At 71.8% G+C, this 54,812-nt stretch carries 59 protein-coding genes and 1 tRNA gene (2 of these 60 running past the window's edge); 20 read left to right on the top strand and 40 right to left on the bottom strand.

The features are described from left to right. Window positions 1-580, top strand: the 3' end of a protein-coding gene (locus tag ABT095_RS05480; RefSeq protein ID WP_350527959.1) for an AfsR/SARP family transcriptional regulator. The gene continues 2,213 nt to the left of window position 1, outside the view; only the last 580 of its 2,793 coding nucleotides appear in the window; its start codon lies off the left edge, out of view; the stop codon is at window positions 578-580. Between the two features lie 232 nt (window positions 581-812). On the opposite strand, the gene ABT095_RS05475 is transcribed toward ABT095_RS05480, so the two are convergent. Then, window positions 813-1,115 carry a GroES family chaperonin gene (locus tag ABT095_RS05475; protein WP_104820848.1) on the bottom strand — a complete coding sequence of 101 codons (303 nt, stop codon included), beginning with the start codon at window positions 1,113-1,115 and terminating at the stop codon, window positions 813-815. 172 nt (window positions 1,116-1,287) lie between these two features. After that, window positions 1,288-1,632 (bottom strand): DUF3618 domain-containing protein, encoded by a 345-nt coding sequence (locus tag ABT095_RS05470; RefSeq protein WP_350527958.1) that lies wholly within the window; start codon window positions 1,630-1,632, stop codon window positions 1,288-1,290. Between the two features lie 134 nt (window positions 1,633-1,766). Here ABT095_RS05470 and bcp point away from each other — a divergent pair, with 134 nt between their 5' ends. Then, window positions 1,767-2,240: a thioredoxin-dependent thiol peroxidase gene (gene bcp, locus ABT095_RS05465; RefSeq protein ID WP_350527957.1), complete on the top strand. Its 474-nt coding sequence runs from the start codon at window positions 1,767-1,769 to the stop codon at window positions 2,238-2,240. Between the two features lie 128 nt (window positions 2,241-2,368). Here bcp and ABT095_RS05460 read toward each other — a convergent pair whose 3' ends face one another. The 4 genes from ABT095_RS05460 to ABT095_RS05445 form a co-directional block, all read right to left on the bottom strand. Continuing rightward, the gene (locus ABT095_RS05460; protein WP_350527956.1) at window positions 2,369-3,379 is read right to left on the bottom strand and encodes an ABC transporter permease; all 1,011 of its coding nucleotides are present in this window, start codon (window positions 3,377-3,379) and stop codon (window positions 2,369-2,371) included. Further along, complete coding sequence (locus ABT095_RS05455; protein WP_350527955.1) at window positions 3,376-4,914, bottom strand: sugar ABC transporter ATP-binding protein; 1,539 nt, start codon at window positions 4,912-4,914, stop codon at window positions 3,376-3,378. The genes ABT095_RS05460 and ABT095_RS05455 overlap by 4 nt, the downstream gene beginning before the upstream one ends. A 31-nt stretch (window positions 4,915-4,945) precedes the next feature. Continuing rightward, window positions 4,946-5,992: a substrate-binding domain-containing protein gene (locus tag ABT095_RS05450; RefSeq protein WP_350527954.1), complete on the bottom strand. Its 1,047-nt coding sequence runs from the start codon at window positions 5,990-5,992 to the stop codon at window positions 4,946-4,948. Window positions 5,993-6,262: 270 nt separating this feature from the next. Next, on the bottom strand, window positions 6,263-8,698 hold the full coding sequence (locus ABT095_RS05445; protein WP_350527953.1) for a chitinase C-terminal domain-containing protein: 2,436 nt from the start codon (window positions 8,696-8,698) through the stop codon (window positions 6,263-6,265). 231 nt (window positions 8,699-8,929) lie between these two features. Here ABT095_RS05445 and ABT095_RS05440 point away from each other — a divergent pair, with 231 nt between their 5' ends. Both ABT095_RS05440 and ABT095_RS05435 read left to right on the top strand, forming a co-directional pair. After that, window positions 8,930-9,775: an HNH endonuclease signature motif containing protein gene (locus tag ABT095_RS05440; protein WP_350527952.1), complete on the top strand. Its 846-nt coding sequence runs from the start codon at window positions 8,930-8,932 to the stop codon at window positions 9,773-9,775. A 59-nt stretch (window positions 9,776-9,834) separates the two neighbouring features. Then, window positions 9,835-9,909: transfer RNA gene (locus ABT095_RS05435), tRNA-Leu, on the top strand. A 68-nt stretch (window positions 9,910-9,977) separates the two neighbouring features. Here ABT095_RS05435 and rdgB read toward each other — a convergent pair. The 4 genes from rdgB to ABT095_RS05415 form a co-directional block, all read right to left on the bottom strand. Then, on the bottom strand, window positions 9,978-10,577 hold the full coding sequence (rdgB, locus tag ABT095_RS05430; RefSeq protein ID WP_350527951.1) for an RdgB/HAM1 family non-canonical purine NTP pyrophosphatase: 600 nt from the start codon (window positions 10,575-10,577) through the stop codon (window positions 9,978-9,980). A gap of 17 nt (window positions 10,578-10,594) precedes the next feature. Beyond that, on the bottom strand, window positions 10,595-10,984 hold the full coding sequence (locus ABT095_RS05425; RefSeq protein WP_350527950.1) for a hypothetical protein: 390 nt from the start codon (window positions 10,982-10,984) through the stop codon (window positions 10,595-10,597). A gap of 161 nt (window positions 10,985-11,145) precedes the next feature. Beyond that, on the bottom strand, window positions 11,146-11,871 hold the full coding sequence (gene rph / locus ABT095_RS05420) for a ribonuclease PH (RefSeq protein WP_350527949.1): 726 nt from the start codon (window positions 11,869-11,871) through the stop codon (window positions 11,146-11,148). 86 nt (window positions 11,872-11,957) lie between these two features. Beyond that, window positions 11,958-12,191, bottom strand: coding sequence for a PTS sugar transporter subunit IIB (locus ABT095_RS05415; RefSeq protein ID WP_018517946.1), 234 nt, complete (start codon window positions 12,189-12,191; stop codon window positions 11,958-11,960). Window positions 12,192-12,452: 261 nt separating this feature from the next. Here ABT095_RS05415 and ABT095_RS05410 point away from each other — a divergent pair, with 261 nt between their 5' ends. The 5 genes from ABT095_RS05410 (at window position 12,453) to ABT095_RS05390 (ending at window position 19,679) form a co-directional block, all read left to right on the top strand. Continuing rightward, complete coding sequence (locus ABT095_RS05410) at window positions 12,453-13,739, top strand: PTS transporter subunit EIIC (protein WP_350527948.1); 1,287 nt, start codon at window positions 12,453-12,455, stop codon at window positions 13,737-13,739. A 260-nt stretch (window positions 13,740-13,999) separates the two neighbouring features. Further along, on the top strand, window positions 14,000-15,247 hold the full coding sequence (locus ABT095_RS05405; RefSeq protein WP_350527947.1) for a PTS transporter subunit EIIC: 1,248 nt from the start codon (window positions 14,000-14,002) through the stop codon (window positions 15,245-15,247). A 287-nt stretch (window positions 15,248-15,534) separates the two neighbouring features. Then, a complete protein-coding gene (locus ABT095_RS05400; protein ID WP_350527946.1) occupies window positions 15,535-16,806 on the top strand; it encodes a PTS transporter subunit EIIC in 1,272 nt (423 codons plus the stop codon). A gap of 114 nt (window positions 16,807-16,920) precedes the next feature. Then, window positions 16,921-19,029, top strand: a complete 2,109-nt coding sequence (locus tag ABT095_RS05395; protein WP_350527945.1) for an RICIN domain-containing protein — start codon at window positions 16,921-16,923, stop codon at window positions 19,027-19,029. 71 nt (window positions 19,030-19,100) lie between these two features. After that, window positions 19,101-19,679, top strand: coding sequence for a hypothetical protein (locus tag ABT095_RS05390; protein ID WP_350527944.1), 579 nt, complete (start codon window positions 19,101-19,103; stop codon window positions 19,677-19,679). Window positions 19,680-19,686: 7 nt separating this feature from the next. Here ABT095_RS05390 and ABT095_RS05385 read toward each other — a convergent pair whose 3' ends face one another. After that, window positions 19,687-20,433 (bottom strand): MBL fold metallo-hydrolase, encoded by a 747-nt coding sequence (locus ABT095_RS05385; protein WP_350527943.1) that lies wholly within the window; start codon window positions 20,431-20,433, stop codon window positions 19,687-19,689. Between the two features lie 160 nt (window positions 20,434-20,593). Then, window positions 20,594-20,788, bottom strand: a complete 195-nt coding sequence (locus ABT095_RS05380) for a MerR family transcriptional regulator (RefSeq protein WP_350527942.1) — start codon at window positions 20,786-20,788, stop codon at window positions 20,594-20,596. A 198-nt stretch (window positions 20,789-20,986) separates the two neighbouring features. Here ABT095_RS05380 and ABT095_RS05375 point away from each other — a divergent pair, with 198 nt between their 5' ends. Then, entirely contained in the window at window positions 20,987-21,379 is a 393-nt protein-coding gene (locus ABT095_RS05375; RefSeq protein WP_350527941.1) for a type II toxin-antitoxin system PemK/MazF family toxin, read from the top strand. Between the two features lie 147 nt (window positions 21,380-21,526). On the opposite strand, the gene ABT095_RS05370 is transcribed toward ABT095_RS05375, so the two are convergent. From ABT095_RS05370 to clpS, 7 genes are all read right to left on the bottom strand, one after another. Continuing rightward, window positions 21,527-22,495: a PLP-dependent cysteine synthase family protein gene (locus ABT095_RS05370; protein ID WP_350527940.1), complete on the bottom strand. Its 969-nt coding sequence runs from the start codon at window positions 22,493-22,495 to the stop codon at window positions 21,527-21,529. Between the two features lie 102 nt (window positions 22,496-22,597). Continuing rightward, window positions 22,598-22,876 (bottom strand): MoaD/ThiS family protein, encoded by a 279-nt coding sequence (locus ABT095_RS05365; RefSeq protein WP_350527939.1) that lies wholly within the window; start codon window positions 22,874-22,876, stop codon window positions 22,598-22,600. Between the two features lie 107 nt (window positions 22,877-22,983). After that, window positions 22,984-23,100: a putative leader peptide gene (locus ABT095_RS05360; protein WP_350527938.1), complete on the bottom strand. Its 117-nt coding sequence runs from the start codon at window positions 23,098-23,100 to the stop codon at window positions 22,984-22,986. Between the two features lie 173 nt (window positions 23,101-23,273). Further along, window positions 23,274-23,705, bottom strand: coding sequence for a M67 family metallopeptidase (locus tag ABT095_RS05355; protein ID WP_350527937.1), 432 nt, complete (start codon window positions 23,703-23,705; stop codon window positions 23,274-23,276). An 84-nt stretch (window positions 23,706-23,789) separates the two neighbouring features. Beyond that, window positions 23,790-25,235, bottom strand: coding sequence for an amino acid permease (locus ABT095_RS05350; protein ID WP_350527936.1), 1,446 nt, complete (start codon window positions 25,233-25,235; stop codon window positions 23,790-23,792). Between the two features lie 79 nt (window positions 25,236-25,314). Further along, window positions 25,315-25,890, bottom strand: coding sequence for a DUF2017 domain-containing protein (locus ABT095_RS05345; protein WP_350527935.1), 576 nt, complete (start codon window positions 25,888-25,890; stop codon window positions 25,315-25,317). Window positions 25,891-25,942: 52 nt separating this feature from the next. After that, window positions 25,943-26,236: an ATP-dependent Clp protease adapter ClpS gene (gene clpS, locus ABT095_RS05340; RefSeq protein WP_350527934.1), complete on the bottom strand. Its 294-nt coding sequence runs from the start codon at window positions 26,234-26,236 to the stop codon at window positions 25,943-25,945. Between the two features lie 151 nt (window positions 26,237-26,387). Between clpS and ABT095_RS05335 the strand changes: the two genes are divergently transcribed. Both ABT095_RS05335 and ABT095_RS05330 read left to right on the top strand, forming a co-directional pair. Continuing rightward, a complete protein-coding gene (locus tag ABT095_RS05335) occupies window positions 26,388-27,701 on the top strand; it encodes a nicotinate phosphoribosyltransferase (RefSeq protein ID WP_350527933.1) in 1,314 nt (437 codons plus the stop codon). Window positions 27,702-27,808: 107 nt separating this feature from the next. Further along, entirely contained in the window at window positions 27,809-28,405 is a 597-nt protein-coding gene (locus ABT095_RS05330) for an isochorismatase family protein (RefSeq protein ID WP_350527932.1), read from the top strand. A 5-nt stretch (window positions 28,406-28,410) separates the two neighbouring features. On the opposite strand, the gene ABT095_RS05325 is transcribed toward ABT095_RS05330, so the two are convergent. Beyond that, window positions 28,411-29,451, bottom strand: coding sequence for a type IV toxin-antitoxin system AbiEi family antitoxin domain-containing protein (locus tag ABT095_RS05325; RefSeq protein ID WP_350527931.1), 1,041 nt, complete (start codon window positions 29,449-29,451; stop codon window positions 28,411-28,413). A 315-nt stretch (window positions 29,452-29,766) separates the two neighbouring features. On the opposite strand from ABT095_RS05325, the gene ABT095_RS05320 reads away from it, so the two are divergent. From ABT095_RS05320 to ABT095_RS05310, 3 genes are all read left to right on the top strand, one after another. Continuing rightward, the gene (locus tag ABT095_RS05320) at window positions 29,767-30,246 is read left to right on the top strand and encodes a hypothetical protein (RefSeq protein ID WP_350527930.1); all 480 of its coding nucleotides are present in this window, start codon (window positions 29,767-29,769) and stop codon (window positions 30,244-30,246) included. 366 nt (window positions 30,247-30,612) lie between these two features. Then, window positions 30,613-31,059, top strand: a complete 447-nt coding sequence (locus tag ABT095_RS05315) for a hypothetical protein (protein WP_350527929.1) — start codon at window positions 30,613-30,615, stop codon at window positions 31,057-31,059. Window positions 31,060-31,142: 83 nt separating this feature from the next. Next, window positions 31,143-32,219: a DUF2332 domain-containing protein gene (locus ABT095_RS05310; RefSeq protein ID WP_350527928.1), complete on the top strand. Its 1,077-nt coding sequence runs from the start codon at window positions 31,143-31,145 to the stop codon at window positions 32,217-32,219. Here ABT095_RS05310 and ABT095_RS05305 read toward each other — a convergent pair. From ABT095_RS05305 to ABT095_RS05265, 8 genes are all read right to left on the bottom strand, one after another. Further along, window positions 32,209-32,742 carry a DinB family protein gene (locus ABT095_RS05305; RefSeq protein WP_350527927.1) on the bottom strand — a complete coding sequence of 178 codons (534 nt, stop codon included), beginning with the start codon at window positions 32,740-32,742 and terminating at the stop codon, window positions 32,209-32,211. The two genes, ABT095_RS05310 and ABT095_RS05305, sit on opposite strands and share 11 nt — an antisense overlap. Before the next feature lie 121 nt (window positions 32,743-32,863). After that, window positions 32,864-33,061 (bottom strand): hypothetical protein, encoded by a 198-nt coding sequence (locus tag ABT095_RS05300; RefSeq protein ID WP_350527926.1) that lies wholly within the window; start codon window positions 33,059-33,061, stop codon window positions 32,864-32,866. A gap of 124 nt (window positions 33,062-33,185) precedes the next feature. Next, entirely contained in the window at window positions 33,186-33,776 is a 591-nt protein-coding gene (locus ABT095_RS05295) for a hypothetical protein (RefSeq protein ID WP_350527925.1), read from the bottom strand. Further along, window positions 33,773-35,494 (bottom strand): alpha/beta hydrolase, encoded by a 1,722-nt coding sequence (locus ABT095_RS05290; protein WP_350527924.1) that lies wholly within the window; start codon window positions 35,492-35,494, stop codon window positions 33,773-33,775. Before ABT095_RS05290 ends, ABT095_RS05295 begins: the two co-directional genes overlap by 4 nt. A 456-nt stretch (window positions 35,495-35,950) precedes the next feature. Beyond that, window positions 35,951-37,360 (bottom strand): type VII secretion-associated serine protease mycosin, encoded by a 1,410-nt coding sequence (mycP, locus tag ABT095_RS05280; RefSeq protein WP_350527922.1) that lies wholly within the window; start codon window positions 37,358-37,360, stop codon window positions 35,951-35,953. A gap of 90 nt (window positions 37,361-37,450) precedes the next feature. Further along, entirely contained in the window at window positions 37,451-38,737 is a 1,287-nt protein-coding gene (locus tag ABT095_RS05275) for a WXG100 family type VII secretion target (RefSeq protein WP_502884823.1), read from the bottom strand. 70 nt (window positions 38,738-38,807) lie between these two features. Beyond that, window positions 38,808-39,305: a DUF2563 family protein gene (locus tag ABT095_RS05270; RefSeq protein ID WP_350527920.1), complete on the bottom strand. Its 498-nt coding sequence runs from the start codon at window positions 39,303-39,305 to the stop codon at window positions 38,808-38,810. 135 nt (window positions 39,306-39,440) lie between these two features. Next, complete coding sequence (locus ABT095_RS05265) at window positions 39,441-40,136, bottom strand: endonuclease V (RefSeq protein WP_350527919.1); 696 nt, start codon at window positions 40,134-40,136, stop codon at window positions 39,441-39,443. A gap of 251 nt (window positions 40,137-40,387) precedes the next feature. On the opposite strand from ABT095_RS05265, the gene ABT095_RS05260 reads away from it, so the two are divergent. Continuing rightward, on the top strand, window positions 40,388-40,633 hold the full coding sequence (locus tag ABT095_RS05260) for a hypothetical protein (protein ID WP_350527918.1): 246 nt from the start codon (window positions 40,388-40,390) through the stop codon (window positions 40,631-40,633). A 16-nt stretch (window positions 40,634-40,649) separates the two neighbouring features. On the opposite strand, the gene ABT095_RS05255 is transcribed toward ABT095_RS05260, so the two are convergent. Together ABT095_RS05255 and ABT095_RS05250 are read right to left on the bottom strand one after the other, a co-directional pair. Then, window positions 40,650-41,309, bottom strand: a complete 660-nt coding sequence (locus tag ABT095_RS05255) for an RDD family protein (protein ID WP_350527917.1) — start codon at window positions 41,307-41,309, stop codon at window positions 40,650-40,652. 74 nt (window positions 41,310-41,383) lie between these two features. Then, window positions 41,384-42,634, bottom strand: coding sequence for an RDD family protein (locus tag ABT095_RS05250; RefSeq protein WP_350527916.1), 1,251 nt, complete (start codon window positions 42,632-42,634; stop codon window positions 41,384-41,386). 303 nt (window positions 42,635-42,937) lie between these two features. On the opposite strand from ABT095_RS05250, the gene ABT095_RS05245 reads away from it, so the two are divergent. Beyond that, complete coding sequence (locus tag ABT095_RS05245) at window positions 42,938-43,354, top strand: SsgA family sporulation/cell division regulator (protein ID WP_104816322.1); 417 nt, start codon at window positions 42,938-42,940, stop codon at window positions 43,352-43,354. A gap of 23 nt (window positions 43,355-43,377) precedes the next feature. Here ABT095_RS05245 and ABT095_RS05240 read toward each other — a convergent pair whose 3' ends face one another. From ABT095_RS05240 to ABT095_RS05225, 4 genes are all read right to left on the bottom strand, one after another. Beyond that, complete coding sequence (locus tag ABT095_RS05240) at window positions 43,378-44,754, bottom strand: glycosyltransferase 87 family protein (RefSeq protein ID WP_350527915.1); 1,377 nt, start codon at window positions 44,752-44,754, stop codon at window positions 43,378-43,380. Between the two features lie 76 nt (window positions 44,755-44,830). Further along, on the bottom strand, window positions 44,831-46,348 hold the full coding sequence (locus ABT095_RS05235; RefSeq protein ID WP_350527914.1) for a cellulose binding domain-containing protein: 1,518 nt from the start codon (window positions 46,346-46,348) through the stop codon (window positions 44,831-44,833). A gap of 222 nt (window positions 46,349-46,570) precedes the next feature. Then, window positions 46,571-47,953, bottom strand: a complete 1,383-nt coding sequence (locus ABT095_RS05230; protein WP_350528062.1) for a sensor histidine kinase — start codon at window positions 47,951-47,953, stop codon at window positions 46,571-46,573. Between the two features lie 95 nt (window positions 47,954-48,048). Beyond that, entirely contained in the window at window positions 48,049-48,753 is a 705-nt protein-coding gene (locus tag ABT095_RS05225) for a response regulator transcription factor (RefSeq protein WP_350527913.1), read from the bottom strand. 86 nt (window positions 48,754-48,839) lie between these two features. On the opposite strand from ABT095_RS05225, the gene ABT095_RS05220 reads away from it, so the two are divergent. Next, complete coding sequence (locus ABT095_RS05220; RefSeq protein ID WP_350527912.1) at window positions 48,840-49,385, top strand: hypothetical protein; 546 nt, start codon at window positions 48,840-48,842, stop codon at window positions 49,383-49,385. Window positions 49,386-49,389: 4 nt separating this feature from the next. Here the strand turns inward: ABT095_RS05220 and ABT095_RS05215 are convergent, their stop codons facing one another. Then, entirely contained in the window at window positions 49,390-49,932 is a 543-nt protein-coding gene (locus ABT095_RS05215; protein WP_350527911.1) for a VOC family protein, read from the bottom strand. Between the two features lie 180 nt (window positions 49,933-50,112). On the opposite strand from ABT095_RS05215, the gene ABT095_RS05210 reads away from it, so the two are divergent. After that, window positions 50,113-50,595, top strand: a complete 483-nt coding sequence (locus tag ABT095_RS05210) for an Lrp/AsnC family transcriptional regulator (protein WP_104816327.1) — start codon at window positions 50,113-50,115, stop codon at window positions 50,593-50,595. Window positions 50,596-50,610: 15 nt separating this feature from the next. Here ABT095_RS05210 and ABT095_RS05205 read toward each other — a convergent pair whose 3' ends face one another. The 4 genes from ABT095_RS05205 to ABT095_RS05190 form a co-directional block, all read right to left on the bottom strand. Beyond that, window positions 50,611-51,417 carry a hypothetical protein gene (locus ABT095_RS05205; protein WP_502884819.1) on the bottom strand — a complete coding sequence of 269 codons (807 nt, stop codon included), beginning with the start codon at window positions 51,415-51,417 and terminating at the stop codon, window positions 50,611-50,613. Between the two features lie 36 nt (window positions 51,418-51,453). Beyond that, complete coding sequence (locus ABT095_RS05200) at window positions 51,454-52,104, bottom strand: IclR family transcriptional regulator (protein WP_350527910.1); 651 nt, start codon at window positions 52,102-52,104, stop codon at window positions 51,454-51,456. Between the two features lie 327 nt (window positions 52,105-52,431). Next, window positions 52,432-53,085, bottom strand: coding sequence for a response regulator (locus ABT095_RS05195; RefSeq protein ID WP_350527909.1), 654 nt, complete (start codon window positions 53,083-53,085; stop codon window positions 52,432-52,434). A gap of 177 nt (window positions 53,086-53,262) precedes the next feature. After that, entirely contained in the window at window positions 53,263-53,991 is a 729-nt protein-coding gene (locus tag ABT095_RS05190) for a sensor histidine kinase (RefSeq protein ID WP_350527908.1), read from the bottom strand. Between the two features lie 136 nt (window positions 53,992-54,127). Here ABT095_RS05190 and ABT095_RS05185 point away from each other — a divergent pair, with 136 nt between their 5' ends. Continuing rightward, window positions 54,128-54,598 carry an SsgA family sporulation/cell division regulator gene (locus ABT095_RS05185; protein WP_350527907.1) on the top strand — a complete coding sequence of 157 codons (471 nt, stop codon included), beginning with the start codon at window positions 54,128-54,130 and terminating at the stop codon, window positions 54,596-54,598. Between the two features lie 3 nt (window positions 54,599-54,601). On the opposite strand, the gene ABT095_RS05180 is transcribed toward ABT095_RS05185, so the two are convergent. Beyond that, window positions 54,602-54,812: the end of a DEAD/DEAH box helicase gene (locus tag ABT095_RS05180; protein ID WP_350527906.1), read on the bottom strand. 1,625 nt of this gene lie beyond the right edge of the window; only the last 211 of its 1,836 coding nucleotides appear in the window; its start codon lies beyond the right edge, outside the window; the stop codon is at window positions 54,602-54,604.

Here is a 54,812-nt window from a genome sequence, read left to right as displayed (position 1 = left end):
CTGCTACGAACGCTCCCTGCTGATCTGCCGCGAGACCGGCAACCACGCCGGGGAGGGCTCCGCCCTCAACAACCTCGGCAACTCACTGCTGCGGCTCGGCCGGCACGAGGAGTCCCACCACTACTTCCGGCTCAACCTCGAGCTGGTGCGCACCCACGGCAACCCCGCCGAGGAGACCGCCGGGCTCAGCAACCTCGCCAACCTGCTGCAGGACCTCGGCCGGTACGAGGAGGCCGTCGAGCACCTCGAGCAGGCCCTGGCGATCAGCCAGGAGGCCGGCCTGCGGCACTACGAGGGCATCATCCTGTGCAACCTCGGCGACGTGTACAACGACATGCGCCAGCTGGTCACCGCCGAGGCCTGGCTGCGCGCGGCGCTGCCGCCCCTGCGGGAGGTCGGCGACCGGCACACCGAGGCCGTCGCCCTGGGCCACCTGGCCCGCAGCCTCACCTGCAGCGGACGCCACCAGCAGGCCAAGGCCCTGCTGCACGAGGCCCTGGCCATCTTCACCGAACTGGACGCCCCCGAGGCCGCCGAGATCCGCGCCCGCCTCGGCGAACACGCCCCCGCTCATCGCTGACGGGTCTCCCCCTGACGCGCCGTAAGTGATCGGTAAGCCAACGGTAAGCCCCCGCTGGCAGAGTCGTCACCAACACTTCGGGGTCCACCCCTCGGACTCCGGGGTGATCGGGGGGCGGCCCGTCTCCGGCGGCGGCCGGGCGCGGGCCGTGACCATCCCCACCGCCGCTCTGCGGCACGCCCCGGGGCCGCACGACCGGTCCCCCCGTTCACGGCCCCGGGGTGCTTCCCAGCTACAGGTACAGGCCGGTCGAGCCCTCGGCGTCGGTCAGCCGCTCGGCCGCCACCGCATGCAGGTCCCGCTCACGCAGCAGCACGTACGTCGCGCCGCGGACCTCGACCTCGAGCTTGTCCTCCGGGTCGTACAGCACCCGGTCCCCCGGCTCCACCGCACGCACGGACTGGCCCACGGCCACCGCCTCGGCCCACGCACACCGCTTGCTCAGCTCGGCGGTCGCGGGGATCAGGATCCCCCCGGTCGAGCGGCGCTCGCCCTCGCTGCCCTCGGTCTTCACCAGGACGCGGTCGTGCAACATCTTGATCGGCAGCTTCTCGCCGAGCCGGTCGTGGCGCGGCTGCTGCTGGCTCTGGTCGTCGGTACTCACGCCCCCGACGGTACCCGCCACGGGCTCGGTGCGTGACGCTGGGCCGGTCCGATGCGGAAGGGGCCGGTGACGCAGGTCCCGGCCCCTCCTCGTCCTGCAGCGCTCAGCCCTTGCGACGGCGGCGGCGGGCGGAGACCAGCAGCAGCACCCCGGTGCCCACCAGGGCGGCCGGCACGATCCGGTCCGGGCGCGGCTGCCCCTTCGCGTCGACGAACTGCGCCTTGACCTGCTCGACCGCGCCGCTCGCGGCGACGTACGCCCGGGCCGCCTGCTGCTCGACGGTGGCGCGCAGCTTGGCCTTGGTCTGGGCGGCCACCGTGCTCGGGTGGACACGGACGGCCAGCTCGTCCAGGGTCGCCGCCAGCTGCTCGCGGGTGCGGGCGATGTTCGCCTCGATCTCGGCGGTCGTACGCGCCTTCTCTGTCCCGGCCTTGCCCACGCGGGCCACCCCTTCACTGAATGTTGTCCTGTGCGACAGGAGTCAGTCTGTCAGCTACCCTCCGCGCCCGCGCGGCCCCACCCACCAACGGAGGTAAGTTGACGGTGGTACGACCACAGTCCACGCCCGAGGAGAGATCCACCGTGAGCGAGCGCCTCCAGACCGGGGACACCGCCCCCGCCTTCACCCTGCCCGACGCCGACGGCAAGCCGGTGTCGCTGGCCGACCACCTCGGCCGCAAGGTGATCGTCTACTTCTACCCGGCCGCCCTCACCCCCGGCTGCACCAAGCAGGCCTGCGACTTCACCGACAACCTGGAGGTCTTCGCCGGGGCCGGCTACGACGTCATCGGCATCTCCCCGGACCAGCCCGAGAAGCTCGGCAAGTTCCGCGAGAAGGAGGACCTCAAGGTCACCCTGGTCTCCGACCCGGACCACGCCGTCATGGACGCCTACGCCGCCTGGGGCGAGAAGATGAACTACGGCCGCACCTACCAGGGCGTGATCCGCTCCACCGTCATCGTCGACGAGCAGGGCAAGGTCGAGCACGCGCTGTACAACGTCAAGGCCACCGGCCACGTCGCCAAGCTGCTGCGCGACCTCAAGATCGACGCCTGAGCCCTGCCGGTCCTGGGAAATGCCGGTGCCCCCGGCCCGTCCGCCGGGGGCACCGGCCCCACAGTCCCGGCGCCCCTACGCCGGGATCCTGGTCGGCCGGCCGGCGGCTGCCGGCCGGCCGTGCTCACTCAGGCGGGCAGGCCGATCGCCCGCTCGCCGCTGCGGCGCTGCTGGATGACCACGGCCACCACCAGCAGCAGACCCTGCGCGACGTTCTGCCAGAAGGCGTTGATGTTCTGGCCGGTCAGGCCGTTCTCCAGGGCGCCCAGCAGGGCGACGGCCAGCAGCGTGCCGCCGATCCCGCCCTTGCCGCCCTTGAGCGCGCAGCCGCCCAGGGCCGCCGCCGTGATCGCCTTCAGCTCCAGGCCCTCCGAGCCGGAGACCGGCTGGCCCGAACCCGTACGGGCGGTCAGCAGGATGCCGGCCACCGCCGCCACCATGCCGATCAGGCCGTAGACCGACACCAGGTACTTGTTGATCGAGATGCCCGCGAGCCGGGCCGCCGTGTCGTTGCCGCCCAGGGCGTAGATGTTGCGGCCGATGTCGGTGTACTTGAGCATCACGTGCACCGCCGCCGCGACCAGCAGCAGGATCCAGATCATCACCGGCAGCCCGGCGATCTTGCCACGGGCGAGGAAGATGAAGATGCTGTCGTTCAGCACGTAGCCCTGCGCCCGGCCGTCGGAGAGCAGCTGCGCCACGCCCTTGTAGGCGGCGAGCCCCGCCAGGGTCGCGATGGTCGGGTTCACCCGGCCGTAGACGATCACCACACCGTTGACCACACCCACCAGCAGGCCGACGGCGACCGCCGCGCCCATGCCGGCCAGCGCGTTCGAACCGGCCGAGGTGAAGGCCATCGCGCTGACCACCGAGGCCAGACCGGCCTGCGAGCCGACCGAGATGTCCAGGCCGCCGCAGATGATCACCACGGTCTGCACCACGGCCAGCAGGCCGGTGATGGTGACGGCCTGGCCGATCACCTGGATGTTGTTCCAGCTCAGGTAGTTGCCGTTGAGCGACCCGAACAGGGCCAGCACCACGACCAGCGCGCCGATCAGGCTGAGGTTCTGTCCGCCGATCCGGGCGATGAAGCCGGGTGCCTTCTTCGCCGGGCTCCCGGTGAGGGTGGTGCTGGTCATGCCGTCCTGCCTTCCTGTGCCGACCCAGCCAGGTCGTCTGCCATCGCCAGCGAGAGGATCGCCTCTTCGGTCGCCTCCGCCCGGCCCAACTCCCCGGTGATGCGGCCGTTCTGCATCACCAGCACCCGGTCCGAGAGCCCGAGCACCTCGGGCAGCTCGGAGGAGATCACCAGCAGGGCCACACCCTGCTTCGCCAGGTCGGCGATGATCTGGTAGATCTCCGCCTTCGCCCCGACGTCGATGCCCCGGGTCGGCTCGTCCAGGATCAGCACCTTCGGCTTGCGGGCCAGCCAGCGGGCCAGCACCACCTTCTGCTGGTTGCCGCCGGACAGCTTGCGCACCTCGTGCTCGATCGAGGGGGTGCGCACCCGCAGCCGGTCCACGTACTCCTGGGCCAGCTCCTTCTCCGCGGACCGCTTGACGAACCGCCAGCGCCGCAGCCGCTCGAGCACCACCAGCGCCGTGTTGTCCCGGATCGAGCGGTGCAGGAACAGCGCCTGCGCCTTGCGCTCCTCGGGAGCCAGGCCCAGGCCCGCCTTGATCGCCGCACCCGGGTTGCCGCCCTTCAGCGGCTCCCCGTCGAGCAGCACCTCGCCGCCGCGCACCGGCAGGTCACCGGCCAGCGCCAGCGCCAGCTCGGAGCGCCCGGCCCCGATCAGCCCGGCCAGGCCCACGACCTCGCCCGCCCGGATCTGCAGATCGATCCCGTGCACCTCGTCCGTCTCCAGACCGCGCACATCCAGGACCACCCGGTCGGTCGCGACGTCCTGACGCACGAACATGGCCGAAAGGTCACGTCCGACCATCATCCGGACAATCTCGCCCTCGTCGGTGCTGGCCGCGTCCAGCACCCCGGCCAGGGTGCCGTCCCGCAGCACCGCGATCCGGTCGGCGAGCTGGAAGATCTCCGCCATCCGGTGCGACACGTAGACCACCGCCACGCCCTCCTCCCGCAGGCGGCGGATCAGCGCGAACAGCGCGTCCACCTCCTGCTCGGAGAGTGAAGAGGTCGGCTCGTCGAAGGCGATCACCTTCGCCTCGCCGGTCAGCGCCCGCAGGATCTCCACCAGCTGGCGCTGCGCCGGGGTCAGCTCGGAGCCGAGCAGCTCCGGGTCGAGCACCCGGTCGAAGCCGAGCCGGGCCAGGTCGGCGCGGATGCGCCGGTCCAGCTCGGCCCGGTCCAGCCGGCGCCCCGCCTTGCGGGGCAGGGCACCGGCGTACACGTTCTCGGCGACCGAGACGTGCGGGATGATCTCGGGCTCCTGCGGGATGATCCGGATGCCGGCCGCCTGGGCCTGGGCCGGGGAGTTCAGCTGGACGGCCTTGCCGTCCACCTCCACCTGGCCCGTGCTCGGCGGCTGCACCCCCGCGAGGATCTTGAGCAGGGTGGACTTACCGGCCCCGTTCTCCCCCATCAGGGCGGTCACCTGGCCGGCCGGGAAGTCCAGCGTCACTCCGTCGAGCGCCTGGACGGCGCCGAAGCGCTTGCCCAGCTCACGCACCCCGGTGCTGGACGGAGTGCTCTCACTGCTCATCGTTGCCATGGTTCAGCTCGGCTCTACTCGCTCAGCTGCACTTGACGCCGGAGGCCTGCCAGTTGGAGGCGTCCACCATCTTGGTCGGGGCGAAGGCCTCCTTCGGGAAGTCCTTGGCGTTCTTGAGCTTGTCGTACATGGTCTGGACGGCCAGCGCGCCGACGTCCGAACCGTTGATGAACAGGGCGGCCTTCATGCCGGAAGGCTTGCCCGCGCCCCAGCCCTTGCACGCCAGGTACGCGCCGAGGCCGACGCCGATCACGTTGTCCGCGCTGAAGCCGGCGTTCTGCAGGGCGGTGACGCCACCCTGGACGTTCTCGTCGTTGCAGCCCCAGACCACCCAGTGCTTGACACCGGCGTTGGCGGTGACCGTCGCGGCGATCTTGTCCTGGGCGCCGGTCGGGGTGTTGTCGGTGGCCACGTCGATGTTCTGGACGGTGGCGCCGGCGCCGGCGTTGAACGCCTCCTTGGCGGCCTTCACGCGGTCACCGCAGACCGTGACGTCCTGCTTCCAGGCCGAGATGATGCGGGTGTCCGCGGCGTTCCAGCCGGCCTTCTTGAACTCCTCGGCGGCACGCTTGCCGACCTCGCCGCCCATCTGGGCACCGGAGAAGCCGATCCGGGCCACCAGGCCGTCGGCGGCGCACTTGGACGGGTCCGGGCCGGAGGTGCAGATCTGGTCGTCCGAGGTGAGCAGCGGCACCTTGGCGTCCTTGGCGGTCTGCGCGACCTGCGGGCCCACCGCCGGGTCCGGCACCACGATGATCAGGCCGTTGGTCTTCTGCGCGATGGCGGACTGCACCTCGCTGACGGTCTTGTCCGCGTCACTGCCGAGGTTCACCACCTTCAGGTCGACACCCAGCTCGGCGGCCTTGGCCTTGGCACCGGCGGCCTCGCCGATGAAGTACTCCTGGTCGCCCTGCTTCTGCAGGTAGGTCATGGAGATCTTGCCGCTGACGGTGGCCGTACCGGAGTCGGCGGAGGTGCTGGACTGGCCGGTCGAGCAGGCCGTCAGGCCGAGGGCCAGGACGATGCCCGCAGCGGCGGCGACGCGGCGGCTGTGACGCGGAGTGGACATGCGGGGGCTCCCCTTGGAGACGCAGAGGGTGGTGCCTGAGCGGGGGCTCAGAATCCATCAAAATCAAACAGGATCAAACTCGCTGGTGGATATGACACCCCGAGCGCAACCCGCCGGTCAAGAGCTTCGTAGGACACATCTCGGCTACGTCCGCGCCACCGTGGCTAAACATGACCACACACATCCGGACAAAACAGAGGCGGTGACGGCACACCCCCCGACCGGGTGCACCGCCACCGCCGCTCGCTACCTCAGCGACCTGCTGTTATGTCAACAGGGCCCGAGGTCGCTCCACACTCCCCACGCTCCGCTGGCCGTGGGGTCCTCCCCCGTGGTCCACCACTTGTTGCTGTAGGTGTGACCCTTCCAGGACACCTTGGTGCCGGTCGTCGCGTAGACCGCACCCGCACTCCAGCTCGGCGCCGTGCAGGTGCCGCCGGGCGGCGTGCTGGGGCTGCTGGACGGGCTGGGGCTGCCGCTGGGGCTGCTGGACGGGCTCGTGCTCGGGCTGGAGCTCGGGGAGCTCGACGGGCTGCTGCTAGGGCTGCCGGACGGGCTGCTGCTCGGGCTCGGCGACGGCGTGGTGCCACCGCTGACCGCGCCCCGGGTCAGGTCGCCCGTGAGGCCGTACAGCGTGCCGCCGACGTTGACCGTCCAGTTCGACGGGGTCGACACCGGCAGGTAGTAGACGAAGTCGATGTCCACCGAGGCCCCCGGCGCCAGCGACTGCCAGCCCGGCAGCTTCACCGAGGCCCGGTTGTAGGTGCCCTTCAGGCCGCCCACGTTGCCCGGCCCCGGGTTGTCCTGCCGGATCGTGGTCAGGCCGAAACCGGACTGGTCCTTCGCGTTGCCCGGCGCCGAGTTCGAGTAGTCGAACTGGAACTCCGTGCCACCCGGCAGGGTCACCGTCGAGTTGTTGACGATGTGGATCTTCGGGTTGATCGGGTAGTTCGAGTCACCCAGCGCGAAGTTGGTGAAGGACACGTCGACCGGCAGCGTCTGCGTCGGCAGCGCGATCGTCGAGCGCAGCGCCCCGTACGGTGAAGCCGACTTGAACTTGTCGTACATCAGCGAGGTCAGGGTCGACCCCTGGACGTACTCGCCCTTGCCGCCGTTCGCCGTGGCGTCCCACTTGTAGTCGCCCACCAGCTCCCAGATCATCGCGCCGCCGGCGCCCTGGTTCACCAGGTAGTCGGCCTTGGCACCCACCGACTGCTCGTCCTCGGTCGACAGGAAGACCTTCTTGCTGTCGTTCCACAGCCACGGCGCACCGAGCGCGGAGCTGTAGTTACGGCTGTACGTGCCCTGCAGGGCCGTGTCCGTCAGCCCGTACTTGGCGAGGTAGTCCGGGACGACACCCTTCTCCAGGTTCTTCGCGTGCCACATCGGGTTGGAGCCCGCCGGGGCCTCCTTGCCGTTGGTGTCGAGGTCGTGCCAGAGGTTGTCGATCCCGACCGCCCCGTCACCACAGGTGGTCAGCCCCGCACCGGCCGGGCAGTTGGAGGTCTGCGACGTCCCCCACAACCCGTTCGTCCCACCGGTCACGTTCTTGAAGCCGCGCGTGTAGTACGGCAGGCCGACGTTGATCCGCCCGGCCGGCATCGCACCGCGGAAGTAGTGGTACGCCCAGTCGGCGTTCAGGTAGCCGATCCCGCCGTACTGCGCCGTGCCGTAGACGTTGGCCGCCTTCAGCTCGGCATCGTTGCCGTCATCGTAGAGCGAGGCGTTCGGCCCGACGTACTGGTTCCACGCCCCGTGCAGGTCGTAGGACATGACGTTGACGTAGTCCAGGTACTGGGTCACCTGGAAGGTCTCCATGCCGCGCAGCAGGTAGCCCGAGGACGGCGCGGCGATCGACAGCAGGTAGTACTTGCCGTCGGCGGCGCTGGCCCGGTCGAGCTTCTCGCGCATGGTCTTGAGCAGGGCCGCGTAGCCCTTCATCAGCGACCCGCGCTTGGCGTTCGCCGTCGTCCAGTCCAGCGGGTTGCCCGCGTCCTTCATCGAGGTCGGGTACTCGTAGTCGAGGTCGACACCGTTGAAGCCGTACTTCTCGATGAACGCGACGGCCGAGTCCGCGAAGGTGTTGATGCCCGCCTGGTTGACGCTGCCGTCCGCATTGGTGGTCATCGAATAGAAGCCACCGGAGCCCACCCGGTTGCCCGAGTCGTCGAAGTACCCGCCGGTCTCGGCCCAACCGCCCACCGAGATCATGGTCTTCACGTTCGGGTACTGCTTCTTGTACTTGCTGAGCAGATTGAAGTGCCCCTGGTACGGCAGCGTCGGGTCCATCTCGGCCCCCGCGACACCCGGGAAGGTCATCCCGGTAGCGGCGTTGTCCGGGCCGTCGGTGCCGACGGAAATCCTGTTGTCACTGCCGACGTGCCCGAAGGCGTAGTTGAGGTGGGTGACCTTGTCCCAGGGGATGTTGTTCACCAGGTAGGCGGGCGTCCCGTCCTTGCCCGTGCGCCACCCGGTGAAGTACCCGATGATCCGGCGCTGGTGGTCGGCGCCCATCATCTCGCGGCCGCTGCTGTCATAGACATTGCAGTACGGCACGTTCACACCGGGCGTGGTGTACATACCGTCAGGCCGACAGCTCTGGTTGTCGACCGCCGCCACCGAGGGCGCCGCCCCGAGCGTGGCCAGCAACAACCCTGCCAGCCCGGAAGCGGCCACCGCCGCAGCGGCCTTCGTACGGTTCAACACTCGGTCCTCCAGGAGAGAGTGCCGGGTGCGCGCAGTGGGATGCGCACACCTGTGGGGGATTTGGCGCGAAGCTATGTGGTCCAGACCACATGGGTCAATAGGTCTGTACCAATCGATGTCGACCCGTGACTCTCATCACAACTTCGTGATCCGACCACCCGGTACTCACGGTTCCGACACCTCGTTAGCCCATCCGGAGGGAGACACGCCGATCACCCCTGGGAGACATCCATGCCGGTCAAGTACACCCGAGAACTGCTGGCCACCTTGGCCGCCGAGTCGGTCAGCGTGAACGACATGATGCGAAGGCTCGAAGTCCCCATGGCCGGCGGCACCCACAGCTATCTCAGCAAGCGACTGAAGCACTACGGGATCGACACCTCGCACTTCAACCAGGGCCGCCCGGACTACGGACGCCGCCGCTACACCCGCGAGCAACTCGCGGAAGCGGCCGCTCACAGCACGAGCATCAACGAGATGCTCTGCTACCTGGGCGTCACCCCGTACGACAGCATCTACTCTTACTTCAAGAAGCGACTCCGGGACTTCGGCATAGACACCTCCCACTTCGTCTTCTGGGGTGACGGAAAGAGCCGGATCCTGCGGATCTCCAAGGAGGTGCTGGCCGAAGCAGTCGCCCAGCACCACAGCATCAGCGGCGTCCTGCGGGCGCTCGACCTCAACGAGAGCGGTAGCTCCCGAAAGCAGGTCAAGGAGAGCATCGCCCTGCACGGGCTCGACACCAGCCACTTCACCGGGCAGCTACACAACAAGGGCAAGAAGACCGGCCCGCGTCGCAAGCCCGAGGACCTGCTCGTACTGCTTCCCCCGGGAAGCCACCGCACGCCGGGCGACCGGCTGCGCGCGATGCTGGTGCACATCGGTCGTCCCGACGCCTGCGAGATGTGCGGCACCCCGCCGACCTGGCTCGGTCGGCAGATGACCCTGGAAGTCGACCACATCAACGGCAACTGGCTCGACAACAGGGAGGAGAACCTCCGCTTGCTGTGCCCGAACTGTCACTCCATCACCCCGACCTACTGCGGGCGCAACAAGGCTCACCAGATGGCAGCCTGATAGGTCACCATCACATCCGCTACCACCCACGATTCGCAGACGGTAGGCTGGAGCGGCATGCGCCCGTACTCCAGCTGGCCAGAGAGGCACGGTTTAGGTCCGTGGTGTCGTGGGTTCGAGTCCCACCGGGCGTACATAGCAGATGGGCCCCTTTCCCTTCATTTCGAAGGAAGAGGGGCCCACATCATTTCCCGGCTCCCGCTCAGCCGAGCAGCTCCCGGACGACCGGCGCGAGGGCCCGGAAGGCCTGGCCGCGGTGGCTGATGGCGTTCTTCTCGGCGGCCGAGAGCTCCGCGCAGGTCCGCGTCTCCCCCAACGGCTGCAGGATCGGGTCGTAGCCGAAGCCGCCGTTGCCTGCCGGGGCGGTCCGCAAGGTACCCAGGAGGCGGCCCTCGACCACGCGCTCGGTGCCGTCCGGCAGCGCCAGGGCGGCCGCGCAGGCGAAGTGGGCGCCGCGGTGGGGGTCGGCGATGTCGGAGAGCTGGGCGAGCAGCAGCTCGAGGTTGGCGCGGTCGTCGCCGTGCTTGCCGGCCCAGCGGGCGGAGAAGATGCCGGGTGCGCCGTTCAGGACGTCGACGCACAGGCCCGAGTCGTCCGCGACGGCGGGCAGGCCGGTGGCCTGCGCCAGCGCGTGCGCCTTGAGGAGGGCGTTCTCCGCGAAGGTCACCCCGGTCTCGGGGACGTCCGGGATCTCGGGGTAGGCGTCCGCGCCGACCAGGTCGAAGTCCGCGGCCCCCAGGATGTCGCGGAGCTCCACGACCTTGTGCTGGTTGCGGGTGGCGAGGACAAGTCGGGTAGTCATGGCCAGAACCCTAGCCGTCAGCCGGTGCAGACCTTGGAGAGCTGGGCGGCGGCGTCCCCGAGGGGCTTGAGGTCGGGGACCTGCTTGGCGTCGACGGCCTTCTGGGCCTTGTCGACCTGGGACTGGAGGTCGGAGACGGCCTTGGAGAGGTCGGTGTCGGAGGAGTTGCGCCCGAGCTGGTCGAGGTCCTTCTTCAGCTTGGAGAGCGCCTGCCCGGCGGCGGCCGGGTTCTTGTCGGCGTCGTTGAAGGCGGTGCCGGCGTCGGCCACGTCGGTGGTGACGCGGACGGCGGTGTTGCCGCAGTCGATGGCCTTCTGGGCGGCCGAGCAGCTCACCGCGGAGAGCGGGAGGACGAGGATGAGCGCGGCCACGGCGAGCGTGGTGGAGCGGTTGATGCTGTGCGGCATCGGGAGTCCTCCGGGGAAGGCGCGGGTCGGAACCGGCTACAGGAGAGGGACGATCAAGCGGACTCAATCGGTTCCCAAGCCGGACCCATGCGCGGAACGGTAAGGGCTAAGACCCGTCCGTGTACAGCGCCGCAGCGCCCGCGCCTCTCCCACCGGAGAAGTCAGCCCTCCAGCACCTTGCGCTGGATCTCGTCGAGCTCGGCGCAGCCGAGGGTGCCGAGGTCGAGGAGCTGGTCGAGGAGGGCGCGGTCGAAGGGGGCGCCTTCGGCGGTGCCCTGGACCTCGACGAAGCGGCCGTCGGAGGTGCAGACGATGTTCATGTCCGTCTCGGCGCGGACGTCCTCCTCGTAGCGGAGGTCGAGCATGGGGACGCCGTCGATGATGCCGACGCTGACGGCGCTGACGCCGCCGGTGATGGGCTGGCCCTTGGCGCGGAGGATCTTCTTCTCGCGGGCCCAGGCGACGGCGTCGACGAGGGCGACGTAGGCGCCGGTGATGGCGGCGGTGCGGGTGCCGCCGTCGGCCTGGAGGACGTCGCAGTCGAGGACGATGGTGTTCTCGGCGAGGGCGCGGTGGTCGATGACGGCGCGCAGCGAGCGGCCGATGAGGCGGCTGATCTCGTGGGTGCGGCCGCCGATCTTGCCGCGGACGGATTCGCGGTCGCCGCGGGTGTTGGTGGCGCGGGGGAGCATGGCGTACTCGGCGGTGACCCAGCCTTCGCCGCTGCCCTTGCGCCAGCGGGGCACGCCTTCGGTGACGCTGGCGGTGCAGAGCACCTTGGTGTCGCCGTAGCTGACGAGGACGGAGCCTTCGGCGTGCTTGCTCCAGCCTCGCTCGATGGTGATGGGGCGGAGCTGTTCGGGGGTGCGGCCGTCGATGCGTGACATAGCCACCGAGGGTAGTACGTCCAGGGGTGCGCGAAGGCCCGCCGGCCGGATGAGCGGCGGCGGGCCCGGCGGGGTGGGCGGTCAGCTCACATCATGTCTTCGATGTCGGCGGCGATCGGGTCGGCGTCGGTACCGATGACGACCTGGATGGCGGTGCCCATCTTGACGACGCCGTGGGCGCCGGCGGCCTTGAGGGCGGCTTCGTCGACCTTGGAGGGGTCGATGACCTCGGTGCGCAGGCGGGTGATGCAGCCCTCGACCTCTTCGATGTTCTCGATACCGCCGAGACCGGCGACGATCTTCTCAGCCTTGCTGGCCATGTCTTTCTCCCTCTGTCTCGGCGTACCCGGCGGCTCTGCCAGGTGCCGTCGTGCTGTGTCGTGGGCAGGCGCCGGGACAAGCATTGCCCGTCTCCCGACGGTCTGCCACGTTAGTTCACATTTGGCCCATTTCCGCGCGCGCAGCCCCGAGCATCACCCCAGGATGACGATCAGTGAGGTCCGGAGAGTGACGTCCAGGACCTGTCGCACCCGGCTCTGTACCGAAGTGGTCTACACCAATATTACCTGGGAGGGCGCAGGATGAGTTCGGCAGCCATCGCGAAGCCGCAGAACACGTGGTGGCACACCTTCTACGGCGGCCTGCAGAAGATGGGGCGCAGCCTGCAACTGCCCGTCGCCGTGCTCCCGGCGGCGGGCATTCTCAACCGCCTCGGCCAGCCGGACGTGTTCGGCAAGAAGGGCCTCGGCTGGGACAACGTCTCCACCGCCCTCGGCGCCGCCGGGGGCGCGCTGCTGAACCCGGCGCTCGGCCTGCCGCTGCTGTTCTGCATCGGCGTGGCGATCGGCATGGCCAAGAAGGCGGACGGCTCGACGGCGCTGGCCGCGGTGGTGGGCTTCCTCGTCTACTACTTCGTGCTGCAGGCCTTCCCCGAGAGCTGCCACGCCGGGGCCGTGGTCAAGGGCAACCAGTGCATCGACTTCGACACCAAGACCTCGGAGGGCGCGACCTTCCAGAACCCCGGGGTGCTCGGCGGCATCCTGATGGGCCTGATGTCGGCCAACCTGTGGGTGCGCTTCCACCGGGTGAAGCTGGTCGACTGGCTGGGCTTCTTCAACGGCCGCCGCCTGGTGCCGATGATCACCGCCCTGGTCGGCCTGCTGTTCGGCGCGCTGATGGTGTGGGTCTGGTCGCCGATCGGCTCGGGGCTGAACGACTTCTCCAAGTGGCTCTCGGATCTCGGCGCCTGGGGCTCCGGGATCTTCGGCCTGGCCAACCGCTCGCTGCTGCTGGTCGGCATGCACCAGCTGCTGAACACCTTCGTCTGGTTCCAGTTCGGCTCCTTCACCAAGGACGGCGTGACCTACACCGGTGACATCAACCGCTTCCTGGCCGGGGACCCGACGGCGGGCCAGTTCACCTCGGGCTTCTTCCCGATCATGATGTTCGCGCTGCCGGCCGCCGCGATGGCCATCGCCCACACCGCCAAGCCGCACCGGCGCAAGGAGATCTACGGGCTGATGACCTCGGTCGCGCTGACCAGTTTCGTGACCGGCGTCACCGAGCCGATCGAGTACTCCTTCGCCTACGTCGCCCCGGCCCTGTACGCGGCACACGCGGTGCTGACCGGCGCCTCGATGGCGATCACCTGGGCGCTCGGCGTCCATGACGGCTTCAGCTTCTCGGCCGGCCTGATCGACTACGTGATCAACTGGAGCCTCGCCACCAAACCCTGGCTGATCATTCCGATCGGGCTCTGCTTCGCCGCGATCTACTACCTGGCCTTCCGTTTCATCATCGTCACATTCGACCTGAAGACACCGGGCCGGGAGGACGAGGAGGAAGTCGAGGACGTCACCAAGGCCTGACCGCGCCAAACCACCGATTCGTACCCGCCCGACCCCGGCAAAGGCCCTCCGACTCCCCCGTCGGAGGGCCTTGGTCCTGCCCGGGAAAGGACCGACGGCCCTGTCGGAATTCGCCCCGGCATTACCGGGCCGACCCCGCGTCGGATTTATTTCAGTGCCCTGTGAGAGGCGTGTTAGAACGGTTCTGCACCCCAAGTGGTGTAGACCAATCGGCCTCCGCCGAGAGGTGCGCAACGTCGCCCACCGCCGAAGGACACGTCATGAGTACGACGACCGCCCCCGCGGCCGCTCCCACCAAGAAACCGGGCTCCGGCCTGCTCCAGGGCCTGCAGAAGATCGGCCGCAGCCTCCAGCTCCCGGTCGCCGTCCTGCCCGCGGCCGGCATCCTGCTGCGCCTGGGCCAGGACGACGTCTTCGGCAAGGACGGCCTGCAGTGGGGCAAGGTGGCCACCGTCTTCGCCACCGCCGGCAACGCCGTCTTCGCCAACCTCGCCCTGCTGTTCTGCGTCGGCGTGGCGATCGGTTACGCCAAGAAGGCCGACGGCTCCACCGCCCTGGCCGCCCTGGTCGGCTACCTGGTCTTCAAGAACGTGCTGACGGCCTTCCCGGCAGCCGGCTCCGTCACCGAGGCCCTCCCGGCCGGAAAGCCGCAGGATCCGGGGGTGTTCGGCGGCATCGTCATCGGCCTGCTCTCCGCCGTCATCTGGCAGCGCTACCACCGCAAGAAGCTGGTCGACTGGCTCGGCTTCTTCAACGGCCGCCGGCTGGTCCCGATCGTCATGGCCTTCGTGGGCACCCTGGCGGGCGTCGTGTTCGGCCTGGCCTGGGGCCCGATCGGCACCGGCCTGACCCACGCGAGCGACTGGCTGACCGGCCTCGGCTCGGCCGGCGCGGGCATCTACGGCGTGGCCAACCGGATGCTCATCCCGGTCGGCATGCACCAGTTCCTGAACACCTTCTTCCAGCAGCAGGTGGGCAGCTTCACCGACGCCGCCGGGCACGTCTGGACCGGCGACATCCCGCGCTTCTTCCACGGCGACCCGACCGCCGGCCAGTTCATGTCCGGGTTCTTCCCGATCATGATGTTCGGCCTCCCGGCGGCCGCCCTGGCTATCGCCCACTGCGCCCGGCCCGAGCGCCGCAAGGCCGTGCTCGGCATGATGATCTCCCTCGCGCTGACCAGCTTCGTCACCGGCGTGACCGAGCCGATCGAGTTCTCCTTCATGTTCATCGCCCCGGCGCTGTACGCGATCCACGCGGTGCTCACCGGTCTGTCGATGGCCGTCACCTGGGCGCTCGGGGTGCACGACGGCTTCGCCTTCTCGGCCGGGCTGATCGACTACCTGCTCAACTTCAACCTGGCGACCAAGCCCTGGATGATCATCCCGATCGGCCTGGTCTTCGCCACCCTCTACTACGGGCTGTTCCGCTTCGCGATCCTCCGGTGGAACATCCCGACACCGGGCCGAGAGCCCGAGGACGAGATCGAGGACGTCACCAAGGCCTGAGCGCCACTCCGTCCACGAATGCCCGCCCGGCCGCCAATCGGCGGCGGGCGGGCGCTTTTGTTGCGCGACTCGCCAAAATCGCGGTTGCGACTGGCGGTCAAGATCGCCTATCCGCAAGAAGGTTTCGATTTCATAGCGCTTCCCACCTGCACGGCCCTCGAGGGTTTCCCCCCTCCTCCGCGCGTGCTAAAAACTGGTCTACACCACTAGTGGTGTAGACCAGTTTGCGGTTCGGCCCCCGAGCACCTCCCCCGACCGACCCGCCCTGCCGTTAGGAACCACCCCCCATGAGTACGACAGCGCAGGCAGCGCCGCCGGCCGCGGCCCCCACACCCAGCAAGCTCAAGCAGACTGGGCAGAACCTCATCCAGGGCCTCCAGAAGATGGGCCGCAGCCTCCAGCTCCCCATCGCCGTGCTCCCGGCGGCGGGCATCCTGCTGCGCCTCGGCCAGGACGACGTCTTCGGCAAGGACGGCCTCGGCTGGCTCAAGGTCGCCTCCGTCTTCGCCACCGCGGGCCACGCCGTCTTCGACAACCTGCCGCTGCTCTTCGCGGTCGGCATCGCGATCGGCTACGCCAAGAAGTCCGACGGCTCCACCGCGCTGGCCGCCCTGGTCGGCTTCCTGGTCTACAAGAACGTGCTCACCGCGTTCCCGATCCACGAGGCCGTGGTCGCGAACGGCAAGTACACCGCCGCCACCTACCAGGACCCGGGCGTCCTCGGCGGCGTGGTCATCGGTCTGCTGAGCGCCGTGCTCTGGCAGAAGTACCACCGCACCAAGCTGGTCGACTGGCTCGGCTTCTTCAACGGCCGCCGGCTCGTCCCGATCATCATGGCCTTCGTCGGCACCCTGGTCGGCGTGGTCTTCGCCAACGTCTGGGGCCCGGTCGGCAACGCCATCGGCCACCTGAACGACACCCTGATCGGCGCGGGCGCGTTCGGCGCCGGGGCCTTCGGACTGGTCAACCGCGCCCTGCTGCCGGTCGGCATGCACCAGTTCGTCAACTCCTACGCCTGGTTCCAGGCCGGTGACTACACCAAGGCCGACGGCACCGTCGTCCACGGCGACATCACCCGCTTCTTCGCCGGCGACCCGAGCGCCGGCCAGTTCACCTCGGGCTTCTTCCCGATCATGATGTTCGCGCTGCCCGCCGCCGCGCTGGCCATCGCGCACTGCGCCCGTCCGGAGCGCCGCAAGGTCGTCCTCGGCATGATGATGTCGCTCGCGCTCACCTCCTTCGTCACCGGTGTCACCGAGCCGATCGAGTTCGCCTTCGTCTTCATCGCCCCGGCCCTGTACGTCATCCACGCCCTCCTGACCGCCGTCTCGATGGCCGTCACCTGGGCCCTCGGCGTCCACATCGGCTTCAACTTCTCGGCCGGCGCCATCGACTACGGCCTGTCCTGGCACCTGGCCACCAAGCCGTGGCTGGTCGTCCCGATCGGCCTGGTCTTCGCGGTGGTCTACTACGTGGTCTTCCGCTTCGCGATCACCAAGTTCAACCTCCCGACCCCGGGTCGTGAGAGCGACGAGGAGATCGAGGACCTGACCAAGTAGTCCCGGCTCCCCCGCAGAAGTGCACCGCTGGAAACAGTGGTGCACTTTTCTGTTATCCGCTCCCCCGCTCCCCCATCTCCCAGGTGACCGACCCGGACCGAAGGGGAGCACCGCATGGGTAGCAGGGGCATCAGGAAGGCCGATCACCGCCGTCGCAGGCGGGGTCAGCGCGGGCGAATAGCCCTGGGGGCGGGTCTCGCGGGGGCGCTGCTGGCCGGGGTGGTGGGCATCGGCTCGGCGGTGGAGGGCTCGGCGCCGCGTACGGTGGCCGACCCGCCGGTGGCCGGCGACGTCCTGCGGATGATCGGTGACCCGGCCGCCGCGCCGGAGCACAACGAACCGCCCACCCCCATCAAGGAAGTCCCCAAGAGCGACCCCGCCCGGGGGCTCGTCTACGCCGGCCTCACCGCCGCCGCCAAGAACGACAAGTGCGCGGGCGTCTACAAGGTGTCCTCCGCCTCGCTGTGCACCCACGGCCCCGACGTCCCGCCCAAGGGCGTGGACATCCACAAGGCCACCGCCCCGGCGGCCGCCGCCGGCCAGGCCCCCGCGCTGCCCACCCCCGACGGCAACGCCGACACCCCGACCACCGCCGACCTGGTGACCGACCAGCAGCCGGTGCTCGACGCCACCGGCGCCGGCTCCCTCGCCGAGACCGCCCAGGCCACCACCCCGCGCGCCGCCGCCCCGGCCGCCGCCGCGGGCTCGGCCGTGGTCTGCGACGGGGACGGCTCGACCGGCAACCGCGTCCAGGTGCTCTACGTGCACGCGCCCGGCCAGGACCGCTTCGGCCAGTACCAGGCCTCGTTCCAGAAGTGGGCCGCCGACGCCGACGTCATCTACGACGCGAGCGCCCAGGAGACCGGCGGGGACCGGCACATCCGCTTCGTCACCCAGCCCGACTGCTCCGCCACCGTGCTCGACGTCGAGCTGTCCTCCAGCGCGCTCGCCGAGTTCGGCGCCACCAACGACGCGCTCGCCAAGCAGGGCTTCAACCGCCGCGACCGCAAGTACATGATCTTCGCGGACGCCCAGGTCTACTGCGGCATCGGCACCTTCGCCGGGGACGAGCGGCCCACCCAGGACAACATCAGCAACTTCGGCCCCTCCTACGGCCGCACCGACAACGGCTGCTGGGGCGGCTCCACCGCCGCGCACGAGCTGGGCCACAACCTCGGCGCCGTCAACAACAGCGCGCCGAACTCCAGCAAGGCCGGCCACTGCGTCGACGAGTGGGACATCATGTGCTACTCCGACGCGCCGTACTACCCGCAGATGCAGGTCCACTGCCCGGACCGCGCCCACGACGACCGGCTGGACTGCAACCACGACGACTACTACAACACCAACCCCGCGCCGGGCAGCTACCTCACCACCCACTGGAACGTGGCCAACAACCAGTTCCTGATCGCGAGCAACGGCGGCGGCACCAACCCCACGCCGACCCCGACCCCCACCCCGACCCGCACGACCACTCCGACGCCCACCCCCACCCCGACGCGCACCCCCACGCCCACCCCGACCAGCGGCACCGGTCCGGCGGTGACCACCAGTCAGCTCACCGCCGACTCCGTGGTGGTCGGCTGGCCGCAGGTCTCCGGCGCGGCCGGGTACGAGATCCGGCTGAACGGCCGGGCGATCGGCGTGGTCCGCGCCACCGCCGTGCGGATCGTCCGCCTCCAGCCGGACACCGCGTACACCGTGGCCGTCGCCGTCAAGGACGCCGCCGGGCAGACCGGCAAGGCCGGCAAGGCCGCCGCCTTCCGCACCAAGCCCGCGGGCAACGGCCCGACCAAGCCCGGCGCTCGCTACCAGCTGCTCAACAGTCTCACCGGCCAGGCCGCCGACCTCTGGGGCAGCTCGGCCGACAACGGCACCGTGCTGATCGCCTACCAGAGCACCGGCTACGCCAACCAGCAGTGGCTGTTCGACGACGCGGGCGGCGGCTACCTGCGCCTGCGCTCGGCCCTGACCGGCAAGTGCCTCCAGGTCGGCGGCGCGCTGCTGCCCGGCCAGTACGTGGCCCAGCAGCCCTGCGGCGACGCCGCGACCCAGCAGTGGAAGCTCACCGCCTCCGGTGGCAGCTGGACGCTGGCGGCCAAGGGCTCGGATCTCGTGCTCGGCGTCAGCAAGCGCTGGTACTACGGCGGTTGGCTGCTCGAGCTCCAGCGGCCGGACGACTCCGCCGCCTACCAGCGCTGGGCCGTGCAGCCCACCTCCTGACCACCCGACCCCTCGCGTACGGCCCGGCCCCCTCGGCCGGGCCGTCGCCCGTTCCCCGAGGAGCCCCTCCCGTGCCACGCACCCACCGCCGCCCGGCCGTGCTAGCCCTGACCGCCCTCGCCCTGCTCACCGCGGCGGGCCCGGCGGCCGCCCACGGTGACTCCGTCCACCTCGCGGTCAGCAACCCCGCCGGCGGCCAGCCGCACACCGTGGCCACCTGGGAGAACGACGGCGACCCGGTCACCGAACCGCTGGCCGCCACGCTCACCGGCGTCTCCGCCGACGGCCACCACGCCGGCCCCTGGCGCCTGGTCCGCCAGGCCGACGGCAGCTACGCCACCGCCGAGGCCCTCCCGGCCGGCCACTGGCACCTCACCGTCGAGGCCAGCTTCCCGGCCCTGGGCCGCACCGAGACCGACCTGACGGTCAGCACCCAACTCACCGACCCCAGCACGGCCTTCAGCCCGACCGCGACCGCAACACCGACACCGACCACTGCGGTCACCCCGAAGGCCGTCGGCCCGACCACCGTCGCCGACGCCCCGAGGCCCACGCCGCAGCGGGGCTCCTCCGGCTGGCTGGTGCTCGCGGTCGGCGCGGTGCTCGGGGCCGCCGGGATCCTGGTCGTGCGGCGGCGCAGGCGGGGGTGAATCCCCGTCAGAACTCGTACACGGCCCCGGCGCGGGCCAGTTCGACCGGGCCGGTGAAGACCTCGCGGGCGTCCCGCAGGTTGGCCTCGGCGTCCGTCCACGGGGGGATGTGGGTCAGCACCAGGCGCCCCACCCCGGCGTCCTTGGCGTGCTCACCGGCCTGACGGCCGTTCAGGTGCACGGCCTCGATGTTCTCCCGGCCGTGGGTGTAGGCGGCCTCGCAGAGGAACAGGTCGGTGCCGCGCGCGAGTTCGACCAGCTCGGAGCAGACGCCGGTGTCACCGGAGTAGACGAAACTGCTGCCGCCGTGCTCGATCCGGAACGCGAACGCCTCCACCGGGTGGTTGACCGGGATGGCCGTCACCCGCAGCGGGCCGAGGTCGAAGCTGCCCTCGGTCAGGGTGCGGAAGTCGAAGACCTCCTTCATCCCCGGGTCCGCCGGCATGTCGTACGCCTGGGCGAGGCGCTCGGGCGTGCCCTGCGGCCCGTAGACCGGGAGCGGGTCCGGGCAGCCCTCGAAGCGGTAGTTGCGGGCGACCCAGTACGCGCACATGTCGATGCAGTGGTCCGCGTGCAGGTGGCTGAGCAGCACGGCGTCGAGGTCGTACAGCCCGCAGTACTGCTGCAGCGGGCCGAGCGCGCCGTTGCCGAGGTCGAGGACCGCCCGGTATCCGTCGGCCTCGACCAGGTAGCTGGAGCAGGGCGAGTCGACGGACGGGAAGCTCCCCGAGCACCCCACCACGGTCAGTTTCATGCCGAGCCCTTCCCGCCCCACTGGGTCATGGTCCGCGACGCGTCCGCCGCTACCGTCGGGTAGCGCGGTCTCTCTGGGAGACGAGAGTACGGGCGGAAGGGCACTTTGCCTCCGTCTCCGTGCCGTGCTGTGGCTGGAATCACCAGAACGGGGCGGGCGCTCAGCGGTGGCCGGGGCGGTTGCGGGCCCAGGTGCGGATGGTGTCGGGGTACCACCGCGGATGGCCGTTCGAGTCGGTCACGTCCGGGTCCGGCAGCAGGCCGTGGCGGCGGTAGCTGCGCACCGTCTCGGGCTGGACGTTGATGTGGCGGGCGATCTCGACGTAGGACCAGAGGTCGGTGCTGCGAGCGCTCATCGGGGGCCGCCTTCGGGGGTGAGGGTCCGATGCTGGTTCGGCTGTGGCCAGCTTTTCCGGCCCAACGAGGAGCTTTAGGGCAGAACGGACCTTGTGGATGTTCCGTGACGAAGCAGCAGCTGCGGACGGACAAATCCCGGATTGTCACGGCAGCCGATACGGTCTGCCGTACGAATTCGGACAGCGGAGGAGAGCGGGATGCACGGCGGCTGGGTCTGGGCGGCGGCAGGGCTGGTGGCGGTCGCCGCCCTGGTGGGGGCACTCCTGCGGCGGCGCACCCCGCCGGGCGGGCCGGCCGCCGGTGAGATCTGGTGGGCCCAGGTCCCGTTCGAGGACGGGCCCGGGACGAAGGACCGGCCGTGCCTGGTCCTGCGGGTCCGCGGCCGCACGGCCACGGTCGTCAAGATCACCAGCAAGCACCACGCGGAACGGCCCGGCGTCCTGCAGCTCCCGCCCGGCGCGGTCGGCGACCGCCAGGGCCGCACCAGCTACCTGGAGACCGACGAACTCCGCAGCGTCCCCGTCCGCGACTTCCGCCGCAAGGTCGGCCCGGTGGACGCCCGGACCTGGTCACGGGTCCGCACCCTCTAGGCTCACGCGCCAGTTGCAGCACTCAGGGGCGCGAGGAACTGCGCGGGATCGGAAGGATTCGGCCTGTCGCCTTCCGCCTCGCGCCGGTCCTCGCACCCCCGAGCGGATAGTGCAACTGGCCCGCCGTTCGCCCGCACAGCAAAGGGTTCAGGCCCAGAGCTGGCCCTGGAGGGCCTCGACCGCGGCTTCGGTCGTCTCGGCCGTGTAGATGCCGGTGGACAGGTACTTCCAGCCGCCGTCCGCGACGACGAAGACGATGTCGGCCCGCTCGCCCGCGGCGGCGGCCTTGCGGCCGGAGCCGATGGCGGCGTGCAGGATGGCGCCGGTGGAGACGCCCGCGAAGATGCCCTCCTGCTGGAGCAGTTCGCGGGTGCGGCGGACTGCGTCGGCGGAGCCGACGGAGAAGCGGGTGGTGAGGACCTCGGCGTCGTAGAGCTCCGGGACGAAGCCCTCGTCCAGGTTCCGCAGGCCGTAGACCAGGTCGTCGTACCGCGGCTCGGCGGCGACGATCTTCACGCCCGGGACCTTCTCCCGCAGGAAGCGGCCGACGCCCATCAGGGTGCCGGTGGTGCCCAGGCCCGCCACGAAGTGGGTGACGGTCGGGAGGTCGGCCAGGATCTCGGGGCCGGTGGTCGTGTAGTGGGCGCCCGCGTTGTCGGGGTTGCCGTACTGGTAGAGCATCACCCAGTCGGGGTGCTCGGCGGCGATCTCCTTGGCGATCCGCACGGCGGTGTTGGAGCCGCCGGCCGCCGGGGAGGGGATGATCTCGGCGCCCCACATCCGCAGGAGTTCGCGCCGCTCCTCGGAGGTGTTCTCCGGCATCACGCAGACCATCCGGTAGCCCTTGAGCTTGGCGGCCATCGCCAGCGAGATGCCGGTGTTGCCGCTGGTGGGCTCCAGGATGGTGCAGCCGGGCGTGAGCAGCCCGGCGGCCTCGGCCCGCTCGATCATGTGCAGGGCCGGGCGGTCCTTGATCGAGCCGGTGGGGTTGCGGTCCTCGAGCTTGGCCCAGAGGCTGACCCGCCCCTCCTCGTTGCCGGGGATCGCGGCGGAGAGCCGCGGCAGCCGTACGAGCGGGGTGTTGCCGACGGCTTCGAGCGGACTGTCGTAACGCATGGGAGTCTCCGGCGAGGGCGAGGGCTTGAGCCTGGGGCGGCGGACAGCGGTCCGGGGCGGCCCTGGCGGGAGCCGCCCCGGAAGTCACAACGAGCGACTACCTCAGCGGGAGCCGCCGGCCACGGCCGGGAGGATGGTGACGCTGTCACCGTCGGCGAGGGCGGTGGTGACGCCGCTGAGGAAGCGGACGTCCTCGTCGTTCAGGTAGACGTTGACGAAGCGGCGCAGCTCGCCGCCGTCCAGCAGGCGGGCGGCGATGCCGGGGTGGCGGGCGTCGAGGTCGGCGAAGAGCTCCTCAAGGTTGCTGCCGCTGCCCTCGACGGCCTTGGCGCCGTCGGTGTAGGTGCGGAGGATCGTGGGGATGCGGACCTCGATGGCCATGGCTGCGCTCCTGTGGAGTGGGTCGGACGGCCGCTCGGGCGCGGCTCGGAAGACGTAAGGGGTGCCCTGGTGCGTGCGGGCGGGTGCGGCGGGTGGCGCCGGGGAAGTCAGCGGGCGTCTGCCGTACCGGGACAGATGGAGCTGGCGAGCCGGCACAGGTCGACGTGCAGGCGCGCCACGAGGCGGGTGCCTGGGGCCTGAATGCTCACATCGACGGAACGCATGCGCTCATCGTATAGATTCCCGCCCCCGCTCCGACATCCGCGTCTCGGGATGCGGATGTATCCGTCTCGCATTTCGTCACACCGCCCCTCCCGGCTTGCCCGGGGCGGCACGGCGACGGGCCCGCCGCCCCGCCCGGAGGGGGTGCGACGGGCCCGAGGCGGGAGGTGCGGGCTCAGGCGGCGTACTCCTCGACCACCTCGACGTCTTCCTCCGTGATCACGCCGTCCACGATGCGGAACGACCGGAACTGGTACGGGCTGTCCGGATCGGTGCCCTCGGCGGTGGAGACCAGCACGTAGTGGGCGAACGGCTCGGAGGCGTAGCTGACGTCGGTGCGCGAGGGGTAGGCCTCGGTGGCGGTGTGCGAGTGGTAGACGATCACCGGCTCCTCGTCCCGGTCGTCCATCTCGCGGTAGAGCTTCAGCAGGTCACCGGAGTCGAACTCGTAGAAGGTGGGCGAGCGGGCGGCGTTGAGCATCGGGACGAACCGCTCGGGGCGGCCGGAGCCGGCCGGGCCGGCGACCACACCGCAGGCCTCGTCCGGGTGGTCGGCCCGGGCGTGGGCGAGGATGGCGTCGCGCAGTTCTCGGGTGATGGTCAGCATGCGGGCCAGGATAGCCACCCGCCCCGCGCCGTCTCACTCCTCGGGACCACTGTTCGGGATCACTGCCTGGGATCCTGCTCCGGATCACTGCTCGGACTTCGGCACGTGCAGGTGGTCGTGGGCCGTCCCGTGCACGGCCTCCGGCCGCCGCCGCTTGAGCACCTGGTAGCCGATCACCAGCAGGGCGGCCCAGACCGGGAAGACGTAGAGCGAGATCCGGTTGTCGGAGTCGAAACCGATCAGCACCACCACCAGGCCGAGGAAGGCCAGTGCGAGCAGGCCCGTCCAGCTGCCGCCGGGGGCCTTGAAGCTCGGCGGCGGCAGGTGGCCGCCGCGCCAGGCCGTCCGGTAGCGGTACTGGGAGAGCAGGATGACGCCCCAGGTCCAGATGCCGCAGACGGTGGCCACCGAGGTGATGTACTCGAAGGCCTTGCCGGGGGCGACGGCGTTGAGCAGCACGCCCAGGCCCATCAGCAGGGCGGAGGCGGTGATCGCCAGCGCCGGGCTGCGGTGGCCGTTGAGCCGGGTGACGGCGGAGGGGGCCTGGCCGCGCAGGGCGAGGTCGCGCAGCATCCGGCCGGTGGAGTACATACCGGAGTTGCAGGAGGAGAGCGCGGCGGTGAGCACCACGAAGTTGATGATCCCGGCCCCGGCCGGGATGCCGATCTTCCCGAAGGCGGCCACGAAGGGGCTGACCCCGGGCTGGAACTCCGTCCACGGGACGAGCGAGAGGATCACGGTGAGCGCGCCGATGTAGAAGAGCACGATCCGCAACGGCAGGGTGTTGATGGCCCGCGGCAGGGTCTTCTCCGGGTTCTCGCTCTCGCCGGCGGTGACGCCGACCAGTTCGACGCCCAGGTAGGCGAACATGACGATCTGCAGGGTCAGCAGGGTCGCGTGCACGCCCTTGGGGAAGAAGCCGCCGTCCTGCCAGAGGTGGGTGAGTGACGCGGTGTCACCGGCCTTGCTGAAGCCGAAGACCAGCACCCCGATGCCGATCAGGATCATCGCGACGATCGCGGTGACCTTGACCATCGAGAACCAGAACTCGATCTCGCCGAACAGGCTCACCGAGATCAGGTTGGCGCCGTAGAGGATCACCAGGAAGACCAGCGCGCTCAGCCACTGCGGGATGCCGGGCGCCCAGTACCTGACGTAGACGGCCGCCGCGGTGGTCTCGGCCATGCCGGTGACCACCCAGAACAGCCAGTACGTCCAGCCCGTGACGTACCCGGCGAAGGGGCCGAGGAACTCGCGGGCGTACTCGGCGAAGCTGCCCGAGACCGGGCGGTAGGTGAGCAGCTCGCCGAGCGCCCGCATGATCACGAAGATCACCACGCCGGCGATCGCGTAACTGAGGATCAGGCTGGGCCCGGCTTTGGAGATCGCGGTGCCCGCGCCGAGGAAGAGGCCGGTGCCGATCGCCCCGCCGATGGCGATCATCTGGATCTGGCGGCTGTTCAGGCCGCGCTCGTACCCCTCGTCGTCGGGGGTGGGGTCGACGACCTCGTCGTACGGGGGCACTGCCATGACCGACCGTCCTTGCTACGGGGAGTAAGGAAGTCGTACCACGTGGTGACGCCGGGTCGGGGTCGAGGCGCGCGGCCGTTCAGGAGGTGATCGCCTCGAGGAGGGACTCCTGCATGGCGCCGAGCCAGAGGTAGAGCATCACCATGGGCTTGCGCTCGTCCTCGTCGGGCAGCGAGTAGAGGCCTTCGTCGTCGTCCTCGGTGACTTCGAGACGGCTGCCGAGGGTGAGCCGCAGGTCGTTGACGGCGCCGAGCCAGCGCGGGCAGTCGGCGGCCTCCACCTTCAGTTCGCCGCCCTGGCCGCCGAGGCCGTCGATGGCACGGACCACGTGCAGCGCGTCCTCGCGCTTGCGGGCCCGCAGGTCGAGCTCGGTGTAGCGGCGGAACTCCGAGGCGGCGGCGGTGGTCTCGAGGTCGGCCGGCTCGCCGGGGGCGCCGTAGGCGTCGGGGAAGAGGCGGTGCAGGGCGGGGTCGGCGGGCGGCGCGGTGGGGCCCTCCGCGAACAGCGCGGCCAGCGGGTCGTCGCTGTCCTCCCCCGGGCCGGGGCCGATCAGCTCCAGCATCTGCACCTCGAGGGAGCGGAGGATGGAGGCCTCCACCTCGTCCAGCGCGATCGCGGCGCTGCCGTCGCCGGTGGTCTCGAACAACCCAGCCATGAGTATTGAGTCAGCCTGTCTTCGTCGGTGTTTTCGCCGGTATGAGGGGGAGTCAGTCGTGCTGGAGGGTGGCCCACAGTCCGTAGCCGTGCATCGCCTGCACGTCCCGCTCCATCTCCTCGCGGGAGCCGCTGGAGACGACGGCGCGGCCCTTGCCGTGCACCTCCATCATCAGCTGGCGGGCCTTCTCCTTCGGGTAGCCGAAGTAGGCCTGGAACACGTACTGCACGTAGCTCATCAGGTTGACCGGGTCGTTGTGGACGATGGTCACCCAGGGTGTGTCCGGCTCCAGTGACGGCAGACCCTCGACCTCCGGGCGCTCGATCTCCACGGGCGCGACACTCACGGCAGACACTCCTCGCTGCGCCGCCGTCGGTACGGGCGGCTCACTGGGGCACACGGATTCCGCCTCTCACTCTTCCATCCGAGCGACCTCGGAGCGAATCCGCCCCAGAGAAATCGTCAAACTGACGCTAAGTGGTAGTAGCATCATCTCCATGGACGCGATCACCGCGCGCCGGTCCACGGCGCTGCTCACCGACCGTTACGAGCTCACCATGCTGCAGGCCGCGCTGCGCAGCGGCGCCGCGCACCGCTGCTCGGTCTTCGAGGTGTTCACCCGGCGCCTGCCGAACGGCCGCCGCTACGGCGTGCTGGCCGGTACCGGCCGGCTGCTGGACGCGGTCGAGGACTTCCGCTTCACCAGCCCCCAACTGGACTGGCTGAGCGACCAGAACGTGGTGGACGAGCAGACCCTGCGCTTCCTCGCCGACTACCGCTTCACCGGCGACATCCACGGCTACCCCGAGGGCGAGGCCTACTTCCCCGGCTCCCCCGTGCTCACCGTGGAGGGCAGCTTCGCCGAGGCGGTCATCCTGGAGACGCTGATCCTCTCCATCCTCAACTACGACTCCGCCATTGCGGCCGCCGCCTCGCGGATGACCAGCGCCGCCGGGGAGCGCCCCTGCATCGAGATGGGCGCCCGCCGGGCCCACGAGAGCGCGGCCGTGGCCGCCGCCCGGGCCGCCTACCTGGCCGGCTTCACCGCCACCTCCGACCTTGAAGCCGGCTTCACCCACGGCATCCCGACCACCGGCACGGCCGCGCACGCCTTCACCCTGCTGCACGACAGCGAGCGGGACGCCTTCACCGCCCAGGTCGAGTCGATGGGCCGGGGCACCACCCTGCTGGTGGACACCTACGACCTCGCCGAGGCCGTGCGTACCGCCGTCGAGGTGGCCGGGCCCACGCTCGGCGCGGTGCGGATCGACTCCGGCGACCTGACCCTGCTCGCCCACCGGGTGCGCCGCCAGCTCGACCTGCTCGGCGCCGAGAAGACCCGGATCATCGTCACCTCCGACCTCGACGAGTACGCCATCGCCGCGCTCGCCGCAGCTCCCGTGGACGGCTACGGCGTCGGCACCAGCCTGGTCACCGGCAGCGGTCACCCGACCTGCGCGATGGTCTACAAGCTGGTCGCCCGGGCCGCCACGCCCGGCGGTCCGCTCGAGCCGGTGGCCAAGCGCTCGGCCGGGGGCAAGAGCAGCGTCGGCGGCCGCAAGTGGGCGGCCCGGCCGCTGGACGAGGAGGGCGTGGCCACGGCCGAGGTGGTCGGCACCGGCGAACTGCCCGCCGAACTCGCCCCGCACCTGCTCCAGGTACCGCTGGTGCTCGGCGGCGAGGTGGTCGGGCGTGAGCCGCTGACCGCCGCCCGTGAGCGCCACCGGCGCAGCCGGGCCGCGCTGCCGCTGTCGGCCACCCAGCTCTCCAAGGGCGAGCCGGTGCTGGCCACCGAACTCCGATTCGACTGAGACGGGCCGGGCCGCTGCGCCAAGCCTTCCGCCTACGCGCGTCACTGCCTACAGTGGCCCCACACCTCCACCAAGTCATCCCACCGAGATCACCAGGGAAGCACCCCATGCACCGGGCACTCATCGTCGTCGACGTGCAGAACGACTTCTGCGAGGGCGGCAGCCTGGCCGTCGCCGGGGGCGCCGAGGTGGCGGCCGCGATCACCGACCTGATCTCCGTCGCCGGGCCCGCCGCCGGCTATGCCCACATCCTCGCCACCCGGGACCACCACATCGATCCGGGCGACCACTTCTCGGCCGACCCGGACTTCGTCCGCTCCTGGCCCCGGCACTGCGTGGCCGGCACCGAAGGCGTCGGCTTCCACCCGAACTTCGCCCCTGCGGTGATCTCCGGCGCGATCGAGGCGGTCTTCGACAAGGGCGCCCACTCGGCCGCGTACAGCGGGTTCGAGGGCTTCGACGAGCACGGCGGCGCACTGGCCGACTGGCTGCGCGAGCGGGGCGTCACCCACGTCGACGTGGTCGGGATCGCCACCGACCACTGCGTCAAGGCCACCGCCCTGGACGCGGCCCGGGAGGGCTTCACCACCCGGGTGCTGCTCGACCTCACGGCCGGGGTCGCCGCCCCCACCACCGAGACGGCACTGGCCGAACTGGCCGCCGCCGGGGTCGAGTTGACCGGCACTCCGGTCGTCCGCGGCTGAACTGCTCAGCCTTCCTGGAGGCCCTCCCCGAGCAGCAGCTCGACCACGTCCTCGCCGCCGGCGCGGAACGCCTCGCGCAGCTCGCCGCCGACCGCGTCCGGATCGGCGGCGACGCGCTGCCCGGACACGTACACCACCCGGATGCCCAGGTACTCCATCCGGTGCTGGCCCGCCCGCACCCAGGCCGCCTCGCCCTCGCTGACGCAGCGCAGCTCGGAGTCCACCTCCACCGCCACCCCGGCCTGCGGCCAGTAGAGGTCCGGCACGGCGATGTAGGTGCCACCGCGCATCCGCAACTCGGGGGCGGTCAGCGGCACCGGCAGCAGCCACTCGTCGACCAGCTCGCCGATCCGCGTCAGCACCGACTCCCGCTCGGCGGCCAGCAGTTCGTCCAGCGCGGCGCGCACCCGCTCCTCGGTGAGCAGCCCGGCCTCGCCCAGCTCTGCCACCAACTCGGCGACCGTGCAGCCGTGTTCGCCCCGGCCGACGGCCTCGCCGAGCAGCGCGCGGATCAACGCGGGCGGCACCAGGCCGAGTTCGAAGGCCCCCTCGGCTGCCCACTCGCGCAGCGCGTCCGCCACCGCCCGGGCGACGGGGGCGCAGGCCAGCCCGTGCACCGAACGGGCCTCCAGTGCCCGGCCGGTGCGGCGGATGCGCACCTCCCCGGCGTCCTTGAGCCGGCGCTGCCGGGGCACCAGCACGTCCACCTCGGTCACGGCCGGCAGCCGGGGCACCGAGGTGAAGCCGTACAGCGCCAGTGCGGCCGTCCCGGTGATCACCGCCCCCTCCCGGCGGCCCTGCTCGCAGCCGTCCTGCGCGGCGTAGAGCAGCGCGGCCCACATCCGCTGCTCCGGGGTCGGCTCGCCCTCCTGGAGCAGGTACACCCGGGGCAGCAGCCGCTGCCAGGGGCCGCCCCGGCGGCAGTGCTCGGTGACCAGCCGGGCGGGCACGCCGCGGGCGCGCAACTGGCTGGCGGTGACGACGTTCTGCTGGCGGCGGGCCAGCTCCTGGAGGGACGGGGCGGGGCTGGGGATCTGGTAGCTCATGCGGACACCCTCCCCAAGACGGCCTCCTCGGGACCCACGACCTGACGCACCGTTACCCAACCGTCGCGAAACCGGGACTGCCCCGCACTAAAGTCCCCATACCCTCACCCATTCGGCTTAAGGGATGTTCAGCCAGTTGCCGGATTCGATCGCAGTTGGCCTGTACCATCCGATTTTCCGCATTTCATCTGTGCCACAGGAGGGGACACCGGCACGGCCGTGAGCTGCGGGATCTGACCGAGGGTGACGAGTGCCATACCGAGAAGTACCGTTTGGTAGTCACAGCAGCCCCTCCGGATTGCCTACCATCGGCTCATGTCACGTGACGACTCCACCGGCCTGCGTGCCGCCCAACTGCGCCTCGGCCGCCTGCCCGGCTACGTCCGCCAGCCGGACCTGGCCCGCCGCAACGGCGAGGACGGCCACACGTACAAGAAGGGGTGGGAGGTCCGCTTCACGGCGCGCAACGAGCAGGAGATAGCGGAGATCCGCGAGGTGGTGCTCGCCGCGGGCTTCGTGCCGGCCCGGCCGTTCTTCAAGGGCCACCAGCTGATCCAGCCGGTCTACGGGATCGCCGCCGTACAGGCCTACCTGGCCGCACGGGAGGCCGCCGAGGAGCTGGCCGTCCGCCGCGGCCCGCGCGCCGCCGTCCCCGAGCAGCCGGGCCCCGACCGGGCCGCTGCCGCCCCCGCCGCCGCGGCCGCCGCCGGCGTGGCCGCCGCGGCCGCCGCCCGGGCCGCCCGGAGCGCCACGGAGGAGCCGGTCAGCGCGCCGCCAGGTGGTCGTACGTCCTGAAGGTGCGGAGCGCGTCGCAGCTCATCGGGTCGCGGTGGCGGCCGGAAGGCCGAGCAGGCCGCCGGGTCCACCCCGGCCGGCGCAGGCGGGCAGGCGGGCGAGGGAGGTCACGGTGATCTTGTCCATGGCCCGAGCCTCCCGCCCCGGACCGCCCCGCAGCCATCGGTGGCGCCCCGGAGCCACCCCCGACCCTTCCCTGGAACACCCCTGGGGCCCGGCAGCTGACGGATAGTCACATAGCGTCTCAATCGCACCCCTTGCCCGCACTTCGACACGACATTGTCACTCAAAGCATCCGGCCAAGGCCCTAGAGTAAGCGGTACAAGCGACCACCCCGCCGTCGAGAGACCAGATCGCGAGGCCGATGTGACCAGCCGTCATATCCCGCCCGCCGGCCGGGACGGCACCCCGCGCGAGCCGCAATCCCCCACCCTGTCACTGGAGTTCATGGCCTTCCGCGAGCTCCACCTGCCGCGCTACCTCAGCTACGCGCGGGTCTGGTTCCGCGAGCCCGGCCGGGCCGCCGAGGCCGTCGAGCACGCCTTCCGCAGGCTGGCCGCCGTCTGGCCGGAGATCCTGGGCAGCTCCAACCCCACGGCCGCCGCCTGGCAGATCGTCCGCAGCACCGTGACCGAGCGGACCACACAGGCCACCGGCGCCCCGTGCGCCACCGGCGCCGACGAGGATCTGGCCATCCTCCACTACGTGGTCGGCCTCGCCACCCCGGAGATCGCCGACGTGGTCGGCGCCGACACCGCCAGCGTGGCCAGCCAGCTGCGGCACGCCCTGCGCGCCGACACCGCCGAGTGGTGACCGCCGTCACCCGGCCGGGCCCTTCTGCCCCGCCGCCGATCGGCGAATGATGATCACCAGTCGCAAGTAACTGGGGGCCCCGCATGTCACGCGAGCACACCGTCGCCATGATCGAACGCCAGGCACAGGCCTGCGCCGAACTGGGCTCGCCCCTCTACGCCGCCCTGCTGCACCGCGCCGCCGCCGACGTCACCGCCGGCGGCCCCTGCGCCACCGCCCTCGCCGGGTACGAGAACGCCCCGGGGCCGGACGCCGTCGCGCTGCGCCTGCTCGGGGCCGTGCACTCCCTGGTGCTCACCGGCCGCGCCCCCGAACTGGCCGCCCACTACCCGAGCGCGGGCGGGGCGTACGACCCCGACCGGATCGAGCAGGCCTGGGCCGCCTTCCGGGCCACCGTCGCCGCCGAACTGCCCTGGGTCCGGGACTGGCTGACCAGGCCCCCGCAGACCAACGAGACCGGCCGGGCCAACCTGCTGGTCACCGGCCTGCTGCACACCCTGCGGGCCACCGGCCCGCTGCCGGTCCGCCTCTTCGAGCTGGGCGCAAGCGCCGGGCTCAACCAGCTCGCCGACCGCTTCCGGGTGAGCGCCCCGGGCCTGGACCTCGGCCCCGCCGACTCCCCCGTCCTGCTCGACGGCGCCTGGCGCCCGGCCCCGCCCGCCTGGCTCACCGGCCCGCAGCCCGCCCTGCACCTCGCCGAACGGCACGGCTGCGACCTCACCCCGATCGACCCGCTCTCCCCCGAGGGCGCGCTCGCCCTGCGCAGCTACGTCTGGGCCGACCAGCCCGCCCGCACCGCCCGCCTCGCCGGCGCCCTCGAGCTCGCCGCGAAGCACTCCCCCGAGGTCCGCCCGGTCGGCGCGGCCGAGTTCCTGGCCGGGGTGCGGACGGCCGAGGGCTCCCTCACCGTGGTCTGGCACTCCGTCATGCGCCAGTACGTACCGAAGCCCGAATGGGCTCGGGTCGAGGCCGAACTGAGCCGGCTCGCCGAGGCGAGCACCCCCACCGCCCCGTTCGCCGTGGTCTCCTTCGAGCCCGTCCGGGTCGGCGCCGAGCACCGCTTCCTGCTCACCACCCGCCTGGGCAGCGCCCCGGCCCAGCACCTCGCCGAGGCCGCCCCGCACGGACTGCCCGCCTGGGAGTTCCAGGTCAGAGCCTGACCCCGGTGACGTCGTAGACGTGGTGCACCGGGTCGTGGACCAGGTAGCGGGCGAAGGACGCGACGGTGAACCGGGCACCGTCGCTGCGGTCCCCCGTCCGCTGCCACTGCCCGCCCGTGACCCCGTCCAGCGCGGCCGTCAACTCCGCTGCCGCCTCGGCCAGTTCGACGGCCACCACAGCCGGGTCCTGCTCCTGGTAGCGGTCGGCGACGGCCGTCTCGTCCTGGTCCCAGTTGGCGAACAGCGGACCGTCCTGGGTGAGCATCAGGCCGAGCCGCAGGCCGAACAGCCGGAACACGTCCCGCACGTGGCAGGCGTACTCCAGCGGCGACCACACCTGCGGGCCCGGGCGGCGCCGCAGCTCCGCCTCCGCCGTGCCGGTGAGCAGCTCGACCCAGTACGCGGCGTTCGCCCGCAGCATGCCCGCGACGGCCGTCGGGGCCACCGCCGGGGTGTCCAGGCCGCAGTCGGCGCAGGGGCGCTCCAGGACCCAGGTCCAGTCCTTGGTGTCAGGTGTGATCATGCACCCCAGCTTGGCGGCTGCCGCGGGCCAGCTACCAGGGCCTGCGCCGCCAGCCGGCACCAAGATGCTGCCAATCACCGACCGTAGGGCTGGGGCCGGCCGGCCCCAGCCCCGGAGCCGGTCAGCCCCCGTTGCCCTGCACGGCGCAGAGAGCGTTCACCGTGGCCGGAGTCCCGCCGAGGTTCAGGAGCTGCGACACCACTCCCCGGCAGACCGCCGCCTCCTTCTCGTTCTTCGGCCCGTCAGCGGCCGCGGGCCCCGCCCCCAGCCCCGCAGCAGCCGTCAGCACCACAGCAAGCACGACCAACCTCTTCATCACGGCAGAGACCTCCACAGACAGCAGACAGTCGACGGACGAACCATCCCTACCGGAAAGCCCCCGCTCCGCTCACGCAATGTCCGCCATTCGTAGGCGCGTCACCGGAGCGACCGCTCACCGGCCGTCAGTTCGACCAGAACGGGTCGTCGTACTTGGGGATGACGTCGGGGTTGCCGTTGGACATGGTGGGCACCGGCGTGGGCGTGCCGAAGGGATCGTGGTCACGGATCACCGGGATGGGGCTCACCCCGACCCCGAAGGTGATGTTGCCTGCGGCTCCGATGGTCATATCGACACTGGAACCGTCGGCGGTGGACGCATACATGGTCAGTTGGTTCGGATTCACCGAGGTGATCCTGTAGCCCTTGGCCTTCCAACTGCGTTCGACCATGTCCATCAGAAATCCGTACTTGGCGCTCGCGACCTTGGTCATGACGTGTCGCTCACGGGAGGCGGTCGCGAAGCCCTTCGAGCGATCGGTGAGGCCGGAGGTCTGCTCGTCCGCTCGAGGCCAGTCGTCCCAGTACCGAAGCGGTGGCTTGATGCCGGACATCAAGTCGTCGAGCAGCGCGTTCATCTTCGTCACCGCTTGATCCGGGGGCATGAGTGCCCTCTTGGGGTGGCTCGCGCCAGTGAGAGAACAAGCGCTCAGGGCGAGCATCAGGGTGCAGGTCGCGGCGCCGAGCCGCCGCACGGTCCAGCCCAGTTGGGTCATCGCTGCACCTGCCCCGTCACCCGGTTGTAGTTGCCCGTCACAATCTGCCCGATGTTGATGACAGATTCCTGCGTACCGGTGTCACCCCTGGGTTTCTCCATGTAATTGGAGTGGGACTCGAAGGACAGTGACGGCCCGTCGGCGACCTTGAACCGGTTGGCGCCGAATTCCTGACTCGCCGGGTCGGTACCGAAGTAGATCTGATTACCGCCCCCGCCCACGTCGTAGATCCGGCCGCCGAGGGGACCGCCGAGGCCGTTGGCTGCCAGCGCGCCCTTCGACGGGAGGTGGCTCACTGGGTCGTTCTCCGCATCGCCGACCCAGACGTGCCCACGGCCGACATTGAGCTGGGAGGCATTGTCGGCCCCGGTGCCAGGACTACCGACCAAGATGATGTCGTCAGCGCCGGTACCGCCAGGCCGCTGCGCCGCGAGGCCCACGGTGGTCGAGCCGTAGCTGTGACCAAGCGCGGTGATGTGTGCGGGCGGACCATCGTGGGTGGCTCTCAGACCACTTAGGAACTGGTCGTAGGATGCGGCGCCGCGCTCGGCGCGGTCGGTGCTCATCACATCGGCCGTTCGGAGGTCCCCATCGGCGAGCTGGTCGATTCCCGGCGGCGGGTCGTAGCCGAGCCAGACGATCGAAGCGGTCGCACTGCGCCCGTCGGCCCTATTCGCCGCATCCCAGACGTTGAAGGCTCGGTCGGCGTCCTTGCCTCCGACCGAGGACAGGGTCGTGCCCAGGCCCGGGACATAGGCGCAGACGTTCTGTGCGGTGTCCGGGTTCCCCCAGGAGAGAATGCCGCGTCCCTGGCCCTCATCGCTGACACCGAGCAGGAGCGGGAGTGGCTGCTTGCCGGCGTTGTCGTTCAGCTTCTTCTGAATCGCGCAGAAGCCGTCGAGCTTGGTCCTGTCGTCATCCGACAGGTTCGGCTTGTTCCGGTACTGGTCGATCAGCCGGGGTAGCACGATCCGGTTCGCCTGGTCGCGGGCGGCGGAGGGTATGCCGTCCCGGTTGCCCAGCAGATCCGGGTGACTTCGAATCAAGCGCTGCTGCTCGTCCGGGGTGAGCGACTTCCACCAGGCGCTCACGGCGGCCGGGGACGCGTCGGACTTGGGCATGGCCTTCAGCAGGGAGTCCAGCGGGCTTCCGGCGGGGTTCAGCCGGTCCATGGTCGCCGACTGGAGGTTGAGGCCGCTGCCGTTGCGTGCGTTGGCCGTGTAGTGGCGCAGCCTGTCGGCGGTCTCGCGGTCGGCGGCGCCGGCGTCGGTGAGCGCGGCGGATATCCGGTCGGAGATGTCGCGCTGCTGGGCCTCGACGGAGCTTCTGGCGTCGGGGTCGTGGCGGTCCGCACCGGTCAGCGGGGGTGCGGTGACGACACCGCACTCGTTCACGCTGATGCCCGCCGCTTGGCCGTCGGCCAGGGCCTGACGGAGCTTGGACTGAGCCAGCAACAGGGCGTCGGCGCCGCCCCGGAGTATCTCGCCGATCATGTCGAGCTCGACCTGGGCGGCCTGCAGCTTGCTGGTCGTCAGGTACAACGACCGCCCGGCGGCATCGCCCGCGTCACCGGTCCAGCCGGACTCGCGGACGCGGCCGTCGACACCGCTGCTCCAGGCGCCGGCGTGGCCGCTGAATGCCTTGCTCAGCCGGTCGTAGGCGTCGGCGGTGTTGTACATCGAGGTGAAATCAGTGTCCCGGAGCATCAGGATATCCACGGCCGTCAGCCCCTTGCCGATGCCATGGTCCGGGCAGCCGCGTCGGAGTCGGCGACTTGGTAGGCCCGCGCGCTCTGGACGAGGTTCCGGCCGCTCCGATCCATCTCGGCCGACAGGTCCGTGAGCAAGGTCCGCCAGGCCTCCGTGCACTCGTTCAGTGCCGTACCGGTCTGGCAGCCCCGAAGTACGCCCACCGTCTGATCCGACGGCCCGAGGACACCCCGCAGCTCGTCCAACACCTGCCCGGCGAGGCCCCCTGCTGTCTGTCCGGCGGCCTGCAGTTCGTCCGGATGTACGCGGAAGCCTGCGCTTCCTCCCTGAACAGGCATGGCTGATCCTCCCCCAGAGCCTTCTCGTGCGCCCTCGAACTGTAGCGGACAGTGCCGACACACGCTCGAATGGTGACCGGATTCGGTCCGCCAGAGCTGGCAGCGGCGCCACCCTCAGGGGGAGCGGTCAACGCTGGTACGGGTTCCCCCCGGCGGGCGGCTCCCCCTGCGGCGGGTACTGGCCGGGAGGGGTGGGGTATTGGCCCGGCTGGCCCTGGTACGGGCCGGGCTGGGCGGAGTACTGGCCCGGCTGCCCCGTGTACTGACCGGGGTACTGCGGCGCCCCCGGGACCACCGGCGCGGCCGCCGCAGGCTGCGCGGTCCGGCGCGAGCGCCGCATCACCAGCACACCCCCGACCACGGCCAGCACCACGACGGCACCCCCGGCCCCGATCAAGTGCCAAGGCAGCCCGCCACCACCGCCGCTCCCGCCGGCAGCGACCGGCGCGGCGCCCGCAGTGCTCTGGGCACCGGCCGACGGCGAGGCCGCCGCCCCACTGTCGGGGGCACCCTGCGACTCGGGTCGGGAGGCCAGCGGGTTCTCCTTCGGCCCCTGGTCGACGGCGGGGTTGGCCGCCAGCGCCTTCGACGGCGAGGCGATGCCGTAGCCGTACTTCGGGTCCGGGAGGGCGGTGACACCCTGCGGCGCCTTGGCGGTCTTGATCATCCGGTTGATGACCTGACCCGCCGACAGCTGCGGGTACTTGGAGCGGATCAGCGCCGCGATGGCGGAGACGTAGGCGGTGGAGGCGGAGGTGCCGGTGCCGTTGCCGTAGCTGGAGTCGGACTTGTTGCTGGCCCCGTAGACCCCGACCCCGGGGGCGACCAGGGTGGTCTCGGGGCCGGAGTTGGACTTGTTCCAGATGGTGCCCGACTGGTCGACGGCACCAACCGCGACGACGCCCGGAAAGGCAGCGGGATAGGAGACCGGGGCCTGGTGGTCACCCTGGTTGCCCGTGGCCGCGACCAGGACCACGTCCTTCGAGGCCGCGTACCGCACGGCGGCCCTTGCGTCCGGATTCGTCCGCAACCCCGAACTACCCATCGACATGCTGATCACCTGGGCGTGGTGGTCAACGGCGTACCGGATGGCATCCGCCAGCTTGGTCTCGCCCCCAGACGCGATGTTCCCGTCATCGTCCAAGGCCACCCGGACCGGCAGGATCTTCGCCTTCGGGGCCAGACCAATGATGCCCGCCTGGTCGCCGTGACCGTGGGCGGCAATCATGCTCGCCATCTCGGTGCCGTGGCCCAGGCGGTCAGTCCTGCCGTCGGTGTTCTCGCCGGAGAAGTCCGCCCCGGCCAGCACCTGCCCGGTCAGGTCCTGGTGGCTCGCCTGCACACCAGTGTCGATCACCGCGACCGTGACACCCTCGCCCTGGCTGATCGGCCAGACCAATTCCGCCGCGTTGTACTTGGAGATCGCCCACTGGCCCTGGCGGATGCTGTCGGCCGCCGCCGGACCGGCTGCCAAGCCCCAGGTCAGTGCGCCAGCAGCAAGTACCGCCAGGCCGCGCACGGGTCGACTGGTCGTCAAGCCTGGTCACCCCATCAGTCGAAGGAAGGTGTCCCGTGAGCCCGGCCCACGGGACATCCGTTCAGGTCCAGCCACCCTACGGGCGGATGGTCATTCCACCACGTTCGGATTGGCCTGCTGTCCCGACATCCAGGTCTCTTCATCCTCTACGAGGTAGTCAGGCCGCTTCTTGGCGTCCTTCTTCTTGTCCTTCTTCTTGTCCTGCGAGCCGCCCGGCATACCGCCGTGGCCCTGTCCTTGGCCCTGGCCCGCGCCGACCTGGCCACGGCCACGGCCGAGGCCCGAACCGCCCTGGGTGAAGCTGCCCCGCCCGGCGCCGCCACGGCCAGCTTCGCCAGCAGCACCACCAGCCCGCTTGGCACCGCCCAGGCCTGCGCCGCGCTCCTCCTCGCCGAGGCCACCGGCCCCGAACGCACCGGACCGGCCCGCGGAACCGGACAGGCCGCCCCGGCCGCCCAGCGCTCCGCCGCCGCCACGGCCGTCGCTTCCGAAGACGCCGCCACCGAACTTGCCGGTGCCGGAGCCGGGCCCCTCACCCATGCCGAAGCCGCCCTGGCCACCGCCGGTCTCGACGCTGCCGAAGCCACCCGGCCCGGTGCCGGTCGGCTTGCTGCCGACCACCACACCGTCGATACCGGTGCCCGCGCCGGGACCACCGCCGATCCCGCCACCTCCTGGCGGCCTCGGCATCGGGTTTGCGGTTCCACCCTTGATGCCGGGGTCAGTCGGCGGCTGGCCGTTACGCGGCGGGAGCGGTGCCTTCTGCGAGCCGCCGTTGGCCATCCGCAGATCGGTGGAGGACGAACGCGCGGTGAATCCGCCGTTGCCGCCGATCAGGCCCATCCCGCCGCCCATGATCAACGCACTGATCGCGGAGGCTCCAGACGGATCGTCAGGTGGCGGGATGTCCTCGACCTTTTCGAAGCCACCTCCGACAGGCGGCTTCAACACCTGCGACGCCGTCCGGTACTTCGTAGCCAGCGTCTCCATCACCGCAACGGCCTTCGCCTTGCGCTCGTCCGTGATGGTGGTGCGGGTGTTCTCGTTGTCGATGCCCACCGCCGACTGCGCGGTGTCTCCCACGGCGTCGCCGACCTTGTCCAGGAAGCTGGGCTCCTCGGGCATGTCCCGCTTCGCCTGGTCGATCGCCTCGGACATCATCTGCATCGTGATGGCCGCGTCATTCGCGTAGGCGGAGACGTTGTTGACCGCGTTGGCGAGCTTGGTCATCTTCGAGTAGAAGGCGTCGGACGTACTGCCCTCCCACGCGGAGGTGGCGTCACCGGAAGCACTCTGCAGAGTGGTGCGGATCGACTTGAGGGTGTCCGCGGCCCGCCGCCAGGGGTCGCCGGCCGACATGACCCCGCCCGAGTCCATGCTGTGGACCATCTTGCGCAGGTCGCCGTGGCTGTAGCTGTCGAAGTTCGTGAAGTCGCTCATGCCGCGCTCACCAGGTCTCGTGCGGGTCGACGCCGCCGGTCGGGGTACCCGGTGTGGGGTCCTTGGGCGTGGGGACGGTGCCGGTCACCGGCGTCCTCCGGTTGGCCACGGTGTAGGTGGCCGGGGTGGCCTGGGGTGAGCCCACCGACCAGCCGTCCGAGGCCACCTTCAGGTGCCGGGAGGTCTCGTGCTCCTGCTCCTCGTAGTTGGCCGCCGTGAGGTCGGCCTTCTGCTGCGCCTCGTCGATCGCGTCGTGCAGCGCGAAGAGGACGTCCCGCAGGCCGTCCCGCATCGCCTCGTACTTGTCGTGCAGCGCCTGCGCCTCGGCGAAGGTGCCGAAGGCGCTGCGCCCCACCCCGCTCTGGTTGTGCGCCTTGCCCCCGTCGGCGTGCTCCTGGAACTCCTCCAGGAGTTTGCGCACCTGGCCCGCGAACGTCCGCAGACCGTCCACCTCAACGCGGTACCCGGCACCCGGGCCGCCGCTCGACCCGCTCCCCGTACTCACGACCTCGCGCCCCCGTACTCGTCGTCTACGTACTGTTGTCTTCCTGCCCCGGCCCTGCCAGGCCCTGCCGGAGAACTCCAACTCACATGTCTAACACATGCCCGGTGTTGGGCAGAATGCACCCGCCACAAGCCGTCAAGGAGCGCCGGCCCCGAGCGCCTCGGCGAGGGCCCGGCGGCAGAGCGAATCGGCCCGCCGGGTGGACTCGGGGAGCCGGTAGTCGGCGGCCAGGGCCAGCGTGGTGGCGACAGCCTCGGGCAGGCCGATCCGGTGGCCGACCGAGACGAAGACCGGCTTGACGCCCGCCCTGGTCCGCACCGCCCGACCGACCTCCTCGCCGCTCTCCCCGTCCACCAGCGGTGCCCAGGCGCCGCGCCCGGGGCCGGGCTGCTCATAGCTGAAGGTGAACGGGGTCTTGGCCACGCCCATGGTCCGCAGGCCCGTCAGGACGCCGAGGTGGCTGGCCAGTCCGAGCCGGCGCGGGTGGGCCAGGCCGTAGCCGTCGCAGACCACCAGGTCGGGCTCGCGGCTCAGCGCGCCGAGCGCGTCCAGCACGGTCGGCAGCTCCCGGAAGGCCAGCAGGCCCGGCACGTACGGGAAGCTGATCCGCCCGGCGGCCGTCCGCTCCTCGACCACCTGCCGGGTGCCGAGCTCGAGCAGCACGGCGGCGGCCACCACCACGTCCCGCTCGTCGTCGTAGGCGACGTCCACCCCGGCCACCAGCGCACCCGCCGCCGGGGCGGGGCCGGCCGGATCGACGAGGGTACGCAGCCGCTGCTGCTCGGCGAGTGCCTGCGCCTCGGTCGTGGGCCAGTTGTCCGGTGCGGTCAAGGCTCCCCCAAGCTCGGTGTGCGTTCGGTCCGCCCCCACCGTACCGACCGTCAGGGGCCCGTCCGCACCACGGTCGTGAGCCTGTGCGCCCCCTGTGCCCCGGCACGGCTGGGTTAGGGTGTACTTACCGACCCGCCACCCTGGGTAGACCTCCGGTACGACATCCGTGTCCGGTACGAGCGCACCCCGGCCGACGAACGCCACCGGCCTCCCCGGCGCCCGGCCCGGCCTCGTGCGAAGGACGGACCGCCATGCCGCGCCCCACCATCGCCCAGCTGCTCACCGGCACCCTCACCGTCGTCGCCACCACGGTGGCGCTGCTGGCCGTCTCGGGCGCGACGGGGGTGTTCGAGATCGCCGTCCTGGTCACCTTCGCGGTCGTACTCGGCACCCTGGCCGTCGCGCTCCAGCAGGCCGCCACCCGGGGCCGCCCGCACCGCACCCCACCCGCGGCACCGGCCTCGACGCCGCCCGTCCCGGAGTACGCGCGGCGCTGAGCGGGCCGTCACCGCGCTACTGCGTGGAGACCACCACGGTCTTCGCGGCCTTGTCGTGGATGCACTGGCGGTACGGCTTGTCGAAGACACCGAACAGGCCGTCCACCAGCCACCACAGCGCCCAGCAGCACAGCAGCGCGGGCGCCACGAACACGGCCGCCCTGGTCCAGGCCGCGGCGGCCGTCGGCGAGCTGCCGTCGACCAGCATCGCGACCCGTACGTGCATGACCTTCTTGCCCAGGGTCTGGCCGTCCCGGCTGAGCATCAGGCCCTCGTAGACCACGTAGAGCGCGTAGCCGAGCCAGACCGCGCCGACCACGCCGTTCTCGTGCGCCAGGCTGACGAACGGGAGCACCACCAGCGCGGCGACCACCTGCACCATCACGTAGTCGATCAGCCGCGCCACGATCCGGTTCAGCCAGGGGCCGAGCGGCGGCATCCCCGGCACCGGGCCGCCCGCACCGGCCTGGTACGGCGAGCCGTGCGGGGGCGGCGGCGCACCGTAACCACCGGACGCACCGTAACCACCGGGCGGGGCACCGTACGGGGATCCGTAGCCTCCCGGGGCGTCGTACGGACCCCCGGCGGGCGGGGGTGGCGGCGGGGGCGGCTGCTTCTCGAAGGAGGGCTTACCGCCCCCTTCCGGCTCGTTGCCTGACGGGTCATAGGTGCTCATGGATCGAGTAGAACATCACCAGTAGTACAGGTCTGGGATATATCGTCCGGTTTGGGGAGTGCACTGACCCGTGGTCAGACGCGCACCACCCGGGTGCCCGCCGCCCGGTCCTGCCAGCCCCGCCGCCGGGGGCGGTCGGTGAGCGGCCAGAAGACGCCGACCAGCAGCGCGGCCGAGACCTGGCCGACCAGCCAGCGGGCCACCGAGCTCCCCAGGGCCGGGGGCTCGGCGCCCTCCGCGCCCACCACCCGGACACCGACGAGCCGCTTCCCGAAGGTCTGGCCGGTCCGCGCGGTCGGCAGTACCTCGTACACCACGCCGACCAGCAGCAGCACGCCGAGCAGCACCCCGACCTTGCCCAGCACCACCGGGTCGACCAGCCAGACCTGGACCTGACGGCCCGTGGCCTCCGCCGTCAGCTTGGCCCGGTCCAGCTTCCCCTGCACGTGGTCGACCGCCGAGGAGACCAGCGGCACCGCGGCCCCGAGACCGACCACGGCCAGCACCGCCGTGTCCACCAGCCGCGCGGCCAGCCGCCGCCCCAGCCCGGCCACCACCGGCGCCGCACCCCGCCCGGGCGCCGCCCGCACCGCACCCACCGCCCGCCGCGCGGCCGGCACCACGGCGGCGGCCGGCCGCACCTCCACGGGAGCCACGGGAGCCACCGGAGCGACCGGCGCCGCCGGAGCCACCTCAGCAGCCTCAGCCGCAGCTGGCACGGCCGGAACAACCGGAACAGCCGCCGCCCGCACCACCACCTCGGCACCCCCGGCCGCGGGCGCGGCGGCCTCCGCCGCCGCGGCGGGCGGCGCCGGGGAGTCCGCCCGCGGCCCGGGGACGGGCGCGGTCGCGGGCTCCGGCGTGCCCCAGGAGACCCAGCGCGGCTCGTCCGCGGCCTCGAGCAGGCCGCGCTGCGCGCGCGGGTCGGCCTGCCAGCCGCCCGGGCGGTGCTCCTCGACGGCCTTGAAGGTGAAGGAGCGCCCGGCCGAGGTCTGGTCGAAGTAGACCGGGCCGGTGTCGCCCGCCACGGCCGACCGGGCCACGGCGTCCGCCTCGCTCGCGGGCGCGGGCACCGGTACGGCCGCCGGGGCCGGCACCACGGGTGGCGGCATGTACCGCGCGGCGACCGGCGGCGCGGTGGGCCGGGCGGCGAACTTCGGCGGCACCAGCACCTCCCCCTCGGCCGGTGCGGGCCGGCTGGTGCCGGGCACCCAGGCGGTGCCGCCCCAGTACCGGACGAAGCCGGGCACCGACGGGTCGGGGTAGTAGCCCGGCGTCGGGCCGGCGGCCGTGGACGTGTCGCCGTCGGCCGGCCGTTCCGTCATCTTGCGTCTCCTGGTTTCCACACAGCCCGCCCAGCGGTGGCCACAGAGACCGGGGCGGACAGTCGCGAGGCAGTCACAAAGGGTAGTGCCTTCACGCCACAGCGGGTGCCAGATCGGCAATCACCACCGGAACGGACCCCACGGCCGCCCGCCGTCCGGGACAATCCGCGCCCCGCTACCCCCTCGCGGCCCGCTCTCCGAATCTGTTCCGAAAAAGCGTGTAAGACCCTGTCACCCCCGCACTCTCCCTCCACGAAGGGCCGCAACAGGGCGGGCCCGGAGAGAGTGAGAGAGGTACCGGTCATGGAGCGGTCCACGAGCGTCGTCGAGCACGAACTCGACCTCAACCTGGTGCTGTCCCCCGAGCGCAGCGTCCCCGTCCCCGCGCGGCTGTCGTACGGCATCCACGACCCGTTCGCCGTGCACATCACCTTCCACCTGGACAGCGGCACCCCGGTGACCTGGGTGTTCGCCCGCGAGCTGCTGGTGGAGGGCACTTTCCGCCCGTGCGGGCAGGGTGACGTGCGGATCTGGCCGACCCGGTCGGGGCGTAACAGCGTGCTCTGCCTGGCGCTCAGCTCGCCCGGCGGCGACGCGCTGCTCGAGGCCCCGCTCCCGGCGGTGGCCTCCTGGCTGGAGCGGGCGCACCGGCTCGTCCCGCCGGGCGCCGAGCTGGCCGCCCTCGACCTGGACAACTCGCTGGCCGAGCTCCTCGCGTGAGGCTTCGAGCTCCTCGCGTGAGGCTAGCGGCCGGACCGTACGGGCTGCGGCAGCTCGGTGCGCGGGCCGGGCAGCCGGACCAGGGGAGCACCCTGGGCGAGCCGGCGGGCCCGGACCCGCAGAGCGGCGAGAGCGAGGAAGCAGAGGCCGACCACGGGGTAGACCGAGGCCGGCAGCTGGTGCAGGGCGGGCAGGTGCTGGTCGAGATCGCCCTTGTGGGGGACGAGCCACATCGCGTACGAGAGGAAGGCGAGCAGGGTGGCCCAGAAGACGGGCCGCCAGCGCAGCCGGCGGACGGCGGCCGGCCGTGAGCGCTCGTGCGCGGCCTCGGCGGCCAGCAGGACGAGCAGCGGCACCACGCACCACCAGTGGTGGGTCCAGCTGATCGGGGAGATCAGCACCGCGGTGACGGCGGCGCAGCAGACGCCCCACGCGTCAGCGCGGGGCAGCCAGGGGCCGCTGCGGTGCGCCCAGGCGGCGGCGGCCAGACCGGCGACGGCGACCAGGCCGGCCAGCACGGTGGCCAGGGTGCCCGGGTCGGCGGTGTGCAGCAGGCGGGCGACGGCGCCCCGGACCGACTGGTTGTCGACGATCTCGGTGCGGCCGACCCGCGAGGAGTCGTAGAGGTACTTGGTCCAGAAGCCCCAGGTGGCGTCGGGCAGGGTGACGGCCCCGAGGGCGAAGGTGGCGAGGAAGGTGGCCCCGGCCACGAAGGCGGCGCGGACGCGGCCGGTGATCAGCAGGTAGACGGCGAACAGCCCGGGGGTGAGCTTGATCCCGGCGGCGATGCCGATGGCCACGCCCTTGGCCCGGTGCCCGTCGGCGCGCGTGAGGTCCCAGAGGACCAGACAGGCGAGGGCCAGGTTGATCTGGCCGTACCGCAGGGTGGTGAAGACCGGCTCCAGCCAGACGCCGAGCCCGGTGACCAGCACCACCCCGACCGGCCGCAGCTCCCGGCGCGGCCAGCCGGTGAGCTTGAAGGACAGGTGCGCGAGCACCGCGAGCAGCCCCAGGTTGCCCAGGGTCACGACGACCCGGAGCACGCCGACCCCGAGCCAGGTGGTCGGCACGAAGAGCATCGCGGCGAACGGCGGGTAGGTCGCGGGCAGGTTCCACTCGGTGACCCGCAGGGCGTAGAGGTCGTGGCCGTCGGAGACGGCGGCCCCTTCGGCCCGGTAGACGATCATGTCGACCATCGAGGTCCCGATGAGGTGCCGCACGATCGCGTACGTGAGCAGCGAGAATACGGCCAGGGAGGCCGCGATCGTCATCGGCCGCCTCGGCGCCTCCCGGACGGCGGTCGCCATCCGCCCGGGGAGCGCCACCACGCGGTGGGCCCACCCGGACGGCTCGGCGGACCGCCCGCTCGGCGCTTCGCGCCGCGTCTGCGCCGTTGTCACAATCCACTCCGTCCGCCGGTCAGCCAGCTAGCGACCATACCCGACGGAGTCGGCCGACCGGGGTCGGCGAGACCGGTCAGCCGGTGTAGGCGCCGAACGTACGGGTGAAGTCGTACGGCTGCTGGGCGATGCTGCTGCAGGTGGCGTCGGCGTACGGCTTGGCGCCGCCCTCGCAGGCCTTGTCGCGGGTGCCGGACCACATGGCCAGCCAGGCCAGGTGCTCGGCCCTGGCGAAGTCGGCGAGCTGCTTGGCGTCGGCCACGGTGAACACCTCGGTGGCGACGTCGTTGACGCCGATCATCGGGGTGACGGCGGTCTTCGCCCAGGCCTCGGCGTCGCTCAGGCCCAGCACGCTCTTGACCTGGGCCTGGGTCGCGGTGGCGGCGTCGATCGCGTACTTGCCCATCCGGCCGTTCGGGCTGGGGGCGACGCCGTCGCCGAAGTCCATCGCCATGATGTTGACGGCCCCGACGGCCACCCCGGCGCTCTTCGCCCCGGCGACCAGGTTCACCCCGTCCTGGGTCAGCCCGGTGGGCAGCGCGGGCAGGGTGAAGGAGACGTCCAGCGGGTGGCCCTTGGCGGCGGCGGTGTGCTGCAGCTGGGCGATGGCCTGGGCCCGTCGGCCGTTGGCGGCGGTGTCGCCGAGCGCGCCGCCCTCCACGTCGAAGTCGACCTTGGTCAGGCCGTACGCGTCCACCGCCTTCTGGTAGGCCGCCGTGAGGTCGGCCGCCGAGGAGCAGACGGTGGCCAGCTCGCTGCCGTTGGCCCCGCCGAAGGAGACCCGGACGTCACCGCCGGCCGCCCGCAGCGCCCCGATCTGCGCGGCGACGGCGTCGCTCGCCAGGTCGCTCACCCCGCCCCACTTGGGCGTGCAGCCGCCGCCGGAGACGATGAAAGCAAGGTTGAAGTTCTTGACCCCGGTCGCCTTGGCGGTGCCGAGCAGGTCGTACGCGGGGTAGAGCGAGGTGTCCACGTACGGCGCGAAGCGACCGCCCCCGGCCGGGGCGGGCGGCGGGGTGGTGGGCGGGGTGGTCGGGGTGACGGTGGGCTGCACGGTCGGGGTGGCCGTCGGGGTGGCCGTCGGGGTGACCGGGGCGGACGGCGAGGGCTGCGCGGTGGTCGGGCGGCCGGACGGCGTGGGGGCCGGGCCGGTGCCGGGCTTGCAGGCGGAGTCGTTGATCAGGCAGTTGCCGGGCTCGGCCTGGGCGACGCCGGCGGCGGCCTGGACGACGAAGCCGACCTCGACGGAGCGGCCGGCCTCGATCCGGCGGTTCCAGTCCTGCGGGTGCACGGTGATGTGCTGGCCGGCCGCGGTGAAGGTGCCGTTCCAGAGCGAGTCGATCTTCGCGCCGGCCGGGAGGTCGAAGCTCAGCGTCCAGTCCTGGAGCGGGCCCGAGTCGGTGTTGGTCACCACGTACTGCGCGGTGTAGCCCGTCTGCCAACTGCTCGTGGCGGTGTACACCGCCCCGACCGAAGCCGCACTCGCCGAGGACGCCAGCACCACCACCCCACCGGCCACCACCGCCGCCGTCACGGCGGAAGCCCCGAACACCAGCCCCTTACGACTCCGACGGTGCAGCCCAGCTCGACCCATGATGAACCCTCCAACGCAGCGATCCCCCCGGAACACCCGCCGACGCTAGCCCCACCGAACAGCCTCGAACCCCTGCCTCAGACGGACGAACGGTGCTGTTAGTGAACGCTTAAGGATCAGCTGCACCACCTAGGGGCGCGAGGAACTGCGCTGCCAACCATGCACGGCCTGCGGCCTACCGCTTCGCGCAGTTCCCCGCGCCCCTAGGCAGTTGCAACTGGCTCACTGTGACCGGCGTGCGGCCCGCTTCTTCCGTCCCCGCGCTGTTCCCCGCGCCCCTGGGAGGTGCAACTCGCCCTGAGTGCCGAGCCGGAGGCGGAGTTCGGCGCCGCCAAGAGCCGAGCGGCCGAGCGCCAGGTCGCCGCCCGTCGCTTCGGCGAGTTTGCGGACGATGTCGAGGCCGAGGCCCGTGGAGCCCTCGCCGCCCTGGCCCTCGCCGCGCCGCACCGCCGCCGCCGGATCCGCGAACCCGGCCCCCGCGTCACCGACCAGCACGATCACCGCGCCGGAGGCGACGTGCACGTCGACCGAGAACGCCGTCCCCACCGGCGTGTGCCGGAAGACGTTCCCGAGCAGCGCGTCCAGCGCCGCCGCCAGGTCCCCCCGCTGCACCGGCACCGGTGCCGCCCCCTCCGCCCCCGCCAGCTGCCACGGGCGGGCTTCGTCCTCGGCGAGGGCCGACCAGAAGCCCACCCGCTCCCGGATCACCTCCGCCGCGTCGCAGCCGACGGCGACGACCGGCACGGAGTCCGGCGCCCGCCGGGCCGAGCGGATGATCTGGTCCACCTCCCGCTCCAGCTGCGCGACGGCGTGCCGGGTGGCCTCCGCGGCGTCCCCGGAGCCGAGCGAGGCCGCGTTGAGCCGCAGCACGGTCAGCGGGGTGCGCAGCCGGTGCGAGAGGTCGGCGGCCAGTTCGCGCTCGGCGGCCAGCAGGTGCACGACCCGGTCGGCCATCGCGTTGAACGCGGCGGCGGCTTCGCGGAGCTCGTCGGGGGCGCCGGCCGCCTCGCGGCCGGTGAGCGGCACCCGGACGGCGAGGTTGCCGGAGCCGAGCGAGCGGGCGGCGGCGGCCAGCCGCCGGGCGGAGGCGACGATCCGGGCGCCCATCCGGTCGGCCACCAGGACGGAGATCGCGACCAGGGCCAGCGCCACCAGCGAGAGCACCAGCCAGGCGGTGCCCACCCCCCGGGTGAGGTCCTCCTCGGCGACGTACACCTCGATCACGGCGACCCGCCCGCCGTCCACGGTGACCGGCTGCAACAGCGCGAAGCCGCCGGGCGCGTGCACGGTGAAGGACCGGTTCTGCCCGCGTGCGACGGCCACCGAGGCGAGGTCCGCCCGGGCCTTGCCGACCACCACGGCGGTGGGCAGGTGGACGGCTATCCGGTCCCGGGCGCCGGCGTCGGTGCTGGCCAGGGCGCGGGCGATGGCGTCCTGGTCGGTGGTGATGGCCAGGGCCGGGCCGAGGGCGGCGGCCTGGCGCTCGGCGGCGGTGAAGGCGCGGTCGCGGGCGGTCTGCTGCACCATCAGGCCGAGCGGGATGAGGAAGGCCAGCGCGACCATCGTGGTGCCCGCGACCGCGGCCTTGACCATCGCCCAGCGCAGGGGTTGCCCCCGGCCGGAGGCCGGGGGCGGGTACCCCCGGCCGGACGGCGGAGGCTGGCCCCGCCCCTGGGAGATCCGCGGCGGCCGGCGCAGCCTCACGCCGGCCCCTCCCCGAGCGGCGCCGGTGCCTCCAGCCGGACCCCGACCCCGCGCACGGTGTGCAGGTAGCGCGGCCGGGAGGCCGTCTCGCCCATCTTGCGGCGCAGCCAGGAGAGGTGGACGTCGATGGTCTGGTCCCCGCCGTAGGTCTGCTGCCAGACCTCGGCCAGGATCTCCTTCCGCGGCACCACGACCCCGGGCCGGGCGGCCAGGAAGGCCAGCAGGTCGAACTCGCGCCGGGTCAGGTCGAGCGGCCGGCCGTCGAGCACGGCCTCCCGGCGCTGCACGTCCACGGTGAGCCCGCCGACGCCGAGCACCCGGGGGGCGGGGGCGGCCCCGCTGCCGAAGCGGCGCAGCACGGCCGCCATCCGGGCCGTCAGGTGCTCGACGGAGAAGGGCTTGACGAGGTAGTCGTCGGCGCCGTCGTTGAGCAGCCGGACGATCTCGGCCTCGTCGTCCCGCGCGGTGGAGATGATCACGGGCACGTTGGTGACGCCCCGGATCATCTTGAGCGCCTCGCCGCCGTCCAGGTCGGGCAGCCCCAGGTCGAGGATGACCAGGTCGCAGCCGACCTGGGCGACCTCGCGCAGCGCCTCCAGCGCGGTGCCGACGCTGCGCACGGCGTGGCCGGAGTCGGCGAGGTGCCGGATGAGGGCGGAGCGTACGAAGGGGTCGTCCTCGACCACGAGCACTGTTGCCATGGGGCTGCACGGTACGGCATCCGGTCCGATTGGTCTGTACCTCGGGTGCCCACCAGGGCACCCGCGTACGGCAGGATGTGCACGCGATGCGGAACGGACTGGTACAACTCGGCGCCTGGGCGGCGGCCACCGGGGCGGCGGTGCTGCTGTCCTGGCTGGGCGTGCACGCCGTGCTGTCCGAGTCGCTGTCGGCCCGTCCGCTCCCGCTGCCGCTGCCCACCGCCCGCCCGGCCTCCTCCCTGCCCGCCGTCCCGCTGCCCGAGAGCGCCACGGGCGGCGGCGCCACGGCCGGCGGGCCGGTGCCCGGCGCGGCCACGCCCGCCGCCCCGACGCCCGCCGCCCCGACGCCCGGCGCCGCCCCGGGCAGCCCCCGGCCGACCCCGTCGGCGGGCCAGGTCACGCCGCGGCCGTCCTCGGTGCGCAGCTATCTCGTCCCGGGGGGCCGGGTGGCGCTGGACATCGGGCCCGATGCCGCCCGGCTGGTGTCGGCCACGCCGGACGCGGGCTGGCAGCTGCAGTACTGGACGGGTGACAGGTGGATGCGCTTCGACTTCACCAAGGACGGCGCGGCCAACTCGGTCTTCGTCACCTGGAACGGGCATCCGCCGGACGTCCAGACGGTGGTCAGGTAGTCGGTCAGGTGGTCAGCACCCCGGCCGGCGCCGGCAGGTAGCCCGGCAGGTACGGGCCCGGGTAGGCGGTGCGGTCGACCAGGGTGTGCCGCCCGGCGGGGGTGGCGACCGCCGCGAGCACCGCGATGCCCCACCGGTCGGACACCTCGTAGGGCTCGGTGAGCGGCACGGCGCCCCGGTCCACCGCGTAGTCGTACGCGGCGTAGGCGTCGGGCACCTCGAGGGCGAGGTCGAAGATGCCGTCGCCGTGCGCCGCGACGTGTTCGGCGAGCAGGCGGCCGTGCTCGGTGAGCGGCTGGAGCACGGAGGTGACCACGAAGCGGACGTCCCCGGCGGCCAGCACGTAGGCCAGGCGCTCGGGGTTGCCGGTCGCGGGGCCGCTCCAGGCGGTGCAGCGCAGGGCGAGCGCGGTGGCGTAGTGGCGGGCGGTGCGGCGGGCGTCGGCGACGGCCAGCACGACCGCGTCGGTACGGGTGGCCCGCAGCGGGCCGTCGTCCAGGTGGGGGGTGAGCGGTGCGGTGAAGGGATCGGCGAAGACGTCGGTCAAGTGAAACCTCCCCGGTGAGCCCTGCCGCGCGGTGTGGGGGCGGCGCCGCAGGGTGGTGGAGGGAGCGTGGCCCGCGCCACACCGTTGCGCAACTGTTCCGATTCCTCCTGGGCAAGCTGCGCCGTGGGGCCGGAAAATGGCTGTTCCTGCTGTGCAGTTTGCCCATCGGACGGAGCCGCCGTGCCATCCCCCAACGACGCCATCGACGCGCTGGACGGAAAGTTGATCAGACTACTCAGCGCCGAGCCGAGGATCGGGGTGCTCGAGTGCTCGCGGCGGCTGCAGGTCGCCCGGGGCACCGTGCAGGCCCGGCTGGACCGGCTGCAGGCGCGCGGGGTGATCGGGGGCTTCGGCCCGCAGGTCGACCCGGCGGCGCTGGGGTACCCGGTGACGGCCTTCGCCACCCTGGAGATCTCCCAGGGCCAGGGCGCGGACGTCCGGGCGCACCTGGCCTCGGTGCCCGAGGTGCTGGAGCTGCACACCATCACCGGGCAGGGCGACATGCTGGTGCGGATCGTGGCCCGCTCCAACGCCGACCTGCAGCGGGTGATCGACCGGGTGGTGGACTTCGACGGCATCGTCCGCGCCTCGACCGCGATCGCGCTGGAGAACCCGGTGCCGTACCGGGTGCTGCCGCTGGTGGAGCAGGCCGCCGGGGAGTGACCGGCGGCCCCCGGCTCAGCAGCTGGGGACGGCCCCGCCGCTCTTCAGCGCCTTGAGCGCGTCCACCGCACCGGCCAGCGTGGTGACCGGCACCAGGCGCAGCCCGGCGGGCGTGTCGACCTTGGCGTCCGCGCACTCGCCGCGGGGCACCAGGAAGACCGTGGCGCCGTCCTGGGCGGCGGCCTTGGTCTTCAGCGGCACGCCGCCCACCGCGCCGACGTTGCCGTCGTTGTCGATGGTGCCGGTGCCGGCGATCACCTTGCCGCCGGAGAGGTCCCCGCCCGAGCCGTCCCCGGCCAGCTTGTCGATGATGCCGAGCGCCAGCATCTGGCCCGCGCTCGGGCCGCCGATCGCGCCGAGGTCGACCGTGACCTTCACCTGGCTCGCCGGCAGGTGCAGGTACGCCAGCGCGGCGACGGTCGCGCTGTCCTGGGACTGTGTCATCTGCTGGGCCGTCACCTGCTCGGCCTTGGCCGGGTCGGTCTGCGGGTAGACCGCGTCGGAGGGCAGCACGGCCTCGCCCTTGTCCGCCCAGGCCTTCAGCGCCGTCCACAGAGTGGTCTTCTCGCCCGGGTTGGTGGCGGAGATGGTCACCATCCGCAGCTGCCCCTCGGTCGCCCGGGTGGGCGCCCCCGTGAGGGTGAGGACCTGGTGCCCCTTGTACTGGCCGAGGACGTCGGCGGTGTCCCCGGGCCAGGTGAGGGTGTACGGCAGCGGCGCCAGCGCCGCCACCGCGAACAGCGCGGCCGCCAGTGCCCCGCAGAGTGCGAGCGCACGGGTGCGGGGGGCGGTCAGGGCGGCGGGCAGCTTGAGATCAGACACACGGGAATCCAAACACACCCGCCCGGCCGGGGCCGCTCATCGCAGCGCGTCGGCGACCTCGGTCGCGGCCTCGACCACCCGGGGGCCGACCCGCTCGGGGACGAGTCCGTTGAGCATCACCACGCCGACACTGCCCTCGATGCCGCTCAGGCCGATCAGGGCGGCGGCGGCGCCGCTGGCGCCCGACTGCTCCTCGGCCCGGGTGATCACGAAGCCCTGCTCGGGCCGGCGCTGGCCGGGGAAGGCCCGCGCCTCCAGGATCGCCCGCCCGGCCGCGCTCTCCTCCAGCGGGTGCCGCAGGCCGGTGCGGTAGGCGACGTGGAAGTCCGTCCAGCTGGGCTCGACCACCGCGACGGCCAGCGCCTCGGCGCCGTCCACCAGGGTCAGGTGCGCGGTGGCGCCCAGGTCCTCGGCCAGGCTGCGCAGCGCGGGCAGCGCGGCCTCCCGCAGCAGCGGGTGGACGCGGTGGGCCAGGCGCAGCACGCCGAGCCCGACCCGGGCCCGGCCGCCGATGTCGCGGCGGACCAGCCCGTGCTGTTCCAGGGTGGCGAGCAGGCGGTAGACGACGGTGCGGTTGACGGCGAGGCGGGCGGCCAGTTCGGTCACGGTGAGCCCGCGCTCGGAGTCGGCGAGCAGTTTGAGGACCCGGACCCCACGGTCCAGCGTCTGAGAGGTCTCGGCAGTCACGACGCGCGATTTCCTTTCTACGGCTGCCACGGCCCGGTGCAAGGCATGCGGGGGCCGGGGCGTGGAGAGGCGCGCAGGGGGGGTGGCTGCGTCACTCCGGCGGCGCGGGGGGTGGTCGGCCGACAGAGCGTGGGGAGAACGTAGTGAACGCGATGCGCACAGCGGAAGTAGTTGTCCAAAATTCGGGCGCGATCGCAATCAACTCGTTCCCGTAAACCGGGACAAGCAGCGCATTTTCGATCCTCTAATTCGAAGCTCAGTTCGATTATTTTCCGGAGTGCGGACACCGGGCTCTGAAAGCATTCCCAGCGGATCCCCAGTCGGTTCTCAGCCGACCCGCAGCAGTCCGTCCCGCAGCGCCACCGCCACCGCCGCGCCCCGGCTCTCCACACCGAGCTTGGTGTAGATGTTGGTCAGGTGGCTCTTGGCGGTCGCCTCGCTGATGAACAGCCGGGCCGAGATCTGCCGGTTCGACATCCCGTCCGCGAGCAGCCTGAGCACCTGCACCTCCCGCGGCGAGAGCGCCGGGGCGCCGGCCCGCATCCGCCGCAGCAGCCGCCCGACCGCCGCCGGGCCGAGCACCGACTCGCCCCGGGCCACCGCCCGTACGGCGGAGACCAGCTCCGCGGCCCCGCTCTCCTTGCCGAGGAATCCCATCGCGCCCGCGTCGATCGCCGCGAACACGTCCTGCTCGGCCCCGTACGCACTGAACACCAGGACGGCGGGCGGCCGCTCGCGGGCCAGCAGTGCCGAGATCAGGTCGGTGCCCTGGCACTGCCCGGAACCCAGGTTGAGGTCGAGCAGCACCACGTCCGGCTGCCCGTCGGCGGGCGCCTCGACCAGCAGCCGCAGCGCCTGCTCCTGCCCGGCGGCCTCACCGACCACCCGCAGGTCCGGCTGGTCCTCCAGCATCATCCGCACCCCGAGCCGCACGGCCGGATGATCGTCCACGACCAGCACCCGGACGACCACGGCCGTCACGATCCCGCCCCGCGCCACCGCACCGCCATGTCCACTCCCCCGGCGAACCCGCTCCTCGGCATACCGACCGCCCGGCGCCTCAGTATGCCAGCCGTGATCAGCAGATCCGACAAATGGGGTGCTCGCCCTCCTGGCCGACTTTCAGGGCAGATGCATACGGTTCATGCCAAGTCGCGGTCACGCCGAGAACTCCACCGCCACCACCGTGCCCCCGCCCGGCCGCGAGTCCACCCGCAGCCGGCCCCCGCTGCGGCCGACCCGCTGCGCCATCCCGGACAGCCCGAGCCCCGGCCCGCCGGCCGCCACCGCCCCGGCGCCGTCGTCCCCGACCAGCAGCCGCACCCGGTCCGCCAGATAGGCCAGTTCGACGGTGATCCGGGCCGCCCCGGCGTGCCGGACGGCATTGGCCACCGACTCCTGCACCGCCCGCAGCGCCGCGCTCTCGGCCGGCAGCGGCAGCCGCCGCACCGGCCCCGAGACCCGCAGCTCCAGCTCGGGCACCGGCCCGGCGCCGCAGGGGCCGTCCGGGTGCGCCTCCCTCAGCTGCTTCAGCACCGTCAGATGACGGGCCACCAGATCGGCGTACCGCTCCAGCGCCGCGGTCAGCCCGCCGTGCTCCAACTGGGAGGCGGCCACCCCGCCGATCAGGTCCTGCCCCTGGCCGAGCCCGAGCACCGCCGTCTCGTACGCCGTGCCCAGCCGTGCCCGGGCCGTGTCCGCCCCGGCCGGCAGGGCCTGTTCGGCGGCCCGGATCATCAGGGTCAGCGCCAGCAGGCTCTGCGCCACGGTGTCGTGCACGTCCCGCGCGATCCGGGCCCGCTCCTCCAGCCGGCCCTGCTCGCGCAGCCGCTCGGCCCGACGAGACGTCAGCCCCCGGGCGCGCCCGGCCCTCCTATCACTCGACATGCCGCGGAGTCCACCACCATACGATCGGTTTTCTTCTCACCCCTGCGGTGAACCCCGGGCCCGTCGCACGGCGGTTGTGAACACCGGGGCAGGCGGGGGAGCCTGAAGACTCGGGTGCCGTACGACGGGGGACACTATGCGATTCCACGAACTGCCGGAAGACTTCGAAGGCCACCACCCCGCCACCGAGGAGGGCCTGCGGGCCGCTCTCACCATGGAGCTGGAGACGGCCGCCGGCCGCTGCCACCAGCTCCCCACCGAACTCGACTACCACCCGGCGGACCCTTTCGTCCTCCGCTTCACCTTCCACCTGCCGGACGAGACCCCGGTGGTCTGGACGGTGGCGCGCGAGCTGCTGCTCGCCGGGCTCACCGCCCCGGCGGGCGAGGGGGACGTCCGGGTCCGCCCGCACCCCGCGGCACCCGGGCTGGTCCAGCTCCAGCTGCGCTCCCCCACCGGCGCGGCCGCCCTGGGCGCCGACGCCGGGGCACTGCGGGAGGTACTGCTGCGCACCGAGCTGCTGGTGCCGCTCGGTGCGGAGCTGGACCCGGCGGAGCTGGACGCCGAGCTGGCCCGGCTCCTCGGCGAGACCGCCCAGGAGAACTGACCGTCAGGCCGAGGTGGTGTTGGCCCACTCCCGGATCCGGGCGATCCGGGCCTTCAGCTGGTTGGCGGTGGCCTGCGCGGTCAGCGGGCCGCCGCACTGGCGGCGCAGCTCGTTGTGCACGGTGCCGTGCGGCTGGTTGGTGCGGTGGTGCCAGGCGGCCACCAGCGAGTTGAGCTCCTTGCGCAGGTCGCGCAGCTCCTGGTGGGTCACCACC

This window comes from Kitasatospora sp. NPDC002227, from assembly GCF_040296285.1.
Classification (GTDB): Bacteria; Actinomycetota; Actinomycetes; order Streptomycetales; family Streptomycetaceae; genus Kitasatospora.
This window is presented reverse-complemented; position numbering and strand designations above follow the sequence as displayed.

Bases quoted from the DNA above. Each gene is read 5' to 3' on its own strand.
- rdgB (WP_350527951.1), bottom strand. From the start codon at position 10,577: ATGACTACCCGACTTGTCCTCGCCACCCGCAACCAGCACAAGGTCGTG.
- ABT095_RS05330 (WP_350527932.1), top strand. From the start codon at position 27,809: ATGCACCGGGCACTCATCGTCGTCGACGTGCAGAACGACTTCTGCGAG.
- ABT095_RS05425 (WP_350527950.1), bottom strand. From the start codon at position 10,984: ATGCCGCACAGCATCAACCGCTCCACCACGCTCGCCGTGGCCGCGCTC.
- ABT095_RS05365 (WP_350527939.1), bottom strand. From the start codon at position 22,876: ATGGCCATCGAGGTCCGCATCCCCACGATCCTCCGCACCTACACCGAC.
- ABT095_RS05260 (WP_350527918.1), top strand. From the start codon at position 40,388: ATGCCGCGCCCCACCATCGCCCAGCTGCTCACCGGCACCCTCACCGTC.
- ABT095_RS05235 (WP_350527914.1), bottom strand. From the start codon at position 46,348: ATGGGTCGAGCTGGGCTGCACCGTCGGAGTCGTAAGGGGCTGGTGTTC.
- ABT095_RS05350 (WP_350527936.1), bottom strand. From the start codon at position 25,235: ATGGCAGTGCCCCCGTACGACGAGGTCGTCGACCCCACCCCCGACGAC.
- ABT095_RS05455 (WP_350527955.1), bottom strand. From the start codon at position 4,914: ATGAGCAGTGAGAGCACTCCGTCCAGCACCGGGGTGCGTGAGCTGGGC.
- ABT095_RS05310 (WP_350527928.1), top strand. From the start codon at position 31,143: ATGTCACGCGAGCACACCGTCGCCATGATCGAACGCCAGGCACAGGCC.
- ABT095_RS05345 (WP_350527935.1), bottom strand. From the start codon at position 25,890: ATGGCTGGGTTGTTCGAGACCACCGGCGACGGCAGCGCCGCGATCGCG.
- ABT095_RS05460 (WP_350527956.1), bottom strand. From the start codon at position 3,379: ATGACCAGCACCACCCTCACCGGGAGCCCGGCGAAGAAGGCACCCGGC.
- ABT095_RS05370 (WP_350527940.1), bottom strand. From the start codon at position 22,495: ATGCGTTACGACAGTCCGCTCGAAGCCGTCGGCAACACCCCGCTCGTA.
- ABT095_RS05385 (WP_350527943.1), bottom strand. From the start codon at position 20,433: ATGAAACTGACCGTGGTGGGGTGCTCGGGGAGCTTCCCGTCCGTCGAC.
- ABT095_RS05245 (WP_104816322.1), top strand. From the start codon at position 42,938: ATGGAGCGGTCCACGAGCGTCGTCGAGCACGAACTCGACCTCAACCTG.
- ABT095_RS05325 (WP_350527931.1), bottom strand. From the start codon at position 29,451: ATGAGCTACCAGATCCCCAGCCCCGCCCCGTCCCTCCAGGAGCTGGCC.
- ABT095_RS05450 (WP_350527954.1), bottom strand. From the start codon at position 5,992: ATGTCCACTCCGCGTCACAGCCGCCGCGTCGCCGCCGCTGCGGGCATC.
- ABT095_RS05335 (WP_350527933.1), top strand. From the start codon at position 26,388: ATGGACGCGATCACCGCGCGCCGGTCCACGGCGCTGCTCACCGACCGT.
- ABT095_RS05250 (WP_350527916.1), bottom strand. From the start codon at position 42,634: ATGACGGAACGGCCGGCCGACGGCGACACGTCCACGGCCGCCGGCCCG.
- ABT095_RS05295 (WP_350527925.1), bottom strand. From the start codon at position 33,776: ATGACCCAACTGGGCTGGACCGTGCGGCGGCTCGGCGCCGCGACCTGC.
- ABT095_RS05415 (WP_018517946.1), bottom strand. From the start codon at position 12,191: ATGGCCAGCAAGGCTGAGAAGATCGTCGCCGGTCTCGGCGGTATCGAG.
- ABT095_RS05360 (WP_350527938.1), bottom strand. From the start codon at position 23,100: ATGCGTTCCGTCGATGTGAGCATTCAGGCCCCAGGCACCCGCCTCGTG.
- ABT095_RS05475 (WP_104820848.1), bottom strand. From the start codon at position 1,115: ATGTTGCACGACCGCGTCCTGGTGAAGACCGAGGGCAGCGAGGGCGAG.
- ABT095_RS05190 (WP_350527908.1), bottom strand. From the start codon at position 53,991: ATGTCGAGTGATAGGAGGGCCGGGCGCGCCCGGGGGCTGACGTCTCGT.
- ABT095_RS05225 (WP_350527913.1), bottom strand. From the start codon at position 48,753: ATGGCAACAGTGCTCGTGGTCGAGGACGACCCCTTCGTACGCTCCGCC.
- ABT095_RS05400 (WP_350527946.1), top strand. From the start codon at position 15,535: ATGAGTACGACAGCGCAGGCAGCGCCGCCGGCCGCGGCCCCCACACCC.
- ABT095_RS05355 (WP_350527937.1), bottom strand. From the start codon at position 23,705: ATGCTGACCATCACCCGAGAACTGCGCGACGCCATCCTCGCCCACGCC.
- ABT095_RS05320 (WP_350527930.1), top strand. From the start codon at position 29,767: ATGTCACGTGACGACTCCACCGGCCTGCGTGCCGCCCAACTGCGCCTC.
- ABT095_RS05380 (WP_350527942.1), bottom strand. From the start codon at position 20,788: ATGAGCGCTCGCAGCACCGACCTCTGGTCCTACGTCGAGATCGCCCGC.
- ABT095_RS05395 (WP_350527945.1), top strand. From the start codon at position 16,921: ATGGGTAGCAGGGGCATCAGGAAGGCCGATCACCGCCGTCGCAGGCGG.
- ABT095_RS05220 (WP_350527912.1), top strand. From the start codon at position 48,840: ATGCGGAACGGACTGGTACAACTCGGCGCCTGGGCGGCGGCCACCGGG.
- ABT095_RS05275 (WP_502884823.1), bottom strand. From the start codon at position 38,737: ATGGACTCGGGCGGGGTCATGTCGGCCGGCGACCCCTGGCGGCGGGCC.
- ABT095_RS05405 (WP_350527947.1), top strand. From the start codon at position 14,000: ATGAGTACGACGACCGCCCCCGCGGCCGCTCCCACCAAGAAACCGGGC.
- ABT095_RS05185 (WP_350527907.1), top strand. From the start codon at position 54,128: ATGCGATTCCACGAACTGCCGGAAGACTTCGAAGGCCACCACCCCGCC.
- ABT095_RS05375 (WP_350527941.1), top strand. From the start codon at position 20,987: ATGCACGGCGGCTGGGTCTGGGCGGCGGCAGGGCTGGTGGCGGTCGCC.
- ABT095_RS05305 (WP_350527927.1), bottom strand. From the start codon at position 32,742: ATGATCACACCTGACACCAAGGACTGGACCTGGGTCCTGGAGCGCCCC.
- ABT095_RS05440 (WP_350527952.1), top strand. From the start codon at position 8,930: ATGCCGGTCAAGTACACCCGAGAACTGCTGGCCACCTTGGCCGCCGAG.
- rph (WP_350527949.1), bottom strand. From the start codon at position 11,871: ATGTCACGCATCGACGGCCGCACCCCCGAACAGCTCCGCCCCATCACC.
- ABT095_RS05410 (WP_350527948.1), top strand. From the start codon at position 12,453: ATGAGTTCGGCAGCCATCGCGAAGCCGCAGAACACGTGGTGGCACACC.
- ABT095_RS05255 (WP_350527917.1), bottom strand. From the start codon at position 41,309: ATGAGCACCTATGACCCGTCAGGCAACGAGCCGGAAGGGGGCGGTAAG.